Below are 55310 nucleotides of genomic sequence, written 5' to 3'. Positions count from 1 at the left end.
TGTGCGGCTCGTGGCGCCGCCACAGCGTCTTCGTCCCGACGAGCCGCCCGTCGGCGGTGTCGGCCCAGCCGGTGTACCCACCGCCGAGCTCTCGCACGGCCGCCTCCCGGCGCTCCGGGTCGCGCATCCGCCGCACGAGGTCGTCCGGCAGCGGCACCTGCTCCTCGACCTCGCGCTTCTCACGGCAGACCGGCCACGGCTCCCCGTCCGGCCACAGCAACGGCCCGCCCGCGTGACTGTCGTACATCGTGACCTCACCGCCCGTCGGGTGCAGCCGCGTCGCCGTCCTGGCGTGCCTGGCCAGCGACGGAAACAACTCCACCAGCGGCGAGGTGATCACCGCGCCATCGTAGTTTCTTGACCTCAACCAGGCTTGAGCCCCTACGGTCGCCGACATGTCGATGTCAGACGCCGAACTCGCCGCCCAACCCGCCGCCTACTGGACCGGCGTCGCCTACGAGTCGCTGATCGCCTTCACCCGGACGCGGCAGGCCGAGCTCGGTTACACCCAGCCGCAGTTCTGGCTCCTGCGCAACCTGTCCGCCAACGACCTCTCCCCCGACGGCCAGGGAATGACGATCCCCGAGCTCACCACGGCGATGCGCACCTACCTGCGCCCGGAGGACGACCTGACCGCCGAGTCCGAGGCCCTCCTGTCCCGCGGCTGGCTCACCCGCGACCCCGCCGGCCGCCTCTGGATCACCCCCGCCGGCGACGCGGCCCGCGCCACGTTCGCCCAGCACGCCCCAGCCGTCCGCGCCCGCATCCACGACGGCATCCCCGACACCGACTACGTCACGACGGTGAAGGTTCTGCAGCAACTGATCCGCAACACCACCCCTCCGCCCCCACAGCCCTGACCGCCGGTTCGGCCGGTCCCGGTCACCTACGCCCCGGCCATGCCTTGGTCGGGTGCGATGTCGGCAAAGTCGCGGGCGGCGAGGGCGACGACGGCGGCCTCGATCGCCGCCTCGGTGACTTCGGGCACGACGATGACGTTCCGGCCGAAGAAGCGGCCGGCCCGCCGGATGTCGTCGTCGACGCACTGGCCCAGCCGGACCGGATCGTAGAACTCGAGCAGCTGTTCGCCGCTCTCCCAGCGCACGGTGACGTCGATCCAGCCCTTCTTACCGGTCATGTACCAGTCGTAGTCGTCCAGCTCGGCCGGATAGATGATCGCGTAGTCCATAAGCGCTCAGTAGTTGTCGGGGTCGAACGGGTGGAACACCGCCAGCGCGCGCCAGTCGAGTGGCTCGACGATGCCGGTGAGACGGTCGAACGGGTCCTCCGACGGCGGCTGGAACCACACCACGGACAGTTCCGTGTGGCCGGTGAACTTGCTGCCCGCCGGGATCCAGGTCGAGGTCAGCCGGGCCTGGTGCCGCTCGCGGGCCATCCACTCGTCGGTGCGGGCCCATGACCGCAATCCCTTGCGCGCCAACGGCTTCCTGTCACCCGTCATCGTGATGGCCAGGCGTGTCCGGCGCGGCCGGACACGCCGACAACCGTCGATGTGCCCAGCCGCGCTGGGCACGGTCCTATCCAGAAGATCAACAGGGCGGCGGCATACCCACTGAAGTCCGTTGATAGCCTGGGATGCGATCGAACCCGATGTGTCGTACCCCCAGGGCCGCGACGAACACTCGCAAGGAGATGCAATGCTCAGACGACGGATGCTGCAAGCAGGTATCGCGATCGGCGTGCTCGCCGCCTCCGTATTCGGGTCGAGTTCCGCCGCCAACGCCTCCCCGGCCAGCTTCGTCGCCAAGGCGGTTCATGCCGGCGGAGCGGGTGCGGTCGCCGTCCAGGCCACCGGAGGTCTCGCCTGGTACAGCCGGTCCGTCACCGTGACATCGCTGCGGGTCTATGTTAAGGCGGGCGAATGCGGAAAGATCTCGGTGTTCGGATCGCAAGGGAACACGGTCGTGGACGCCAAGGGTTGGGACCGCTGTGGCACGGGTACCTGGGAGACGATCGGTAACGTGACGCTGGACGGAAGCGCGGTCTCCGGCGGGATCACCGATGTCACGATCTACGTGCGAGACCTTGACCACGAAATCGTCGGATACGCCGATTGCTACCGAGTCAATTCGTCTTGCTCCACCGGCCAGTACTGATGCACGGCTGACACTGCCGGCCCTGACCCGGCGAGGTCCGGGCCGGCTGAGCTGTGGACGTTCGACCTGGGCTCGAACGGGTAGGCGGGCTGACCCGGTAGTACCACAAGCGCCGATGCGCCATCGCCATCAAGATCTGCCGCTGCCTCGCATCCGGTCGCCATCGACCTCGCGCTGCACGCTGAGCGAAGTACCGTAGGGGCGTGGCCGATGACGATACCCGGGCCGGCCTGGAGCAGGCACGTTCGGCCGTTGCCGGCGAGGTGGGCAGGCTCGAGGCGGACCTGCGCGCCGTGTTCGAGGCGAGCAAGGACTCCAACGCCGACGATGAGCATGATCCCGAGGGGAGCACGATCGCCTACGAGCGGGCGCAGCTCGCGGCCGTCCTCGACGCGACCCGGCGGCGGTTGGCGGACCTGGACGAGGCGCTGGCGCGGCTGGACTCGGGTGACTACGGCATCTGCGAGCGCTGTGGGCGTCCGATTCCCGCTGGGCGCCTCGCGATCCGTCCGTTCGCCCGGACCTGCGTCGCCTGTGCGTGATGGCGGGTGCGGTCGGATTCCGTACGGAGTGTGTGCGGGGGGCGGGGCGGTCCCTACCGTGGCCGCATGACGGCGTTCTTCGATGTGCCTGTCGGTGACTACGGGCACGAGGGTGCGGGCGGCGAGATGGCGCACGAGTACGGGCACGGCGACGTGCACGACGGTGCGCTGCACAGGTACTCCGAGCCGCCGGAGCCCGACAACCTGCTGTACGACTCGGACGGTGACGGCGACATGGACCGTGTCTTCGTCGACAGTGACCGGGACGGGGACATCGACATGATCCGCCAGCTGCCCGATGAACCCGGCGGCATCGAGGAGGACATCGTGCCCAGCGACGCGTTCGGGCACCCGCAGGCCAGCCTGGGGTACGCGGTCGACACCGACGGCGACGGCGAGATGGATCAGGTGGTCATCGAGCACGGCGGGCGCGAGACCGTGTACGAGGACCTGGATCACGATGGCGACGTCGATCGCACGTACACCCGCGACGCGCCCTCCGGTATCAACCAGCCTCGCCGGTCCTGAGCTGCGCGGCAGGGCGCCGGCGCCGGGTGTGGTGAAGGAGTGAAGATGCTGTGGAGGCGGGCGCTCGCGGGGCGGCGGGGCGGTTTGATGCGGGTATGTTCGAGTCAGTGCGGGGCGCGGTGTACGGGCTGTACGCGCGCCGATTGAGCCGGCGGCTGGCCGGTGGGCGGCTGCCGCGGCACGTCGCGATGGTCATGGACGGCAACCGGCGGTGGGCGCGGCAGATGGGGTTCGACGACCCCAGGGTCGGGCACCGGTATGGCGCCGAGCATCTCGACGAGGTGCTCGGCTGGTGCGCGGAGCTCGGCATCCAGCACGTGACGGTGTTCGTGGCGTCGGTCGACAACGTCCGTAAGCGCGACGCCGGCGAGGTCGGGAACCTGATGCGGATGATCGAGGAGGTCGTCGCCGAGCGGTTGCGGCGGCCGGCGAGTCCGTGGCGGGTGCATCTGGCGGGCCGGCTGGACGTGTTGCCCGACTCGACCCGGCACGCGTTGAAGCTGGCCGAGGAGTCCACCAGGGACAGCGGGGCACCGTTCGGGCTGACGATCGCCATCGGGTACGACGGGCGGGAGGAGATCGTCGCGGCCGTCAGAGCGCTGTTGGAGCAGGAGGCGCTCGCTGGTCGTACCGCAGACGACATCGCACAGACGCTGAGCGTGGAGCAGATCGCCCAGCGTCTTTACACCGGCGGGCTGCCCGATCCCGACCTGGTCATCCGCACCAGCGGTGAGCATCGCATGTCGGGGTTCCTGCTGTGGCAGGCCGCGTACTCGGAGCTGTACTTCTGCGACGTGTACTGGCCGGGCTTCCGCAAGGTCGACTTCCTGCGGGCGCTGCGGTCCTACGCCGCCCGGCACCGCCGCTTCGGTGGTTGACGGGCGCCGGCCGGCGAGACCGGCGCCCGAACCGGGTCAGATCGAGGTGGAGGAGATCGAGGACCGGGCCGCGGTGGTGGTCGTGGTGCGCGGCGGGATGGACGACGTGTCGAACGCGTAGGTGATCACGGCGGTCGCGATCGCGTCGGCGTTCGTGTCGAGGGCGAACGTGTTGACGTTGCCGACGAGGGTGTACATGCTGCGCAGCTGGGCGTAGAGCGCCGGGTCGCCGCCCTTCTGCGTGACGCGGAACAGGTCGTCGCACGCCTTGTGGTAGCAGGGGTCGTAGGCGACGCCGGCCACGCCGCCGAACTTGGCGACGTCCGCGGCGGTCTTGATGACCTCCGCGCCGGTGAAGAGGCCACCGGCGGGGATGTTCACGCCCGCGGCGATGAACGGGCCGTAGTCGGAGCGGCCGGTGAAGTCGGCGGCGTTCGTCTGCTGGCCGCGGGAGGCGAAGAACGCCTCGAAGAGGGCCTCGATCTGGGCGGATCCGGCCGGGCCGGGGCCGGCACCGGCGGCCGCGGAGTCGTCGCCGTCGTAGACGCCGAACTGGTAGTTCGGCGAGGCGACCATGTCGAAGTTGAGGTAGAGCTTGATCTGCGCCTGCTGCGCCGGGGTGAGGCTGTTGACGTAGAAGGTCGAGCCGACGAGGCTGGCCTCCTCGGCGCCCCACCACGCGAACCGGACCTTGTTGACCGGCTTGCTGCGGGCCATCTGGAGGGCGACCTCGAGCAGGGCGGCGCTGCCGCTGCCGTTGTCGTTGATGCCGTTGCCCTCGGGCACGGAGTCCAGGTGCGAGCCGGCCATGACGACGTTGCCCGCGTTGCCGCCCTTGGTCTCCGCGATGACGTTCTCGGTGTCGCGGATCTCGGCGGTGGTGGAGGTGGTGAGGTGAGCGGTGAGGCCGGCGGTGGTCGAGAAGGCGGCGCCCGTGTCGTACGAGACCCCGACGGCCGGGATGCCGACCGGGCTGCCGAGGGTGCCGAGCAGCAGCGAGTACCGGTCGGGTGCGGTGGCCCGGTCGCCGTTGCCCTGGTTCATGACGATCGCGCCGGCGGCGCCCGCCGCCTCGGCGTTGGCGACCTTGGTGCCGAACGGGCAGCCACCGCGCTGCATCAGCGCGATCTTGCCGACGACGGCGGCGGTGAAGTCGGTGGCCTCGCAGCCGGACGTGACGGCGACCCGGGGCTCGGCCAGGTTCAGGTCGACGGGGACGACGGCGGCGGTGACGTCACCGGAGCCGGAGCAGGTCATGACGTCGTAGTCGGTGCCTTCGACGTACGTCGTGGCCGCCGGCGCGGTCTGCGCGAAGGACGAGCTGGTCTCGTCGCAGAAGTTGAACTGGAACGGCTGCCGGGTGACCTGGTAGCCGGCGTGCTGCAGGAGGGCGGCGACGTAGTCGGCGCTGCGCTTGTGCCCAGGCATCCCGGACGCGCGGTTGCCGCCGTTGAGGTCGCCGATCAGTTGGAACGCGAGCAGGTGCCGCAGGACGCCGGGCAGCGTCACGGCCTTGGTCAGCTGTTTCGGTGTGCTGATGGTGGGGGCGGCGGCGGCAGGTACTGCCAGCCCGACCGACCCCACCAGGACCGCGACGGTCGCCGCGCCCACGAGCCTGCGAAGCACCACGTGCTCTCTCCTCCTCGTCGAGGTACAGAGGAGGAGAGTAAGCAGACTCGCAAGATCGACGGTAGTTGATGCATGCCCGTTTGTGCGCGATGTGCACACGCCGGGCGGGCGCTACTTGGCGGCGAGCACGTCCACGACGAACCGCAGGGCGCCGGCGGGCCTGCCGCCCTCGGGGTTGTCGCCGTACGCCATCGAGGCCGGGATGTCGAGCTGGATCCGGCTGCCGATCTTGGCGCCGACGAGGCCGTCGTCCCAGCCCTTGATGACCATGCTGGCGCCGACCTGGAACTCGAAGGGCTGCGACCGCTTCCAGGACGCGTCGAACTCCTTGCCGTCGGCGTACGTGACACCGACGTAGTTCACGGTGACGGTCTGCCCGGCCTGCACGGCCGCGCCCTTGCCCTCGACCAGCGTGGTCGAGACCAGCTTCGTGACGGCCCCGCTGCCGGCGGTCACGGTCGGCTTCGTCTTCAGCGCCGGGTCGGCGCCGTCGGGCAGCGGCGGGAAGGCCGCGTTCGCCGCGTCCTGAGTGGCGCCCTGAGCGGGGTCCTGCGTGGCGCCGGCGCTGCTGTTCGTGCTGGCCGCGGGCGTCGACGGGTCGTCGCCGGACTGCGCCCACCAGACGATCCCGCCGACCACGAGCAGCACCCCGAGCGCCGCTCCGATCATGCTCAGCACCCGTCGGCGCTTCTCCGCCGCCACCGCCTTGGCTCGGGCGGCCTTCGCCGCCGCGCGCTTCGCGGCCTTGGACTTGTCCACCTGGATGCTGCTGCTGGCGCGCTTGGTCGCTGCGCCACGCTGCGGGTTCGCCACACGTTCGGTCACCGCAACACAATACGGCGGTGATGTGCCTGTGACCACTCGCCCTTGATCTCGAACCGTCTCAAACGGCCGGGCCGTCGCCGATCACGCCGCGCACGCGGTCCAGGGACAGCGCCTCGGCGTCGAACTCGGTCAACAGCCAGGTGGCGCCCGCCGCGACGTATGCGGCGGGATCCGCACCCGGCGGCAGGGCGACCGCGACGTCGTCCGGCACCGCCATCTTCGTGAGGGCCTCGGCGAGCTCGTCCGCGTGCTGGAGGTTGACCGGGAAGAAGCCCTGGTGGCGGGCCGCCCGCCGGAGCGGCTTCACGCTGCCCGGCATGGCGGCCACCCACACCGGCACGCCGGGCCGCTGCACCGGCCGCGGCAGGAACACGACGTCGTCGACGACGTAGTGCGCGCCGCGGTGGCGGACGGGCTCGCCGGACCACGCGGCGGTGAGGATGTCGAGGGCCTCGTCGAGCATCTGCCCGCGCAGCCGGTCGTCGACCTGCTCGCCGAACCGCGACAGCTCCCCGCCGAACCGGTCGCCGCCGAGCCCGACGCCCAGCGTGAGCCGCCCGCCGCTGAGCCGGTCGAGGGTCGCGGTCTCGCGGGCCACCTTCGCCGGCCGGCGGCGCGGCAGCGGCGTGACCATCGGTCCGAGCCGCAGCCGTTCGGTGCCGGCGGCGATCGCGGCGAGCGTGATCCACGGGTCCGCGGCCTGCCGGACCGGCTCGCGCCAGCGGATGTGATCCCAGACGAAACAGCCGTCCCAGCCGGCCTCCTCCGCCTCCGCAGCGAGCCTCGTCGCGACGAGCGGATCGGCGAGTGCGTCGAACAGCGGGAGCCAGATCGCCGCCCGGGTCATTGCGCGTACCCGTGCAGGTGGTCGGCGAGCTCCACCGGCCGGCTCAGCGCGACGCAGTGCCCGGCGTCGATCTCGTCGGGCGTGATGCCGAGCCGCTCCGGCACCAGCCGCCGGAACAGGCCGGGCGGGAAGCATCGATCCTGGACACACAGCAGGAATCGCGTCGGTACCGCCGGCCACGCGGCCAACGGCCAGGGCTCCGCGGCCGCGGTCTCCGACGGGTGCGCGCGCTCCCTGCGCTTCGCCTCCTCGGCGAGGTCGCGGGGCACGTCGTGGTAGAAGCAGACATCGGGGTCGTCGTTGCCGGTGAGACCGCCGTCGCGCGCGGCCTGCTCCCGGACGGCGTCCCGGTAGCCGGCGCCGCCGCCCCAGTCGCCGGGCCTCTCACCGGGCACGGGGATCATGCCGGCGACGAGCACGAGCGCGTCGGCGCCGATCCGGTCCGCGACGAGCGGTGCGGTGAACGCGCCGAACGAGTGGCCCACGACGACCACGTCCCGCCGGTCGCCGGCCGCTTCGACGACCGCGTCGGCGTAGGTCGTGAGGTCGGCGCCCTCGCCCTCGGGCAGGTCCGGCGTGATCGCGTCGTGCCCACGGGCGCGCAGCGCGTCCGCGACGAGGTGCCAGGACCAGCCCGAATCTCCCGCGCCGTGAATCAGTACGAAGGTGCTCATGCCGACCACGCTAGTTTCGCTTCTCCATGCTGAAAAGCGATCGTTCACGATGCTGTCCATCGGCAATGCCGATATAGACTTGGCGTCGTGACCGACATCGAGTTGCGGCACCTCACCACCATGACGGCCGTCGTCGACGAGGGCTCGTTCAGCCGGGCCGCCGCCCGTCTCGGCTACACGCAGTCGACGGTCAGCCAGCAGATCGCCGCCCTCGAGAAGGCCGTCGGCGGCGCCGTGTTCGACCGCCCCGGCGGCCCCCGGCCGGTGCGGCTCACCCCGCTCGGCCAGGTCGTGCTGGCCCACGGGCGCGACCTGCTGACCCGGACGAACGCCCTGGTGGACGCCGTCGACCGCTTCCGCGCCGGCGAGGGCCGCATCGACATCGGCACGTTCCAGAGCCTGTCGATCGCGCTCCTGCCGCGGCTCGTCCTCGCGCTGCGCGAGGAGTTCCCGGCCTGCGACATCCGGCTGTTCGAGGAGGAGAGCGACCCGCCCCGCGTCGACGACGTGGACCTCATGTTCTACGACGGCCGCATCGACGGGGACGTCGAGCACCGCAAGCTCCTCGACGACCCGTACGTGCTGGTCGCCCGCCGCGGCGACTTTCCCGCCGGGGTCGTGCCGCTGGCAGACCTGCACCACGCCCCGATGGTCGCGTGGCCCGCCGACTGCGACCAGCCCCGGATCGAGGCCGCCTTCGCCCGCGCCGGCGTCCACCCCCGCATCGTGTTCCGCAGCGCCGGCAACGACGCGGTGTTGTCGATGGTACGAGCGGGCATCGGCTCCGCCGTCCTGCCGCGGCTGGCGCTCAGCAGGGTCGACGACTCGCTGACCGTGCACGAACTGGACCCGGCGTTCCCGCCCCGCGAGGTCTACCTGCTGTGGCGGGCCGGCCGCACCCATTCTCCGCTGGCCGCCCGCGCCATCGAGCTCGCCCTCGACATCGCCGCCACGCTGTCATGACCCAGGCCCGCGCTCCGCGTCGCCGCGACGCTTCGATGGCTGGCTTCCCCGGCGGGCGGCGTGTCTGAGGTGGCTACCAGGCCAGGCGGCGGCGCTTGCGGCCGGTCAGCCGCTCCGCGGTGGCCACCCCCTTGCGCAGCAGGCGGGTGGTGCGGGTCGCGCCCCGGCGGGCCTCGATCCGTTCACTGACCTTCTTGGCACCGGCGATCGCGAGGGGCACCGCGATCGCGGCGACCGCCCACCGGGCGATCATCTTCGGCAGCATGGTCGTCCTCCGTGCGTCGACGTCCCGAACCCCTACCGGTTACCCGCCCACCCTCGCTGCGAACCGCCCCGGCGGCTCAGCCTGTCGAGGCACCGCTGGACGTCGCCGCGACGGCCTGCTCGGCGTCCTGTTCGCTGCCGCCGGCCACTGGGCGGTGGAACGTCCACCACCGGTACATCACGTAGTTGAACACCAGCGTGGTGCCGCCCGCGGCGACCCGGCCGACGGCGAGGTGCACGCCGAGCGCCTGCAGCCCGAGGACCGCCCCGACGGTGAGCGCGTAGTCCCCCAGCACCTGCACGACGAACCTGGCGACCTGCGGCCCCACCGCCCGATGGCTCGCGTCGAAGGTGAAGTACCGGTTGAGCACGAAGTTCACCGCGTACGTGGCCCAGAACGCGATCGTCACGCACGCGAACGCCGGCAACGGCGTCGCCGCCTTCAGCACCAGCAGCAGCCCGACGTCGAACCCGAACCCGAGCCCCGCGAACGCCACGAACCGCACCAGCGGATGCCGCCAGACGCTCAGGACCCTCCCCCGCACGGCGGTGACCCTACAGCAGCCAGCTGTCCGTCGATCGCCGTTCCAGCAGAACCGCCAGCCGCCGCCGTCCGCCGCCGACCAGCGGCGGAGCAGGCCGCCACGGCCCGACCGCGCCGCCGGAGCAGCGGTTGTACGGCGTGCCGTCGCCCCCGCGTAGCGTGCCCGCCACCGAAAATTCCACAGCCATCCGCCGGATGACCGCCGCGGCGTCGAGACCTAAGATCATCCGCCATGGGCTGCCGTGGGGTGTTCTTCGCGCTGACCGCCGCACAGGACGGGGCGCTCACCGCCACACAGGACGACGCCGAGGTCCGTGCGTTCGTCCACGCCGTCGAAGCGGCGTGGGACGACGAGTGGCTGTGCGAGACCGACAAGGCGTGGGACGCCATGCACCGCTGCCTCGGCGACGGCACGCTCGACATCGGCTACCGCGACGGCGGCCCGCTCCCGCTGACCGTGCTCGGCGGCCGCCACCACCACGAAGGCGAGGAGTACGTCGTCGCCCACGTCCTCGCCGCCGACGTCGCCCAGATCGCCGAGGCCCTGCGCACCGTCGACGAGACCTGGCTCCGCGACCGCTACCACCGCATCGACCCCGACGACTACCAGGGCGTGCTGGACGACGACGACTCCGAATACACGTGGTCCTACCTGCAGGACGTCCGCGACTTCTACCAGCGCGCCGCCGTGGCGGGCCGCTCCGTCATCTTCACCGTCGACCAGTGACCACCTCCTGCCCGCGCGCCTGAACAGGCCAGCTGCTCGGGTCCAGGCGGGACAGGTGGGGAATCGCGCCGGCCTCGCTCAGGGTCTCGATCAGGTCGGCGGGTGCGTTGTGCACGACGGCGTCGCACATCGGGGTGGAGCCGCGCCGGCTGACCGGGTTGACGTCGACGCGCTCGGCGAGCAGGCGTGGCAGCAGGTCGGCGTGCTCGAACTGGTGCATCCGGTGCAGCAGCGTCTGCCCCGCGACGTCACGGACCCGCGGGTCCATGCCCGCGTCGAGGAGCGCGAGCACCACCTTGCCGCCGCCGTGCGTCATCCGGCGCCACAGGTCCTGCCGGTAGGCGCGCAGGCGTCTCGGCAGGACGCCTTCCCCGTCGTGCCAGGCGGCCTCGGTCCTGAAGCAGCCGCTCATCGTGCCGCCGAACGAGCGGAGCGCGTGCTCCCGGCGCCGCTCCGCGTCGGTGTGGTCGAGCAGCTCGAGGCGCCCGCCCCGGACGCTGACCGAGTGCCACACGGCGCCGCACCGGACCCGGACCCGCTCCCCCTCGGCGAACCCGGCCGGCACCATCTCCGCCGCCCGCGCCGCGTCCGAACCCGCAACGCCCGAACCCGCAACGCCCGAACCCGCAACGCCCGAACCCGCAACGCCCGAACCCGCAACGCCCGAACCCGCAACGCCCGAACCTGCGGCGTCCGAACGTGCGGCGGCCGGACGTGCCGTGCCCGGACGTGCGGCGGGGAACAGGGCGGACCGGACCAAGGGGTGCAGGTCAGCGGCGTCGAGCCGGCCGCGCTGCACCAGCTCCGCGTCGACCGGAGCGCACAGCAGCGCCGGATGCAGGCACAGATCCGCCCGGACCGCGCCGGTCCTGGACGGCGTGGTGGCGTCCCGGGTGAGCCGGTTGGCATCCCCCACCACCTCGAGCATCAGCCGCCGGTCAGGCCACGGCCAGCGCTTGTGCCGGGCCGGACGCAGCTCCCACGACCGCTGGCCGAACTGTGCCGCGAGGCACCGCAGCTCGCGGGCCGCGAGCAACGGATCGGCCTGGCTCAGCAGCGCCATCTCCAGCCTGGACCAGCCCGAGGAGTTCGAATACGCCCAGCGGTGCGTGTCCGTGCCGTCGATCAGCCAACCGGCCGAGATCCAGTCCTCGACCACCCGCTCCGCCCTGGTCGCGCCGTGCACGGCCGCTCCCAGCCCGCTCGCGCGGCGGGCGTCCCACATGTGCGGCGCCACCGCGAACACCGGGCCCTCGGCCATGTCACGGACCCGGACCGCGTGCAGGACGAGTCGCTGCGAGCTCGTGGACCTGTCGGGTGACCTGACGCCGAGCACCACGGTGTCGGCGGTGACCGGCCCGTCGGGTGCGAGGACGAACCGCATCCCCGGCACCAGCGCGGCCGTGCCGTCCAGCGCCCGCGGCAGGTGCCAGCGCAGCAGGTCGGGCGCGAACCCGGCGAGCAGCTCCGCGACCGGCCCGGCATCGTCGAACGCCACCGTGACCCGCGCCGCCGCACACGCGGCCCGCCAGTCGCCACGCTCGCGCGCCTGCGTGCACTCGGCGATCATCCACGCCGGCACCGCGTACCGACGAACGAGCCGCCAATCGTCCAATGCACCAAAGGGCCCAGCCACCATCGCGCCATCCCCCGTCTCAGCACGACCGCTTCGTTGCCCGCAGTCTACGAAGACCCCCCGACATTTTCCGGCGTCGGCGCGGTGACCAGGGCGGCGAGCTCGTGGAGCGCGGCCCGCACGGCGGAGGGCTGCTCGATCCACGGGAAGTGGGCGGCGTCCTCGATCCGGCGGTGCAGGACGTGGGGGCCCTGGAACCGGGGTTCGTCCCACAGTCGCTGCGTGACGATCCGGTCCTGCGCGCCGCTGACGATCAGCGTCGGCACGGAAGCCGGCCACCACCGCAGTTCGTACGTGCTGTCGAAGTGCCGGGCCGACCAGTCCACCGCCGCGGTGTTGTACGGCATCCGGGCCAGCATCTCGGCACCGGCGGACAGCCCGGCGGGTGTGAAGTTCCACGGCGCGGACGCCACGGTGAGGCGGCGCAGGTGCTCGTCGGTCGGGTCGGCCTCGTACACCGCGCCGGCGGCGTCGACGGCGGGCAGCGGGTGTTCCCCGACCATCCGCTCGAAGTCGGCGAGCCATCCGGCGTGCGGCGCCGAGCTGACCAGCACCAGCCCGGCCAGCAGGGGCTCCAGCTCCGGCACCGACAGCAGGTACATCCCGCCGGTGGAGTGCCCGAGGAACACGACCCGCGGCAACGCCTCGGCCGCCTCGGCCAGCACCTCCGGCCAGCGGGCGAAGGGTTCGCCGCCGACCGTGTTCGAGCCGTCGCCGGGCAGGTCGACCAGCCACGTCACACCCGGTACACCGGCCGCCTCCGCCAGACCGTGCAGGCTCTCCGACCCGATGCCGGGCCCGCCGGGCAGCAGCAACCAGTTGAGGTCCCCGGCCCGCTCGGCCACCGGCCGCAGCCGCACCCCGGACGCCGTCCGGAACTCGCTCACCGTCACGCCCGGCATGCTCCACGACGGCGCCTCCACGCGCCAGGCAATTCGCCGCGTGGTGCTCGTGGTGCCGGAGGACGGCAGCGCCGAGCAACCCTCTGCACGGGCAGGCCGTCGGTGCCGTCAGAGCAGGTGACGCAGGTACCGGTCGGGTTGGCTGAGGAACGCCCGGAAGTGCTCGACGACGGCGAGGTCGGACCAGCTGGTGCGGCGGATGCCGTGCTCGCCGAGCTCCAGCACCGTCGCGTCCGGCAGCGCGGTCAGGACCGGCGAGTGGGTGGCGACGACGACCTGCGCGCCGGACTCGGCCAGGGTCGCCAGGCGGGACATGAGGGTGAGGGTGGACGTGAAGGACAGGGCCGCCTCGGGCTCGTCCATCAGGTAGAAGCCGGGCTGGTTGAACTTGCGCTCCAGCAGGGCCAGGAAGCCCTCGCCGTGGCTGCGCTCGTGCAGGTCCCAGTCGGGCGAGTCGTCGAGCGACTCCAGGTAGGTGTACAGGCCGTGGGTCGTCTCGGCGCGCAGGAAGTACGCGTTGCCGCGAGGGCCGGCCGTGCGGACGAAGCGCAGCAGCGCGCCGAGCGGGGCCTCGGTCTCGCGGGTGCGGTGCATCGCGCCGCGGGAGCCGCCTTCCGGGTTCAGCCCGTACGCCTGGGCGAGCGCCTCGATCAGGGTGGACTTCCCCGACCCGTTCTCGCCGACGAGGAAGGTCACGCCCGCCGGGAGGTTGAGACCCCGGTCCAGCACGGACCGCACCGCCGGGATCCGGGCCCACCACGCGTCCGGATCCCACGACGCGCCCGGATCCATCTCGACGCGCCGCACGAGCCGCTCCACACCGGCGAACACTACCGGCCGGCACGACGTAAGCGTCGGATGAACACCTCCGCCACGATCAGGTTGACGATCCAGCCGGCGGTCTGACCGAAAGGGATCAGGGTGGGTGCGAGCGTCGCGGCGCTCTCCGTGCTGAACGGCAACCGGATCAGCAGCAGCAGCGGCACCAGCACGCGGGCGGTCACGGCGAGGAACGTCAGCGCGTAGTTGCGCAGCATCCACTCGCGGTGGGCGGTGAAGTCGCGGTGGCGGGCGGCACGGTACGCCAGACCGCCGGTGATCAGCCACAGCACGGCCGCGACGGTGAGGCCGACCTGCGTCACCGGGCGGCCCGACCACAGCGCGACCGGCACCGCGGTCACCGCCGCCGGCAGCACCCCGGCGAGCAGATACAGCCGGCCGATGGTGCGGTGGACGCGCGGACGGGCCCGCACCCGCGGCATGAACTGCAACGGGCCGAGGACCAGCGCCACGGCGGCGGCGAAGATGTGCGCGACCAGGGTCGCGTAGTGCACGGTCCCGGTGACGCCGAGGCGGCTCGCTGAGGCGTCGAGGCCGATGTACGGATAGACGAGCACGAGACTGACGACGACCGCGACCACGAGCGTCACGCGCGGCAGGCGGCCCCGCGACACCCTGCGAGGCGATCCACCGCGGGGCGGCGGCAGCCGGTGCCGCTCGGCCGTGCGTTCAGTCGACATGACTCGACTCTGGCCCACCCCGGCGCCGCCGTCATCAGCCCAACGATGACCCGCCGCTACGCCAATGGGCGTAGGCCCACCGATTCGAGAGAGCGCTCTCTATGGGATGGATCACAAGATTCACGTATCAGTTACGAACAACGGGTCCCGGCCGGTGCGCAACGGTCCGGGACCCTCGGCGTCTCAGCCCAGCTGGTCGCGGCGGCGGGTCAGGTACGCGGTCTCGGCGGTGTTGCCGGCCAGCTCGATCGCCTGGTCGTACGCCGCCCGCGCCTGCTGACCACGCCCCAGCCGCCGCAGCAGGTCGGCGCGGGCCACATGGAACGCGTGATAGCCGGCCAGCCGGGCCTCCAGCCGGTCGACCGCCGCCAGGGCCACGTCCGGCCCGTCGAGCTCGGCGACCGCGATCGCCCGGTTCAGCGCGACGACCGGTGAAGGGTCCAGTCGGACGAGCTGGTCGTACAGTGCGACCACCTGCGACCAGTCGGTGTCCCGCACATCGCGGGCGGAGGTGTGCACGGCGTTGATCGCGGCGAGGATCTGGTACCGCCCGGGCGCCTCACCGGCCGCCAGCCGCTGCCGGACCAGCCGGTGCCCCTCGGCGATCAGCGCCGGATCCCACGCGCCGCGGTCCTGTTCGGCGAGGGTGACCAGTTCGCCGCCCGCGGAGATCCGGGCGGCCCGCCGGGCCTCGGTGAGCAGCATCAGCGCCAGCAGCCCGGCCACCTCGCCGTCGGCCGGCAGCAGGGCACGGATGAGGCGGGTCAGGCGGATCGCCTCGGCGGTCAGGCCGGGACGCACGGGGTCGCTGTCCGCACCGGTGGCCAGGTAGCCCTCGTTGAACACCAGGAAGAGCACGGCGAGCACGCCCGCGACGCGGGCCGGGAGATCCTCGGCGGCGGGCAGCCGGTACGGGATGCGCGCCGCCTTGATCTTCGCCTTGGCCCGGGTGATCCGCTGCCCCATCGCGGTCTCCTGCACCAGGAACGCCCGGGCGATCTCGGGCACGGTGAGCCCGCCGACCATGCGCAGCGTCAGCGCCACGCGGGTCTCCATCGCCAGCGCCGGGTGACAGCAGGTGAAGATCAGCCGGAGCCGCTCGTCATCGATGGCGCCCAGAGGCTCGGCAGGTGTGTCGTCGTGCAACATCCGGGCCTCCTTGTGCTTGTCGTCGCGCTTGCTCTCGCGCCGGATCCGGTCGATGGCCTTGCGGTTGGCGGTCGTGGTCAGCCAGGCGCCGGGGTTCGGCGGCACACCGTCGGCCGGCCAGCGCTCCACGGCGGTCGCGAACGCCTCGGCGGCCGCCTCCTCGGCGATGTCGAGGTCGCCGAAGTGCCTGGTCAGGCTGGCCACCACCCACGCCCATTCCTCCTGGTGGGCCCGGGTGAGCGCGGCCCGCACCTCGCTCACAGAAATGGCCGGACCTCGATCTTGCGGTTGCACGCCCGCGAGCCTTCGGCGGCGAGCTCCAGCGCCACGTCCAGGTCCGGTGCCTCGAAGATCCAGAAGCCGGCGAGGTACTCCTTCGACTCCAGGAACGGCCCGTCGGTGATCAGCGGCTCGCCGCCCCGGTTGTCGATGACGGTGGCCGTGCCGGGCTGCGCGAGCCCGCCGGCGAAGACCCAGTGGCCCTCGGCCTGCATCCGGTCGTTGAACACGCCGATCGCGGCCATCTCCTCCTCGGTGGCCAGGGTCGGGCTGTCATGGATCACGGATACCAGGTACTGCACGGTGTGCTCCTCTCCTCGGCCCCTCTGTCTACCTGACCTACGAACCCGACGCCGCCGATCCGACACGGCCGCTCGAAGTTTCCGGTGGAGATCGGTCTGGAGGACATACCGAAGCATTCCGTTTCATTCACCGTTGTCATGGCGTCACCTACCGTGCCGAGATGACCTCGATCGATTGACACGGAAGCCGGGCAGCCCCTACGTTTCGCTCACTTTCACTTCGCGGGGGCATTCAGTGATTTCACTTCATCGCGCCGTGCGCAGGTTCCTGTCCGGCGCTCTTCCCATCAGTCTCGCGCTGACCGTCGCGGCAGTGGCCGTGGCCGGCGACCCGGCCGCGGCCGAACCGGCGCCCGGGCAGCCCGGGCAGGTCGCGCCACCGGTCGACCAGCGCGCCGCCGAGACCGCGGCGCTGCAGCAGGCGGCCGAGAGCGGCCGCACGGTCGAGGTGGCCGACTCGCGGTCCGAGATGGCCCGCACGATGGCCACGCCGCGCGGCACGCTGGTGCGGGAGAGCTACGCGGTGCCGCAGTGGACGAAGAAGGACGGCGCCTGGCGGCAGATCGACCTGTCGCTGCGCAAGGACGGCACGACCCTCGCACCGGCCGCGTCCGTGGCGGACGTGCGGTTCTCCGCCGGCGGCACCGGACCGCTCGTCACCCTCAACGGTGCCGGCGGCGCGCTCAACCTGACCTGGCCGTCGAAGCTGCCCGCACCTCGCATCGAGGGTGACACCGCGGTGTACGAGTCGGTGCTGCCCGACGTCGACCTGCAGGTGCAGTCCACGGTGGAGGGCTTCGGCTACTCACTGGTCGTCAAGACCCGCCAGGCCGCGGCGAACCCGGCCCTGGCGAAGCTCAAGTTCGGGCTGAGCAGCACCGGCTGGTCGCTCAAGCAGCGCCCCGGCGGCGGCTACGAGACCCGCGACACCACCGGCAAGGTCACCGCGTCCGCCGGACCGGCGCTCATGTGGGACTCCGCGGGCGTGCCCAGCGCGCAGCGGTCCCTCGCGGCGGCGCGGTCCGCGGGGAAGAACTCGCTGCTGCGGCACGTGCCCGACGACTCCCGCAAGGCCAACCTCCCGACCACCGTGGAGGACGGCTCGCTCGTCATCGTCCCCGACGCCGCGATGCTCGCCGACCCGAACGTCGCGTACCCGGTCGTCATCGACCCGTGGACCGGCGTCGGCCGCGCCCGCTGGGGCTACACCGACTCCACCAACGCCAACCGCGACGACGGCATCGTCCGGGTCGGCCTGAACACCGACGGGTCCGGCACGTTCCGCTCGTTCTTCGCGTTCGACCTGACCTGGCTGCCCGGCAAGCAGGTCCGCAACGCCAAGTTCGTGACCTACATGACCCACTCGTGGTCCTGCACCGCGACGCCGGTCAACCTGTACCGCACCGGCGACCTGACCGGGTCCGGCCGGCAGGCCTGGTCCGGCCCCGGCCTGGACCTGCACATCGAGCAGAAGTCCGGCAACGCCCACAAGCCGTCCACCGGCGCCGGCTGCGCCAACGACCCGCAGCCCAACATGTACATGGAGTTCTCCAACCAGACCCTGGTCAACGACATCATCGGCTTCGGTCAGGGCCGCGGCAGCTACACCCTGGGCCTGTCCGCCCGCGACAGCAACGGCGCCAACGAGACCGTCGGCAACCGGTGGAAGAAGTTCGACCAGGCCTCCACCGCGCTGTCCGTGGAGTACAACAGCCTGCCGAACACGCCGCAGGCGGCGCAGATGACGACGCACACCGACTACACCGCCGCCGGGCAGGCCTGCGTCACCGGCGCGACCCGGCCGATCGTGCGGTCCATGACGCCATGGCTCAAGGCGACCGCCTCCGACCCCGACGGCGACCAGAGCGGCCAGCTGTCCGCCGCGTTCTCGCTGGAGCGGCTCAACGGCAGCACCTGGGCCGGCGTCACGGGCTGGCCGAAGAGCGACTCCGGCATCCCGTCCGGGACCCTCGGCGAGGTACAGGTGCCGGCCGGCACCCTGAGCAGCGCCACCTTCCGCTGGCAGGTGCGGGTCAGCGACACCCTCGGCGGCTCGTCGAACTACTCGGCGTGGTGCGAGTTCTCCGTCGACACGACACCGCCTGGGGTCGTGCCGACCGTCACGGCGGCCGACGGCCTGTACCTGGAGTCGCCGCCCAACGACACCATGCGCGGCTCCGTCGGGCGCAGCGGCCAGTTCACCTTCGGCGCCAACGGCGAGACCGACATCGTCGACTACGAGTACCAGCTCGACGGCAGCGCGAAGACGTACGTCGCCGCCTCCGTCACCGGCGGACCCGCGACCGTCTGGGTCACCCCGACCCACCGCGGCGAGCACGTGCTGACGGTCCGCTCCCGCGACGCCGCGCAGAACGCGTCGCCGCCGAGGGACTACCGCTTCCTCGTCAACACCGCCTCCGATCCCAAGGCCGTGTGGAAGCTGGACGAGGGCACCGGTGTCACGCTCAACACGACGCCGGCCGGCGGCCCCGCCGCCACCGTCACCGGCGGCCAGACCTGGGTGGCGGGTCGCGTCCTCGGGGCGCACCCCGTCGCGGGCACGGACGGCGCGCTGCGGTTCGACGGCGTCGACGACCTCGCCGCCACCGCCGGCCCGGTGCTCGACACGTCGAAGAGCTTCAGCGCCGCCGCCTGGGTCCGGCTCACCGCCACCGACAGCCAGCGCACCGTCTTGTGCCAGGAAGGCGCGATGGCCTGCGGGTTCGCCGTGCACTACCGGCCCGCGCCGGACAACCGCTGGTCGCTGAGCCTGTACGGCAGCGACACCACCGACCCGCCGATCGTGCGCGCCAACTCGGCCGCGCCGCCGGTCGCGAACCGCTGGACCCACCTGGCGGTGTCCTGGGACGCCGGCACCAAGACCGCGAAGCTCTTCGTCAACGGCGCCCTGTCCGGCACGGTGAGCCGGCCCACGAACTGGAACGCCACCGGCGCGCTGCTCATCGGTCAGGGCAAGTTCAACGGCTCGCGCAACAACAAGTTCGCCGGTGACATCGGTGACGTGCGGGTGTGGGACCGGGCGATCGACCCGGCGCTGGACCTCAAGCCGCTCGTGGCACCGGTACCGACGGGTGCCTGGGCCATGGAGGACTACGACGAGGACGTGCCGCGGCAGGTCACCGACGACTCCGGGTACCAGCACCCGCTGACCCTCACCGACGCGCCCGGCGCCACCTGGTGCGAGGGGAACGACCTCAGCGGCGGGCTCTGCCTGGACGGCGTCACCGGCGCCGCCGCCACGGCCGGGCCGGTCGTGCACACCGACCAGTCGTACTCGGTCAGCGGCTGGGTCCGGATCACCGACACCAGCGTGTCCCGCAGCGTCTTCGCCCAGCAGGGCACGCGTGGTGCCGCGTTCACCGTCCGGTACGACAAGGCCGCCAACCGGTGGGCCTACGCGGTGACCGGTACCGACGTGGACGCACCGGCCGTGGTCAAGGTGACCTCGCTCGCCGCCCCGGTGCTCAACAGCTGGACCTTCCTGGAAGCGGTGTACGACGCGCACGCCGGCCGGATCCGGCTGTTCGTCGACGACAAGCTGCAGGCCGAGGCGACCGTCGCCGGGGCCTGGGACGCGGCCGGGCCGTTCACCGTCGGCCGCACCCTGCAGGCCGGCGCCGCCGCCGAGTTCTTCGCCGGCACCATCGACGGCATGCAGGTGTCGGCCGGCGCCACCAAGCCCGTCACCGGCGCCCCGCCGGCCGGCGCGCTGACCCTGCTGCGCTCGGGCCTGCCCGGCAAGTGCCTGGACAACTACACGGGCGGATCCGCCGACGGCAACAACGTCACGTCCTGGTCCTGCAACGGCGGGTACAACTCGCAGCTGTGGACGCTGGCGGGCGACAACACGATCCGCATCGTCGGCAAGTGCCTCGACGTCGTCGGCTCCGGCACCGCACCGGCCACCCGGGTGCAGCTGTACACCTGCAACAACACCGTGGCGCAGCAGTGGCAGCTCGGCCCGAACAACTCGATCCGCAACCCCAACTCCGGCCTGTGCCTGGACGTCATGAACGCCAGCACGGCCGACGGGGCCGGCATCCAGATCTGGACCTGCGACGGCAACTCCGCCCAGCAGTGGACGATGCAGTGGGCCGGCATCGGCATGATCCACTCCGGTATCCCCGGTAAGTGCATCGACAACAACCAGGGCCTGACCGCCAACGCCAACCCGATCCAGTCCTGGGACTGCAACGGCGGCGCCAACTCGCAGATCCTCACCGTCCTCGGCGACGGCACCATCCGCGTCGCGGGCAAGTGCCTGGACATCGTCGCCTACGGCACCGCCAGCGGCTCGAAGATCCACCTCTTCGACTGCAACCTGACGCCGAACCAGCTGTGGGAGCTCGGCCCGAACAACTCGATCCGCAACCCCGTGTCGGGCCGCTGCCTGGACGTGCCGAACTCCAGCACCGTGAACGGCACCCAGCTGCAGATCTACGACTGCAACGCCACGAAGGCCCAGGAGTGGCTGGTGTCCTGAGCTGAGCCCGTCCCGGTGGCGGGGGGGCGGCCGCGGGGGGGCCCCCCGCGGGGGCCGGGGGGGCGGGCGGGGGGGGGCCGCCGCGGGCCGGCCGCCCCCCCCCCACCGGCGGGTCACGGCTGGGCGAAGGGGCGGACCTCGACGCGGCGGTTGCAGGCCCGCGACCCCTCGGCGGCGATCTTCAGGGCCACGTCGAGGTCGGGCGCCTCGAAGACCCAGAAGCCGGCGAGGTACTCCTTCGTCTCCACATACGGGCCGTCGGTGATCAGGCCCGCACCGTCGCGGTTGTCGAGGACCGTCGCGGCGCTGGGGGCGGCGAGGCCGCCGGCGAAGACCCAGTGCCCCTCGGCCCGCATCCGGTCGTTGAACGCGTCGATCGCGGCCATCTCGTCGTCTCTGGGCACGACGCTGTCGTCGAAGAGGACGGAAACCAGGTACTGCATCCTCGGATCATCTCCCGCGGTCCGGACCGCCCTCGTGGGCGGCGCTCACCCCATCTACGAACACGTCCCGCCCGATCCGACAGGTTTCTCAGGAATTCCCGAGAACGAGCAGGTCGCTGTCCATCGTGATGCGGCCCGGGTCGTCCCCGGCGGCGACCGCCCGGTCCAGGGCCGCGAAGCCGAGCCGGGTCTCCTCCTCGGTCAGGTGCTCGAAGGTGGAGATGGCGCGCAGGCTGAGCCGCCGCGCGTAGGCGGCGAGGTCGGTGGCGACCGTCTCGCGGATCCGGTCGAGGCCGAGGACCGTCAGGCCCGCGTCCTCGAACAGGCCGGTCACCTCGGCGACCGTCGGGAACATGCGCCGCTCGACGTCGCGGGCGCTCGGGAAGAACCGGTGCCAGTACAGGTCGGGCAGGCGGTCGGAGAAGGCGCTGCGGATCAGGACCCGCCCGCCCGGGCGCAGCACCCGGCGGATCTCCGCCGCCGCGCGGGGCCGGTCGACGATGTGGTGGAAGACGAGGAACAGCAGCACGACGTCGCAGGAGCCGTCCGGCAGCGGGATCGCTTCCGCGCTGCCCGCCAGGTACTGCGCGCGCGGGTGGGGGGCCGCCTGCTCCCGCATCCGCTCCGACGGCTCGACGCCGTAGACCTGGCCGCCGAAGGTGTCCGCGAGGATCGGGGTGAAGCGGCCCGTGCCCGAACCCAGGTCCAGCGCCGTCAACGGGTTCGGCGCGCCCGCCCACCTGGCGAACACCCCGGACCAGAGCCCCGCGGTCCCCTCCGGCAGCGCCCGCCCGGCCGAGTACACCGCGTGCTGCCGTACGTCGTAGTCAACCCGCTCCAGCATGGCCACCGTCCTCGAGGTTGCCGGCGGCCTGGGCCGCGACCGTGCCGTCGAGGTGGCAGTGCGGCCCGTACCGCACCCGGGTGCCCTCCCCGCAGCGATCTGGCGATCAGAGTGACCGTACCCGTGCGGCCGGGCCGCTATGCCCGGCCGCTGCGAACTGTGGCTCAGGGCGCGGCGAGCGCCTCGGTCGGTGACAGCCGGCTGGCGCGGACCGCCGGGTACAGGCCGGCGACCCCGCCGACGAGCATCGTCGCCGCGACCGCGCCGGCGGTCGCCCACGCCGGGACGACCGAGGGCCACGCCTGGTAGGTGGCGTAGCCGGCGGTGACGGCGACGCCGAGCACCACCCCGCCGAGGCCGCCCATGGTCGACAGCAGCAGCGACTCGACGAGGAACTGCAGGCGGATCTGGCCGCGGGTGGCGCCGAGCGAGCGACGCAGGCCGATCTCGGCGCGGCGCTCCAGGACGGAGATGACCATCGTGTTGGCCACGCCGACGCCGCCGACCAGGAGGGCCACCGCGCCGAGGCCGAGGAGTAGGCCGTTGAGCGTCGTGTCGGCGGCCCGGCGGGCGGCGAGGACGGCCGACGGCTTGGACACCGCGACCGTGCCGGGCGCCTGCGGGTTGGCGGTCGCGGCCAGGACGCCGTGGACCGCCTCGATCTGGCTGTCGCGGGTCCGCGCGTAGACGGTGCCGGCCCGGCCGTCGAAGCCGAACGCGGTGGCGGCGACGTCCCAGCCGATGAGCACCGCCGCGTCCAGCTCGGGGGCGAGCGCGACCGGGCGCAGCACACCGATCACGGTGAACCGTTCGCCGCCGACCAGGATCTCCACCTCGGGGCTGGCCCGCCCGACGCCGAGCCGTTCCGCGGCCGCCGCGCCCAGCACCGCCGCCGGGTACCGGCCGGTCAGGCCGTTGAGCCAGGTGCCGCCGCGCACCGTGGCACCGACGGTCCGCGGCAGGCTCTCCCGCGCGGCGAGGACGGTGAGGCCGTTGGTCTCCGCCCGGTTGATCCGGTCCGTCCGGTACACCTTGGCGCCGGTGACCTTCCCGGTCGCCGAGACGCCGGTGACCGGGCCGATCCGCGCGATCATCGCCTCGGCCTCGGCGGGCAGCTTCGCCGCGTCGCCCTCGACGGTGCGGCCGGGCGCGACCGTCAGCAGGTTGGTGCCGAGGGCGGCGAGCTGCCGGTCGAGCTGTTCCCGGGACGAGGAGGAGATGCCGACGACCGCGACCATCGCGGCGATGCCGATCGCGATGCCGAGCGCCGACAGCAGCGCCCGGGTGGGCCGGGTGCGCAGGCCGGCCGCGCCGACCCGGACCACGTCCCGCACGGCGAGGCGGGCAGGGTTGAGGCGGGGCCCGGTCACCGGTCCGCCACCCTGCCGTCGCGAAGGTGTATCTGCCGGTCACATGCCGCGGCGACCGAGGTGTCGTGGGTGATGACGACGACCGTGGTGCCGCCGGCGTGCAGCTCCCGCAGCAGCGCCAGGATGCCCCGCCCGGACGCGGTGTCCAGGTTGCCGGTCGGCTCGTCGGCGAGCAGCAGCGCCGGACCGCCGACCACGGCGCGGGCGATCGCGACCCGTTGCCGCTCGCCGCCGGACAGCTCGTGCGGCTCGTGGTCGAGGCGGTGCCCGAGTCCGACCCGCTCCAGCGTCGCCTCCGCGCGCCGGCGGCGCTCCTTCACCCGAACACCCGCGTAGAGCAGCCCGTCGGCGACGTTGTCGAGCGCGGGCACCGCGGCGGCGAGGTGGAACTGCTGGAACACGAAGCCGATCCGGCTCGCGCGCAGCGCCGACAGCTGCCGGTCCGACAGCCGCGACACGTCGTGCCCGTCGACGGCGACCGTGCCCGAGGTGGGCCGGTCGAGGGTGCCCAGCATGTGCAGCATCGTCGACTTCCCGGAGCCGGACGGGCCGACCACGGCGACCAGCTCGCCGGCGCCGATGCGCAGCGTGATCCCGGCGAGCGCCCGGACCCCGCCGGGGTACTCCTTGGTGACGCCGGTCAGCTCGATCATCGCGGCATCCCCACGGTCATGCCCTCGCGCAGGCCGTCGCCGGTGACCTCGACCCGGCCGTTGGCGAACAGGGCGGTCTCCACCCGCACGTACCGGGTGCCGGAGCCTTCGACGACCTCGAGGCCGTAGCCGCCCTCGGCGAGCGCGACGAGCGCCGCGACCGGCACGGTCAGCACGTCCTTGTGCTCGGCGGCGGTGAACGTCACGGTGACCACGGCCGCCTCGACGCCGGTCGCGGCCGACGGGTCGCCCAGCGACACGATCGCCTCGATCTTCGTGAGCGGCGGGCCGTCCTGCTGCTCGATCACCGTGTACACCCGCTCGACCCGGCCGGGCACCGTCCTGCCGTCGGGCATCTGGACCTGGACGGCGACGCCCTTGCGGGCCAGGCGCTGCTTCGACACCTCCAGCTTGACGGTGATCTCCCGTCCGGTGCCGGTGAACCGCAGCACCTCGTCGCCGTCGCCGGTGGACCCGTTGACGCCGGCGGTGACGGTGTCGACACGGATCGCCCCGGGCGCGAACAGGACCCGGCCGAGCTCGACCTGCCCGGTCTGCGGCAGGTGGTTCGCCTGCTGCCAGCGGCGTACCGCGGCGGCCGTCGTCGCCGAGAAGCTGTCGTCGACCGTGAACCCGGTGTAGCCGAGCGCCCGCAGGTTCGTCTCCAGCTGCCGGACGTCGGCGCCGACGACCCCCGGGGCCAGCGTCCGGTACGCGGCGACGTCCCCGAACAGCAGCACGACCGGCGCGTCGTCCACGCGGTACACCGGCTGGCCGCGGTCGACGACGTCGCCGGCCTGCGGCAGCTGGGTGAGCACGCCCGGGATCCGGCCCGCGAGGGCCGTGGCGGGACCGTAGCCGAGGCTGCCGGGCTCGTCGTCGGTGTCCAGCATCGTCGTGCGGGTCACCTGCGCGGTGGCCGGCGGCAGGTCCGACGCGTCCGGGGTGCCGGTGTCGCCGCCGCCGAACTGGAAGCCGGCGAGCCCGACGGCCGCCGCCGTGGCCGCGCCCACGACCCCGGCGACCGCGGCCGCCTGCCCGCGCCGGCTCACCGGGTCACCGCGGGGCTCGGGGTGTAGGACCGGACGTGGTCGTCGCACAGCTGCTTGGCCGGGATGTACCGCGGGTCGTCGCGGATCGCGAGCGGCACGTCGGCGATGTGGCCGTCGGCCTCGGGGTCGGGGAAGTCCGGGAACCCGTGCGCCCGCATGCACCGCGAGAACTCCCGGGACTTCTCCACCTTCGCCGCCGCCTCGGCCGGCGGGAGCTGCGGCAGCAGCGGCGCGCACGCCGCTTCCGCGGCCATCAGCTTGTCGTTGCCGACGGCGGCCTTGTCCACCGGGCCCATCCGGATGCTCGACGCGCTGACCTCCGGGTCGCTGAGCGGGACGCCGTGCTCGCGCATGCACCGCGTGTAGGCGATCGCCTGCTCCTGCAGGCTGCCGGTCGCGGTCGTGCTGGGCCTGGACGTGCCGTCGACGGTGGCGACACCGTCGTCGCTGCCGGCTTTCGAGCAGGCGCCCGCGAAGGCGGCGAGCAGGAGCGGCAGCACGGCCCGAGCGAGGAGTCTCGTTCTCATGGCGGCCAGTGCAGCAGCGGACCGGCAACGCGGGCGTCACAGCGTCTGTAACGCTGGTGTTATCCCCGTCCGCCGACAATGGCAGGGAAAGGACGGTCCGGTGCGGGTGCTGCTGATCGAGGACGAGGCGCTGCTGGCCGAGCAGGTCGCCGACGGGCTGCGCGACCACGGCATGGCGGTCGACGTGGCCGGCGACGGGCTGGACGGGCTGCACAAGGCCGGCGCCAACCGGTATGACGTGGTGGTCCTCGACCGGGACCTGCCGCTGCTGCACGGCGACCAGGTCTGCACGGCGCTCGCCGCGGGCGGCAGCGATGCGCGGGTGCTGATGCTCACCGCCGCGGGTGAGGCGGCGGACCGGGTCGCCGGTCTGATCCTGGGCGCCGACGACTACCTGCCGAAGCCGTTCGTCTTCGACGAGCTGGTGCTGCGGATCCGGGCGCTGGCGCGGCGGGCCAACAACGCGCCGCGGGTGCTGCGGCGCGCCGACCTGACGTTCGACACCGGGCGGCGGGTCGTGACCCGCGGCGGGCGCATCATCCCGCTCACCACGAAGGAGCTGGCCGTGCTGGAGATCCTGATGTCCGCCGCCGGCGCCGTGGTCAGCGCCGAGGATCTCCTGGAGCGGGCGTGGGACGAGCACGCGGACCCGTTCACCGCGACCGTCCGGGTGACCGTGGCGCGGCTGCGTAAGAAGCTCGGCGACCCGCCGCTGATCGAGACGCTCGTCGGCGCGGGGTACCGGCTGTGAGGACGCACCGGCCCCGCCGCTCGATCCGGCTGCGGCTCACCCTGGTGTACGCGGTGATGCTGGTCCTCACCTGCGCCGGGCTGCTCGCGCTCAACTACGCGCTGCTGTACAACAGCCTCTACACCAACGTGCACGGCCCGACCGCGGCCGAGGTCGCCGAGATCCAGGCGCCCGCCGACAATCCGGAGGGAGCCGACAAGCTCGAGTCGGTCCGGCGGGAGCTGGCGGAGAACGAGCGGCTGCGCCGGCAGGAGCTGCTGCACACCGGGGAGATGTCGGCGCTGGCGCTGGCGTTGACGTTCGTCGCCGGGGTCGGCGTCTCGTGGATCGTCACCGGCCGCATGCTCCGGCCGCTGCGCACCCTGACCACCACCACCCGGCGGATCTCGCAGGACCACCTGCACGAGCGGGTCGCGCTGGCCGGGCCGGACGACGAGCTCAAGGAGCTGGCCGACACCTTCGACGCGATGGTGACCAGGCTGGAGGGGTCGTTCAACAGCCAGCGGAGGTTCGTCGCCGACGCCTCGCACGAGCTGCGGACCCCCCTCGCCATCGTGCGGACGGGCGCGGAGGTCCTGCTCGCCAAGCGGCAGAGCACACCCGAGCAGTGGCAGGCGATGGCGACCCGCGTGCTCACCGCGACCGGCCGGGCCGAGCGGCTGCTGGACGGCCTGCTGGCCCTGGCCCGCAGCGACAGCGGCGCCGTCACCCGCGAGCCGCACGACCTGGCGCTCGCCGCCGCCACCGCGCTCGGCGACGCGGACCCCGAGGCCGTGGCCGCCGACCTGACCGTCACCACCGACCTGCTCCCGGCGCCCGCCCTCGGCGATCCCGCCCTGCTCGACCAGCTGGTGCGCAACCTGGTCGACAACGCGGTCCGGCACAACGTCCCCGGCGGCTGGGTCGACGTGACGACCGGCGCCCCCGGCGGCGGGGGCGCCGACGGTCCGGCGGTCGTGGTGGTCCGCAACAGCGGCCCGGCCATCCCGCCGGCGGAGGTCGACCGCCTGTTCGAGCCGTTCCAGCGGCTGTCCGCCGACCGCCCGGCGGGCGGCCGCTCCACCGGCCTGGGCCTCGCCATCGTCCGGTCGATCGTCCGCGCCCACGGCGGCACGGTCGTCGCCGAGCCGCAGGACGCCGGCGGCCTGACGGTCACCGTCACCCTGCCATCCCCGCCTCAACCGGCCGACGCCCCGCCGTGAGCGGGTCACCGGCGGGTGCCCGGGTGTGGCAGGGCGGCGCGGGCGCCTGAGCGGCCGCGGCCGGGCGCGGGTCAGGCGCGGTCCGCGGGGTCTTCCTTCGGGTAGCAGGCGACCGCCAGGCGGAAACCGTCGCCTTCGGCGCCGCCGTAGCGGGTGAACAAGTCCTGCAGCGTCTGCTGGAGCTCTTCGAGGAACGCCTTGCGCTGGTCCGGGCGCACCTTGATCTCGCCCGACACGCCGATCGACGGCAGGTCCGGACGGGTGACGTCGAGCGCGGCGATGTCCGCCTGCACCTCCTCCATCAGGTCGACCAGGTGGCCGAGGCTGAGCAGGTCCCGGGCCTGGCGCAGCCCGATCCGGCCGACCAGGCCCGGAGACAGCCAGTAGGACCGGCCCGCCGCCTGGTAGATCCCCTCGTGGATCCCGCGCACCCGGCGCTCGGCGACCTGACTGACCAGGCCGGCCTCCACCAGGCGCTTCACGTGGTAGTAGACCCGCTGCGGGGTCTGGTCGAGCTCGACCGCGACCTCGGTGCAGGACCGGGGCTCGGCGAGCCGCCGCAGCACGTCGATCCGCTGCGGCTTGAGCAGGGCCTCAGCCTGCTCGATCTGGTCGAGGTAGACGACGTCTCTCATGACAAGCCAAGTCTTTACGTACAAGATTTTTTTGTCAATAGGCACGCCGGAAGAACCCGGCATCTTCCACGGACGCCGGGCTCAGTGGCAGTGCGGCTCCGGCCGGTCGCCGACCGGGGTCACGGACGGCCTGGTCCACTGGGGCACGGGCCGGCCGTCGCGGCGCCACCTGGTGTACGTCGGCTCCTGGGGCCAGCCGTCCGGGGACGACTCCCAGGTCTCCTGGCGGCCGTAGGCGGTCATGTCGAGCAGCTTGTGCGAGCCCATGATGGCCTCGACGCCGCGGCCGGTGGTCTCGTACGTGAGGAAGAACCGGTCGCCCTGGCGCAGGTAGCAGGCGATGACGCCGCCGCCGGCGTAGGCGGGGTCGTCGATGCCGTAGGTCGAATACCAGCGGTGGGTGTAGCCCATGAACTCCCGGAACGGGGCCATCTGGTAATACGGGCCCTCGCCGAAGACGGCGAACGAGATGCCGCGCTCCTCCAGGTAGGCGGCGTCGTGGAAGTCCCAGATGGAGGCGGTGCAGCCCTCGCACTGGTCCTCGAACGGCTTGTCCAGGTGCCACATGTGCTTGTAGACGACCAGCTGGTCGCGGCCGGCGAAGATGTCGGCGAGCGGGGTCGGTCCGCCGGCCCCGACCAGGGAGGTCGGCGTGACCTCGGTCATCGGCAGGCGGCGGCGCGCCGCGGCGATCGCGTCGCCCTCGCGGGTGTGGGCCTTCTCGCGGGCCAGCAGGCCTTCCCGCTCGCGCAGCCAGGTCGCGCGGTCCACGACCGCCGGGGCGGGCGTCACATCATGGGAAGCGGTCATGTCCACTATCCTAAACATAGTCGAACCTATGTTCACCAGAGTGAGTCCGGGCGAGCCAGAATGAGCCAGGGTGAGCCGGAGCCGGGAGGGGTGAGACGCACGTGCCGGTCAGGCAGGGCTACGGCGACCACGGCGACGCGTGCCGCGCCGCGAACGCGCTCGACCTCGTCGGCGACCGGTGGACGCTCATCATCGTGCGGGAGCTGATCCTCGGCCCGAAGCGTTTCGGGGACCTGCAGGACGCGGTCCGTGGCATCACTCCCGCCGTCCTCACCGAGCGGTTGCGGTCCCTGCGGCAGGCCGGCATCGTCGACCACGTCGTGCTGCCCGACCTCGCCCGCACCCGGGCGTATGTCGCCACCGCGTGGGGCCGCGAGCTGGAGGGTGTCCTGGCGGCCCTCGGCCGCTGGTATTCGGCCGGACCGGACCCGGCCACGACCGGCGGTATGACGCCCGACGCGGTCGTCCTCGCGATGCGGACGATGGCCCCGGACGCGCCGGGCGAGGTGCCGGCAGTCGTGCTGCGCCTCCACGACGCCCGCCGCGCCCACCCGCCCGTCCGTGTCTTCCACACCGTGGCCGAGGGCGGCGCCGTACACGTGCGGACCGGCGAGATCCGGGACCCAGCCGCGACCGTGACCGCCGACTCGACCGCGTGGACCCACATCCTCTTCGAGGGCCTCGGCCTCGACGCCGCGGACATCGACGGAGACCGGGGTGCCGTCGCCCGGCTCGTCGGCCTCTACACTCCACCGGCGTGACGCTCGGTCCCTACGCGCAACGGCTGCTCCAGGCCATGACGGGGCCCGCCCCGGACGACCCGCGGTTCACCGGCGAGCCCCCGGACCTGAGCCGCGTCGGCGACGAGGAGCTCGGCGCCCTGTTCGTGGCGGCGTGGCAGGTGGTCGCAGAGGCGGCACCGCCGGCGGTCATGGCCGCCGGCGCGGTGCGGCTCGCGGTCCAGGAGCGTTCGCCGGCGTTCACCCCGGCCGCGTGCGCCGACCTGTTCCACACCGTCGCGGAGCGTGGGTTCACCCCCGGCGTGGCGGTGGCCGCGGTACTGCGCTGCACCGGCCCGCTCCCGCCCGATCTCGCCGCACCGGCGGCGGTGCTGGCCCGCGACGCCCGGGGGCTCGGCAGGCTCGTGCTCGCCGCCCTGGCCGGGCCCGCCGTCGACGCGGCCGTCAGCGCCGAGGTCCGGGCGGACCTGGCCGGCGACCCACTCGCGGCCGCCGAGGTCGAGGAGGTGCTCGCGCTGGACGTGGCCGGGCGGGCGGTGGTGGCCGAGGCCGGCCGGCACCGGGACATGGGCGGGGTGGCGGCGCTGCCCGACATCGTCGACCGGCTCGCCGGCCTCCCCGGGTACGTGCCGTTCGCCCGCACCGCGCTGGAGACCGCCGGCCCGCGCATCGCCGACATCCACAGTGGACGGACCGGGTACGCGGCGGACAAGGCGTTCACGCCCCTCGAGGTCGACGTGCTCTGGCGGGCGTGCCAGGTCGCGCTGCTGCGGGACGAGCCCTGGGCGGGCGAGGTGCTGCAGCGGCTGCTGCCCGGCGCCGTGGTGGCGCCGACCTCGGCGAGGACCGCGCCGTCCCAGGCGGCCGGCCACGCCCTCGCCCAGGCGGTGGCGGCCTGGCCGACGCCCGAGTCGGTGGCGGCGCTGCGGGCGGCCCGCACCGCGGCCCGCCACGCCGGTCTCGTCAAGAAGCTCGACCGGCTGGTGCCCGTCGCGGAGCAGGGCCTCGCCCGGCGGCCCGCGATCGCGCTGCGCCTGCCCGCCGGCGCCGCCCCGACCCGGGCCCAGCTGACGACGATGACCCACGCCCTCGAGGGCGGGTACCTCGGCGACGTCAGCTTCCCGTGGGAGCGGTGGCAGGCCGACGTGCCCGGCGACCTCGCCGCGCGGCTGATCTGGGAGGCCGAGACCGCGCCCGGCCGGTGGGAGGCCGCCCTCGGCGCGCCGCCGCGGGGCGGGCGGGTGCGGCTGTGGCACCCGGCGCGGGCCGGCGCGGCGGACCGGGCCGCCTGGCGGGACGCGGTCGTCGAGCGGCGGTTGACGCAGCCGGTCCGGCAGGCGTTCCGCGAGCACTACACGGCCGGCGACGGCACCGCGACCGACATGTTCGGCGGGTACGCGGTGGCGATCCGCCCGCTGCTCGGCGTGGCGGTGCGCGACGGCTGGCGCGGCGAGCACGGCGCCGGGCTGCTCCGCCGCGACCTGGGCCGGTGGCGGGTCGCGTTCGCCGTCGACGGGCCGCTGCACCGGGGCGCGTCGGGGTTCGGCTTCACCGGCGCGCTGGACCTCCAGCACCGCGACGGCGGCCAGTGGCGCCCCGCCCGGTTCGCCGACGCGCCGCCCGTGCTCGTGTCGGAGGCGCTGCGCAGCGTGGACCTGCTCGTCAGCGTGGCCGCGTTCGGCCTCGACGACGACCCGCAGCTGCGCGACGACGCCCGCTGGCAGACGCTCACCAGGCTCGCCGACCGGCCCCTCGGCGAGACGGCCCGGATGCGCCGCGCGGCACTGCGCCGGATCCTCGCCGGCGTCGATGGCGTGTCGTTCGGCGACCGGCACGTCCACGTCGGCCCCTACGCCGTGCACCTCGCCACCGCCCGCGTCACCCGCGACGGCGACCCGGTCACCGCCGACGCGCGGCACCGGGTCCCCGCCTCGGCGGTGCCGTGGCTGCCGTACGACGAACACCTGCTGGAACGCGTCGCCCACACGGTCGTCGCGCTCGCCCACTGATTCGGGGTGCCGGATGGCGGTCCTCTACGTCGCGCTGCTCGTCACCGCCGGGTGGGCCGGGGCGGGCCTGCCGCGCCCGGCCGGGCCCGCGAAGGTGCCGGTGGCGACGCTGGCCGCGATGGCGGTCGTCGCGGTCGTGTCGGGGCTGCAGCTGACGGTGGCGCCGGGGCTGTTCGAGGCGCTGCGGCGGGACCGGGCGGCGATCGCGGACGGGCAGGTGTGGCGGCTCGTCAGCTCGTTCGTCGTGCAGGACAGCGGCTGGACCGGCACCGTCTTCAACCTGGTCGCGCTGGCCGTCCTCGGCACCTTCGCCGAGCGCCGCTGGGGCACGGCGCGGTGGCTCGCGCTCGCCGGCACCGTGCAGGTGCTCGGCGGGCTGTGGGGGCTCGTCGTCCTGCCGGTCGGCGCGGGCAGCTCGCTGGTCGACTTCGGCCTCGCCGCGTCCCTCGCCGCGGCGGCGCTGGTGCTCCGCACCTCGCTCCAGGTCCGGGCGCTGGGGACGGTGAGCCTCGTCGCGGCGCTCGTGCTCCTCGTCCTCGGCGACGTCCACGGCGGGGCCGCGACGCTGGGCGCGGCGGCGGGTTTGACGCTCGCCGTCCAGCAACGTCGGTCGACAGGCTCGGTGCATGTCTGACGGGGAGACGCTCGGCATCGACTTCGGCACATCGCACACCGTCGCCGCGCTCGCCCGGGCCGACCCGCACCGCGCCGTCGAGCTGCTGCTCTTCGACGCCTCGCCGCTGCTGCCGTCCGGGGTGCACGCCGAGGGCGGCGAGCTCCTCGTCGGGCGCGACGCGCAGCGCGGCGCGCGGCTCGACCCGGCGGCCTACGAGCCGCACCCGAAGCGCCGCGTCGACGACGGCGCGCTCCTGCTCGGCGACGCCGAGGTGCCCGTCCGTGACGCGATCGCCGCGGTGCTGCGGCGGGCCGGGGGTGAGGCCGCCCGTACCCTCGGCGGCGCGACACCGTCAGGGCTCGTCCTGACGCACCCGGCCGGTTGGGGGCCGCGACGGCGGCAGCTCCTCGTCGACGCGGCCGCGGCGGCCGGCCTGCCCGCGCCGCGACTGGTGCCGGAGCCGGTCGCGGCCGCCGTCTCGTTCACCACGGTGCTCGGCCACCGCGTCGACGTCGGCAGCACGATGGTCGTGTACGACTTCGGCGGCGGCACGTTCGACATCAGCGTCGTGCGGCGCACCGGCGGCGACACGTGGGACGTCGTGGCCGCCGACGGCCTCGACGACGTCGGCGGCGTGGACCTCGACGCGGTGGTCGTCGACTGGGTCCGCCGGCAGGTCGCGGACCGCGATCCCGCGCTGTGGCAACGGCTCGCCTCGCCCGGCTCCGCCGTCGACCGGCGGCACCGGGCGGCGCTGTGGGAGGACGCCCGGGCCGTGAAGGAACAACTGACCCGCGGCAGCAACGCCGGGCTGAGCGTGCCGCTCTTCGACGCCGACCTGCACCTGACCCGCGACGAGCTCGACACGCTCGTCCGGCCGTGGCTGGAGCGCACCGTCACGCTCACCACGGCGACGCTGTTCACCAGCGGGGTCACCGCCGACCGGCTCGCCGGGGTGTTCCTCGTCGGCGGGTCGAGCCGGATCCCGCTGGTCGCCACGCTGCTGCACCGGGCGCTGGGGGTGGCGCCGGTGGTGCTGGAGCAGCCCGAGCTCGTCGTCGCCAACGGCAGCGTCCACACCGTGGGCGCCGCTCCCACGCCCGCGGCGGCGGCTCCGCTTCCGGTCGATCGCACTGTACGGGCGGCCGCCCCTCCCCCGCCGCCACCGCCGGTCGCGCCGGTTGACCCCGCCACCGCCCCGGTCGAAGCTCCCGCGGCCGCTCCCGCCGGTCGTGACGGCGCCCCGGTCGAAGCTCCCGCGGCCGCTCCCGCCGGTCGTGACGGCGTCCCGGTCGAAGCTCCCACGGCTGCTCCCGCCGGTCGTGACGGCGTCCCGGTCGAAGCTCCCACGGCTGCTCCGGCCGGTCGTGTCGGCGTCCCGGCCGGCCCTTCGCCGGAGGAGCCGGTCGCGGCGGCGCGGCGGCGGGTCGCGCACCCGGTGCTGCTCACCGCCGCCGGCGTCGCCGTGCTGCTCACCGTGGTGCAGATGGCGCAGTTCCGGACGCTGTTCGGCGACCTCGAGGCCCGCTCGCCCGGCTCCGCCGGCTTCGGGATCACCGTGGAGGGCGTCGCGTACGCGGCGGCGCTGCCGCTGCTCGCCCTCATCGCCGCCGCGCTGGCGGCACGGGCCCGCTCCTGGCCCTGGGCCGCGGCGCTCACGGCCACCGCGGCCGGCACCGTGCTGCTCCTGCGCGCGACACGGTTCGTCCACGACGGCGACGGCAGCGTCGAGCGGCACGACCTACTCGGCTGGCTCCGGGACGCCACCACCGCCGGTGGCGCACCCGGGCCTGCCTTCACCGCCGTGCTGTGCCTGCTCGCCGGCGCCGCACCGGTCGCGTGGTTCGCGGTCCGCGGCACCGGCCTACCGGCACCGCACCGCGTCCGGCCGGCGCTGCTCGCCACCGCGGTCACCGCCGTCCTGCTCGCGGTCGCCAGCACCGCGACCATGGTCCTGGGCCCCGCCAACCCGGTCCGCGCGAAGTTCTCGCCGTTCACGCCGATCACCGTCATCGACGCGTCCGGACCCGGCCGCAACATCCACCGCGGCATGCTCGGCCTGGGCGTCGTGGACTGGCCCGGCAACCACGTCGGCCCGCAGCCGTGGCAGATCAGCTGGGTCCTCGCCCTCCTCGCCGGCGCCGCCGCGCTCGCGCTCGCCGTCCGCACCGGCCGCCAGACCTGGGCGGTGCTGACCGGCGGCGGCCTGCTCGCCTCGGTGGTCGTGGCCGTGCTCGCCGCCGGCCCGTACCTTCACAGCCGCCAGCCCCTGCTCGCGGTCCTGCTCCTCGCGATCACCATGCTCGCCGCCGTCCCGGCCGGCCAGTACGCCCTACGCTTCCGCGCCGACGACCGGACCTGACGGCATAGGGTTCCGTCGAAGTTTGCCGGGACCCTCTTGATACGGCGGAGGCATTGACCTACGTTGAGCATCGACATCCACCGGGGGCGATGCGCTGAAGCGCGGCCGCGCGCCGGTGGCCGAAGCGATCCACGGGGGATTCGATGACGCCTGTCTGGAAGAAGTCTGCCCAGAGCCTGCTCGCGGTGGCGGCCGTTGCCGCGTCGGTGCTCTTCACGCCCGCCGCGGGCCACGCGGCACCCTCCTGTTCCCCGGTCGCGCCGACCGAGGCGGCGGCCGCAGCGGCCGCGAAGGCCTGCGGGATCACCGTCGAGGCGCTCGACCACCGCTCCGCCACGAGCAGCCTGCAGGTGCAGGCCGACGGCACCGCCGTGCTGTACGTGACGACGTACGCGTGGACCCAGGTGTCCAGCGGCTACCCGACCACCTCGTTCTGGACGACCAACCGGGACGCCATGCGCTCCGGCCGGGAGTACGGCACCTCTCGGGTGTGGCGGTCGTTCGTCCGCTTCGACGGCCTGGCCCCGGTCGCCGGCACCCAGATCCTCAACGCGACCGTCACGCTGACGCTCAACCACTCGGCCTCGTGCGCCGCGACGCCGGTCGACCTGTGGAAGACCCAGGACCTGACCGCTCCGGCGACGACCACCTGGGCCAACTCGCTCGGCTACTGGCAGACCAAGGTGGCGTCGGTCTCCACGTCGGCCAACACCACCTGCGGGCAGGCGCCGCACGCGGTCACGTTCAACGGCGGCGTGACCAACGCCGTCCAGCAGAAGGCCGCCGGGGCCGGCGCCGACATCACGTTCGGTCTCCGCGCCCTGGACGAGAACGACCAGATGCAGTGGAAGAAGTTCGCGCCGACCGGTGCCCTCCTCGAGATCTGGTACCAGACCGCCTGACGGTGGACTGATCACCCCATCCGTCATCAGCACCGGCAAACGCCGGGCGCTCCTCGTGGAGGATGATCGCGGGGTGGACATCGCAGACACATCTCGCGTCACGAACGTCGCGCGCGGGGACGGCGGGGTCGGATGAGCGTGCTGGTCGTCGGCGCGGTCAACATCGACCTCGTCGTCCACACGCCGCGGATCGCGCCGCCCGGCGAGACGATCATCGCCACCGGGTCGACGACCGTGGCGGGCGGCAAGGGCGGCAACCAGGCCGTCGCGGTGAGCCGGCTCGGCGGGGCGTGCGCGCTCGTCGCCCGGGTCGGCGCCGGGTTCGACTACGGCAGCCTCGACGGTGTGGACGTGACGCGGGTCCGGCAGGACCTGGCGCCGACCGGGCTCGCCGTCGTCATGCTCGACGCCCGCGGCGAGAACGCGATCACTGTGGTCCCCGGCGCCAACGCCAACCTGGCGCCGGACGATGTCGGCGAGCTCACCGGCGCCGGCGTCCTCCTGGCCAGCCTCGAGGTGCCCCTGGAGACCGTCGCCGAGGCGGGCCGGCGGGCGGCCGCGGCGGGCTGGACCTTCGTGCTCAACCCCGCGCCGACCGGCCCGCTGCCGTCGTCGCTGCTCGCGAACGTCGACGTCCTGGTGCCCAACGAGCACGAGCTGGCGCTGCTCGGCCCGCCCGAGACCCTGCTGGCCCGGGGTGTCGGTGCCGTGGTCGTCACGCTCGGGTCGGCCGGCTGCCGGGTACACCGGCCGGACAGCATCACGGAATTCCCCGCCCATCCGGTGCGGGCGGTCGACACCACCGGCGCCGGGGACGCGTTCTGCGGCGCGCTCGCCTGGGCCCTCGACGCGGGCCGCGACCTCGACGACGCCATCCGGCTCGCCTGCGCCGCCGGCGCCCTCGCGACCCGGGCCGTCGGTGCCCGCGCCAGCCTGCCCACCGCCGCCGAGGTCACCACGCTGGCCGCGAGCCTGCGAGAGTGACGGCTAGTTCTGGGCGACCGGGAGCGCCATCATCTGGTCGCCGTCGCGGCTGCGGCTGTAGTGCACGGCCTTGCCCTCGCGGGCGCGGACGAGCAGGCCCGCGCCGAGCAGCGCGGCGAGGTGGTAGGACACCGTCGACTTGCTGAGCCGGTGCCGCCGGCTGAGCTCGGTCGTGGAGCGCGGCACGTCCAGGTCGCGCAGGATCGCGGCCCGGTGCGCGCCGAAGAGCTGGACCGGGCCCTGCACCTGGGCCGACGGGGCGGGTGTCGCCCGCAGCGCGTACTGCACGAACGAGTTGGCGGGGTCGCCCAGCTGGATGTTCAGTCCCGGGCGGCCCAGCAGCGACGGCACCAGCGGCAGGCCGGTGGCCGACAGGTCCCACGTCTCGCGGAACGCCACCCGCAGGTCGATCGCCGCGCCCGACCAGTGGATCTTCGGGTGGAGCGCGTTGACGGCGTGCCCGATGCCGTGCCGGGCCATGAGCCGGGCGCGCATCGCGACCTCGGCGTCGATGGCGGCGCGGACGGTGGAGATCTGCTCGGCGAGAACGGTGTCGTAGAAGTGGCGCAGCGCCCGGGCCGCCCGCCCGGCGAACGTGCCCCGCTGCACCGCGTCGCGCACCTCCGGGGGCAGGGTGCCGGGCAGCATCCGGGCGGCGTCGGCGGCCGGCGTCGCACGCACCTGCTCGAGCTGCTGCCGCCAGGCGGCGTCCCAGTCCTGCTCCGGCGGGCTCGGCATCAGCAGGTCCGGGACGTAGTGGCGGTAGGTGCGCAGGACCGCGCCGACCAGGGCGACATCGCGGTCCCGCAGCGCGAAGCGGGCCGCTGCGCCCGGGTCGCCGAACTCCCGGTGCCGCTCGCCGCACGCGGCCAGGCGCAGCCACTCCAGGGTCTCCGCGACCGGCGACGGCGTCAGCCGCACGTATGCGAGGCCCGGACCACCGACCGACACCGAGATCACCGTCGAACTCTACCGATTCGCGCCACGCCTGGCACCGTTCGACGAGGTTCGAACGGATTGCGGGCCGCCGCCACGGCGTAGTGCACTGCGTACGGCGCTTCGCCGGGTTCAACGGGGGACCCGGCGACGCACCCTCGCCGGCCGCTTTTTGGCGACTTGACGCACTGACGAGGGGTGCGTTACGGTCGGTGCATTACCGACAAAAGATTTTTTCGGCTGTGCTAAGGTGGGTAAGTCGGCGCGCCACCGGGACCGAGCACCGCTTCCACGGCGCCGATGGGCCGCGGCGGCCCCGTGCCCTCCCTGAGGTGGTCGGCCTGCTGGTCCTGCTCGTGGCGTTCACCCGGCTGCACGCGGCCGCCGGCACGGACGCCGCCGCCGCGACGGCGAACGCCGTGGCCCTGCAGTCGATCGAACGCGGCCTGCACCTCGGCGTCGAGCGCGGCGCCAACCACTGGCTCGCCGGCCACCTGCTCCTGAGCCACCTCGCCGTGTACTTCTACCGCCTGTACTACCTGGCGATCGCGGGCGTCCTGCTGTGGGTGTACCTCCGCCACGCCGCCGTCTACCGGCACGTCCGCCGCACGATGGTCGCGATGCTGCTGCTCATCCTGCCGGTCTACTGGGCGGTGCCGATGTCCCCGCCGCGCTTCGCCCTGCCCGGCGTCGTGGACATTGTCGCCCTGTACGACCTCTTCGGCGACGCCTCCACCGACACCACGAACGGGCAGAACCACTACTCGGCCATGCCGAGCCTGCACGTCGGCTGGTCGCTGTGGTGCGCGTACGCCGCCTGGACCGCGCTGCGCCCCGCCCGCCCGCGGCTGGCCCTGCTGCCGTGGCTCTTCCCGCTGCTCATGGCCGCCACCGTCCTCACCACCGGCAACCACTACGTCCTCGACATCGCGGGCAGCGTCGTGCTGCTGCTCGCCGCCGTCGCCGCCGCGCTGCTCTGGCACCGGCTGGTGGCGTCGGGCGGTGTTCGCCCGGCCACGCCGGACGGCGGCGCACCGGCCGTCGCGGGACCGGGCGCCACGCCGGACAGCGGCGCACCGGCCGTCGCGGGACCGGGCGCCACGCCGGACAGCGGCGCACCGGCCGTCGCGGGACCGGGTGTGCCGCCGAAGGTCAGGCGGCGGTGGCGCCCGTCGTTGCGGAGTCGGCCGGGGCGCCGGGGGTGGGGCGGCGGGTGAGGACCTGCGGGCCGGAGGGCGTGACGGCCACGGTGTGCTCGGAGTGGGCGGTGCGGGAGCCGTCGGCGGAGCGGATGGTCCAGCCGTCCTGGTCGTACTTGATCTTGTCGGTGGAGCGGCAGAACCAGGGCTCGATCGCGATGGTGAGGCCGGGCTCTAGCTTGATGCCGCGGCGGGCGCGGCCGACGTTGGCGACGTGCGGGGCCTCGTGCATGGTGCGGCCGATGCCGTGGCCGCCGAACTCGCCGTTGACGCTGTACCCGTAGGAGTGGGCGACCTCGGCGATCGCGGCGGAGATGTCGCCGATCCGGCCGCCGGGCTGGGCGGCGTTGATGCCGGCTTCCAGGGCGACCTCGGTGGCCTCGATGAGCTTCAGGTCGGCGGCGTCGGGGGTACCGACGACGAAGGACAGCGCGGAGTCCGCGACCCAGCCGTCGATGCCGACGGCCATGTCGATGCTGAGCAGGTCGCCGTCGCGCAGCACGTAGTCGTGCGGCAGGCCGTGCAGGACGGCGTCGTTGACGGACAGGCACAGCACGTTGCGGAACGGGCCGCGGCCGAACGACGGGGCGTAGTCCCAGTAGCAGGACTCGGCGCCGCGCTCCTTGATCCGGCGGCGGGCGTGGTGTTCGACGTCCATCAGGTTGACGCCGACCGCGGCGACGCCGCTCAACTCCGCCAGCAGCTCACCGACGAACTGCCCGGCCACCGCCATCCGGCCGATCTCGTCGGCGGACTTGAGCTCGATCACGACACCTCTCCCCACTTCCGTGTGCGGTATTTTTATACCACACACGGTCCGGGGCGGTATCCTGCTCGCATGGTTCGCCAACCACTCTCCGTCGAACAGATCGCCGCGGGCCAGCGCCTCGGAGCGGCGCTGCGGGCCGCGCGGGCGGGCCGCAGCCTCGTCGAGGTGGCCCTGGCGGCCGGCATCTCCCCCGAGACGCTGCGCAAGATCGAGACGGGCCGCCTCCCGGCGCCGGCGTTCGGCACCGTGGTCTGCCTGAGCCAGGCCCTGGGCGTCCCCCTCAGCGACCTCGCCGACGCCTGGCTTCCCGACACCCCCGTCCGTCAGGCCTCGTAACTTTCACGCAGCCGCTGGCCGTACACCGGCAGCCGACGCATTCCGTTGACCGTCGTCGATGCGGTGGGCCAGGCTCGGGCCATGCCCGGAACTCGATCGCTGCTTCGGCTGGCGTCCGTCGCCGGCACCGCCATGCTCGCCGGCGCCCTGCTGGTTGCCGTCAACGACGCCAACGGCAGCGTGGCGGTCACCCCCGCCCCGCCCGTGCCCTCAACCTCGGGGACGCCCAACACCTCGCCGTTCCCGCCGACCCCGCCCACGAACCTGCGGGCGACCGCCGTCACGTCCACGTCGGTGACGCTGACCTGGACCGCCTCGAGCCGCGGCTGCTGCGCGGTCACCGGCTACGACATCACGTCCATGCCGGCGTTCAACGACTACGGCCGGGTCATCGCCGTCGGCGACGTCACCACGGCCACCGTCACCACCGACATCCGGCCGGGCCAGCAGTACACCTTCCAGGTCTCGGCGCACGACGACCTCGGCCACCGCTCCGGCGGGTCGAACACGGTCGTCGTCGTCACGCCGGTCACCGACACCGGCCCGGACACCGTGCCGCCCGCGGCGCCGACCGGCCTGCGGGCCGACCCGACCAACGGGCCCAGCACCACGCTGACCTGGTCGCCCTCCACGGACAACGTGGCGGTCACCGGCTACAACGTCTACCGCTTCGACGGCCTGTTCATCTCCACGCTGCTGGCCACGGTCCCCGGCACCACGTACACGGCCGCGGTGGTGTCGCCCCGCGACCAGTTCTACGTCCGGGCCCGCGACGCGGCCGGCAACGTCTCGATCGCCTCCAACACGGTCGTCGTCACCGGCGGGACCGGCGGGCCGGGCAGCCCGTCGAGCAGCGCACCGCCGGTGCTGTCGTGCCGCGCCACGTTCACGTACACATCGGTGTGGGCCAGCGGGTTCGTCGCCGACGTCACGGTCACCAACACAGGGACGACGCCCATCTACGACTGGGTCATCACCTTCACGTTCCCCGGCGACCAGCGCGTCACCCAGGCCTGGAACGCCACCTCCGGCCAGACCGGCGCCGCGGTCACCCTCACCCACGCGAGCTGGAACCGGGTCATCCCGCCTGGTGGTTCGGTGACCGTGGGCATGTACGGCACCCGGACCGCACCGCCCACCCCGCCGCCGACCGTCTACGTCAACGGCGTGCCCTGCACCGCCTGACTGTCCACTTGCGACTCCCGCCCGCACGCCCGTTCCGCCTGGTAGCGTAGACGGTTCCGACGGGCGGGAGGTGCGGGATGAGATTCACTCCCGTCCTGCGCACGACCGCGGTCGGCCTGGCGCTGAGCGCGTGCCTCATGCTGCTCGGGCTCTCCCGGGCCCACGACGCGCTGCCCGGCGACACGTTCCAGATCGCCCGCGGCACGGTCGCCATCGCCACCGCCGGTGCCGAGACACCGCACGGCAGGAAGCTGCCCGAGTCGCGGGACCTGCGGTCCGGCGCACCGCACTGGCTCGCCGTGCTCCCACCCGTCGCCGACGCCGACCCCGTCCTGGGGCCCGCGTGCCGCGGCCCGGCCGCCGCCACCGTCCACGTCGGACGGCCGGCGGCGGCGCCGACCTGCCGGGGCCCGCCCACCTCCTGAGCGTCCACGTTGTCCGCAGCCGCGACCCCGCCGGGGTCGACGGTCTCGTCGCGTTGACCCCTCAGGAGGTCGTCCGTCATGAACCCCACACCGCCGATCACGCCGGCACGCCGGCGCCCCCGACCCGGATCCCCACCGCCGCCGCCGGCGCCGCGCATGGCCACCCGGCGGAGCGTCCCCCGCACCACCAGCGCTCCCCTGCCCGGCATCGGCACGCTGCACGTGCTCGCCGCCCGGGACGGGCACCACGTCGGCGTCATCCGGCACGACGACGACCGGCGGGAGCTCGTCGTGTACGACCCGGCCGACCCGGACACCCGCCTCACCGGGGTCCTGCTCACCGCCGCGGAGGCCCGTACCGTGGCCGAACTGGTCGGCACGACCGGCCCGATGACGCACTGCGCCCGCCTCGACCGGCACACCGACGGCGTCGCGGTGCTGCAGGTCCTCATCGGGGCCGACTCACCGCGGGTCGGCCGACCCCTAACCGGCACCGGCGTCGCCGGCGCGACCGTCATCGCCGTGGTCCGCGACGAGCACGTCGTGCCCTCCCCCGGGCAGGACCTGCGGTGCCGGGCCGGCGACATCGTCGTCGTCATCGGGCGGCCGGACGCCGCGTTCGAGGTGATCGACTCGGTGACGGCGGCCTGATGTACCGCTTGCCGTATCGCCAACAGGATCGCTGAGTGCCCTACCGCCGGACGCACCCGAGTGGTGCCATCGAGTGCACCGAGCAACCATGCTCGTCGATGTTTTCCCGGAGGCGGTCTCATGCGTTCGCTGTTCAGGCGGTACATCGTGACGGCGCTCGTCGGCATCGTGGGTGCGGCGGCGTCCGCCGTGCCCGCCGGCGCGGCGCCGTCACCACTGGTCGTCGACCAGGCCCGGGCCGACGAGCTCGTCTCCCTCGCGGGCGCCGACCTGGCGACCTTCGGCGGGGTGAGCGTCGACGAGGCCCGCAGCGTCCTGACCATCCGGTACGCACCGGGCCGGCTGGCCGCGGCGCACTCCAAGGTGGGCTCCAGCGCCGCCGGACAGGCCAGGCGGGGATGGCGGGTCGACCTCGTCCCGGTCAGCCACAGCCTCGCCGAGCTGGACGCGGTGCGCCAACGCGTCGGCCAGTGGCGGCCCGGCGGCGCGTCACTGTCGGAGTGGTACGTCGACGTCACCCACAACCGTGTCGCGGTCGGCGTGACGGAGCTGTCGCCGCGGCTGGTGGCCGCCGCGCGGGCGGAGTTCGGCGACCGGGTCGCCCTGCACGAGGCCGCGCGGGCGACCCGGGCGAGCCGGACCGCCGACTGGAAGCCCTGGGCCGCCGGGATCCGGATCACCTCGGGCGGCACGGCCTGCACCGGCGGGTTCTTCGTCGAGGTGCCCGGCACGCCGGCCACCCGCCGGATGGTCACGTCGGGCCACTGCTTCGCCAACACGGCGGTCGTCTCCAACAACGGCGTCGCGATCGGCACGGTGACCGGCCGGACGTTGACGGACAACGGCAAGGACGTCGAGTACGTCATGGGGACCTTCACGCCGTGGACCTACAAGGGCCCGTCGACCAGCGACTACGGTGACACCATCCGCGGGACGAAGGCCTCCGTGGTCGGCCAGACGTTCTGCACCAACGGCGCGTTCGGCGGCGAGGTGTGCTCGGGCACGGTCGACGCGACGAACCTCTGCGTCCTGATGACCGACGGCATCACCACGTGCAGCCTCGACCGGCTGGTCAGCGGCGCCGTCATGACCCGGCTGGGCGACAGCGGCGGCAACGTCTTCACCTATGACGCGGCCGGGCTGAAGATCGGCGGGATGATCGTGGCCATGTCGCCGGGCGGCACCACGACGTACTTCCACCCGGCCGCCGCCGTGACGCCGATGGGCTGGCGGGTCTCCGTCGGCTGACGCTCAGCGCGCCGCGGTGAAGTGCCGCTCCAGGCGGTCGAGCAGCGCGGTGCACCGGTGGACGTCGCCGAGGTCCTCACCGAGGGCCTCGGCGAGCTCGCGGGCCCAGACGGCGCGCAGCGTCCGCAGGTTGGCGGCGGCGCGTTCGGTCGGGTGGACGGCGACGCCGCGTCCGGCGGTGGCGCGGCGGGAGACCATGCCCTTCTCCTCGAGGCCGCGCAGGGCGGTGCTGACGTTGGTGCGTTGGAGCCCGGCGCGGTCGGCGATCTGGCTGGGCGAGGCACCCGGGAAGAGGTCCACGGCCCGCATCACGTGCCGCTCCGTCTCGGTCATGGGCACGACCTCGGGGCCTTCCGGCGTACGGGCGCGCACCAGCCGGCCGACGTTGAGGATCAGCTGCGCCAGGTCGGCGAGATCGGTGTCGTTGCCCACGGTTCACATCCTAGTGGATTATGACATCATAGTTATGTGCTGATAACCGCTGCCGGTGAGGACCTGCGCCGTGGGCGGCGGGCCCGGCTGGCGGTGGTGCTCGGCTCGCTCGCCGCGTTCGGCCCGCTCACCATCGACATGTACCTGCCGGCGATGCCCGGCATGGCGCGCGACCTGCACACCAGCGCGCCGCTGGTGCAGCTGACGCTGACCGTCTTCGTGGTCGGGCTCGCCGCCGGCCAGGTGATCGCCGGCCCGCTGTCGGACGCCTGGGGACGCCGCCGGCCGCTCCTGCTGGGCCTGGCCCTGTACGTCGCCGGCTCCCTGTGGTGCGCGTTCGCCCCGGACGTCGGCTGGCTGATCGCCGGCCGGGCCGTGCAGTCCCTCGGCGCCGCGACCGGCGTCGTGCTGTCCCGCGCGATCGTCCGGGACCTCTTCGAGGGCACCGCCATGACCCGCTTCTTCTCCACGCTCATGCTCGTCAACGGCGCCGCCCCGATCCTGGCGCCCGTCGTCGGCGGCCAGCTGCTGACGGTCGCCACCTGGCGGGCGGTGTTCCTGGTGCTGGCCGGGTTCGGCACCGTCCTGTCCGTCGCGGTCGTCCTCGCGCTGCCCGAGTCGCTGCCCACGCAGCGCCGCCGGTCCGGCTTCCGCGACACGCTGCGCGCGTTCCGGACCCTCGGCACCGACCGGCACTACCTGCGGCACGTCCTGGCCGCGGCGCTGATGTTCGCGGCGGTGTTCGCCTACATCTCCGGCTCGTCGTTCGTTCTGCAGGAGGTGTACGGCCTGAGCGCCCAGCAGTACAGCCTCGTCTTCGGCGGCAACGGCCTGGGCATCGTGCTCTTCGGACAGCTCAACGGGCTGCTCGTCGGCCGGGTCGCGCACGAGCGCACGCTGCTGCGCGGCGCCCTCGCCGTCGCCGTCGCGGGCGCCGCCGGCGTCGTCGTGGCCGCCACGGCCCGCCTGCCGCTGCCGGTGCTGCTGGCCTCCCTGTTCGTCGTCGTCTCGATGCTGGGCGTCGTGCTGGCCAACGCCACCTCGCTCGCCCTCGCCGGGCACGGCACCTCGGCCGGTGCCGCCTCCTCCCTGCAGGGGCTGCTGCAGTTCCTGGTCGCGGGCGTCGCGGCGTCCGCCATGAGCCTGGCCGGCCAGGCTTCCGCCGTACCGATGGGGGCGACGATGCTCGTCTGCGCCACCGCCGCACTCGGCGTGCTGACGCTTACCCGGCAGCCGGCATCCGCCCGGTCCGCCCACCCGTCCTCGCCGTGACGTGTCCAGCTCACGGAGGGACATCTCGATGTCTCGCACCAGAAGGACTCCACCCCGCCCATCAAGCCCTCGCACCCGCATCCGCATGATCTGAAGTCCGCACGGCGGGCCGATGTGATCGTGCGCGTCGGTCGGTCAAGGCTGGGCGATCAGACGGCTCAACTGATCCGCCGCGGTGCGGATCGGGGCGGCGAGGCGCTCGGGAACGAAGGCGCCGGTGCGACCGGTGACGCCGATCGCTCCGATGAGCACGCCATCCCGGTCGTGCACGCCGGCGGCGACGCAGCTGTAGCCGAGCAGCGTCTGCTTCTGCTCGACCGCCACCCTGGTGTCGCGGACCCGCGCGACGTCCACAGCGATGCGGTGCCAGTTGGTGATGGTGTACCGGGTGAGCCTCGGCAGTGCCCGCGACCGCACGTCCTCGACCAGGTCAGGCCGGTGCGCGAGCACGAGCCGCCCAGCGGCCGTGGTCAGGAAGCCCGGGCTGCGGATGACGGACGGCCATGGCCGGCGCATGTCGGCGGCGCGTTGGCTGCCGAACGCGCTCTCCAGGAGCGTGTTGCTCGTGTCGGTGAAGGTCGTCATCCAGGCGACCTCGCCGGTGCGGGCGAACAGGTCGTGGACGTAGGGCGCCACCGATTGGCGCACTCCCTGTTGCCTGGCCGCCTCCACGCCGAGCATCAGCAGGCGCCGGCCCAGCCGGTAGCGGCCGGCGTCGCGATCGAGCATGCCCCGTCCCACCAGGTCGGCGGCGATCCTGCGCACGGTCGGTTTCGGGACGCCGGTGCGGGCGGTGAGCGCGGCCAGGGTCGCCCGGCCGTCGAGATCGGCCACCGCGTCGAGCACGGCCAGCACTCGCCCGGTGACGGTGCGATCGTCCATGGCACCACTATCGCGGGCCGGACGCCGCGCGTGCCAACGCAATTGTGCGGGTCACTCAGTGACACGCCGCCCTGGCACCGCGCCGCGGCCGAACGCACGATGAAGCGCGCCTGCCCGGGGTGGTGCAACGCATCGCAAGGCTGAAGGGGTCGATTCGTCATGGGCAACTCCATCAAGACAGCGTCCGGCGACGTCCATTTCGCGACGTGCCGCTACTACTACGACACTTCGCAGGCGGCGCTGCAGCGGCTGGCCGACCTGCACCATCGGGCGGTCGGCGAGAAGGGCCCGTTCCAAACCCCGGTGGTGAACGGGTTCACCGAGCAGGACGCCTTCCACGCCTACAGCGACGCGTCGGTGGCGCTGCTCGCCCAGCTCGCCGTCGCTGGGCCTTCCGCGCAGGTGGCAATGCTCGACGAGATCGCCACCGCGGCCGACCGGATGGGAACGCTGGACGGGCTGGAGGGCGTCTTCCTGAGCGCGGCACGGGCCGCGCAGTACATCGGCGCCGACGCCGTGCTCGGCAACGCCGCGGACGTGTTCCAGGCACTGGGGCTGCCGGGGCAGCTCGGCGGCGGTGCGCTGACGTCGGCGATCCTGGACGCGGGGACCGGCCTGATCGGCTTCGTCACCGGCGGCGACATCGGCGCCGCGTTGTCGGTCGGGACGTCCGGCTGGCTCAGCAGCCCGTCCATCGGCATGAGCCAGCTCGGCATCGCCGGTGCGGGTGCGGGTCTCGCCGGGCTGGATCTGCTCTTCAGCGGCACGTTGCCAGGGCTCGCCGGTCTCGGCGGCCAGGGCGTCGGCATCGGCCAGGGTGAGCTGGGCGTCGGCCACACCGGGCCGTCGTCTGAGCTCACCGGGGACGTCGCCGAGGGCGGCCTCAAGTTGGGCGGTGCGATCGGCACCCTGGTCGGCGGACTCGTGAGCGGCCCCGGTGGTGCCGTGTTCGGTGGCGCGATGGGGGGCGCCGCCGGATACCTGATCGGGTGGGGCGTGGAGAAGCTCGACACGCCGTACGTCCCTCCCAACCCGGATGCGCACACGGGCACGTACGGACCGTACGGACCGTTCATCCAGCCGTACATCGGGGCGAACCACGGCAGCACGACGGCGACCGGAACTCCGATCCCCCCAACGCCGGCAACCGGAACCACCGGCGGTGGCACGGGCAGTGGGGGCGCGGGCAGCGGGGGTACGGGCAGCGGCGGCACGCCAGCGGGGTCGGAGGAGAAGAAGACCATCAAGCCCGGCGACAGCACGAAATCGCCCGTCGACGACGGGGGTGGCGGCTCGCTCAACGCCGCGAACGGTCCGGGCTGGTTCCCGGCGCGGGCGCCGTACGGCGCGGGCATGGCGGCCTTCTCGGTCTGGCAGCGGGAGGCGCTGCTGCTCATCGGGCTGCCGGCCTACGACGACGAGGGCACCGTCCACCTGGACGGATACTTCCCGATCGAGAGCATCACGACCAGCGGCATCCCGTCGCACGCCGTCCTGCGGGGCCGGCTGATCAGCCCCACGACCGAGCGGGGTCGCACCGCCGGCGGGTTCGCGACCCCCCGGATGCTCGCTACCGGGCCAAGCACGAAGCTGACCATCCCGGCGACGGTGAACGGCCAGACCCGGTACGGCCTCGTCGAGTCGGTCAGGGCGCTCTTCGAGACGATGCAGAAGTTCCAGTAGGCCGTTTGCGCTGGTCGTTCGCGTCGTACCTGCCATCCGAACCTCACCAGGCACTGGGCCAGCTCGGGAACGGTGCCCGTGCGCCGCTTCGATCGGCCGGTGCACGCGTTGCGGACTACGCCCTCGGCTGAGCTGCCGTCAGCTCGGCTGACCGGCTCGGGTTCGGGTGCGGGGTGGCGCTTGACGGCGCAGCCGCCCGCTCCACGACGTGGGCAGCCAGGAGGGTTACGAGGGTCAGCAGGGCGAGGACGGTGCGCACCAGGTGCAGTCGCTGCCAGCGGCTGCGAACCTCGGTCCAGTCGGCTGGTGGAGCGTCTGGGTTCCACGTGTCGCCGATGGCGTTGAGTGGCTCCAGCCGGCTCACGGTCAGCCCGATGGTGACCGCGATGAGCAGGATCGCCACGACCGCCGCGACGAAGGCCAGCTTCGAACGGCCGTAGCCCAGCACTGCAGTGAGGGTCAGCAGGCCCACACAGGTCAGCAACATCGGTGGCATGGCCCGGCTCATATCGGTGTTCATGGCTTGCCACCAGCGCGTGTAGGCGTCGGCGGGCAGACGGGTCACGCTCGGCGCGATGACCACGAACAAGACGCCGCCGGCGTACAGCGCGACGAGCGCCGTCGCCAGGGCCCGCACGACCTCGAACGACCAGGTACGCATGACCGAACTCCACTCAACTGGATCGACTTATATTGAATAGAATTCCTTCCACTGAAAATTCTGGCAACATGGTGTCCGATGACCGACAAGCCCAAACGCCGGTACGAGAGCGAACTCCGTCGCGAACAGTCCGACGGCACGCGCCAGCGGATAGCCGACGCCGCCCGGGAGCTCATGCTCGCCCGCGGTTACGCCGACACCACCATGGGCGACGTGGCTACCGCGGCCGGCGTTGCGGTCCAGACGCTCTACGCCGCCTGCCCCGGAGGAAAAGCAGGCCTGGCGAAGCTGGTCTACGACACGACCCTGGCCGGCGACGCCGCGCCGGTCGCGATGAGCGAGCGGCCGGCCGTGGCGGCGATCATCGCCGAGCCCGACCCGGCGCGCAAACTGCAGCTCTACGCCAGCATGGTGGCCACCACGGCCGAACGCATCGCCCCGGTGCACGCGGTGCTGCGCGCGGCGGCCGGCGGCCTGGGTTCACTCCTGCAGGAGTCGGAGGCCCAGCGCCGCGCCGGGACCCGCGGCCCAGCCGGCATGCTCGCCGCGGCCGGCGCCCTGCAACCCGGCGTCGACGCGGGCCGCGCGGCCGACATCATCTACGCGCTGACGTCGATCGAGGTCTTCGAACGACTGACCACCACCTGCGGCTGGTCCATCGACGACTACGCCGACTGGCTGACCTCCACGCTCACCGACGCGCTGCTGCCGCACCTGCCGGTCCGGCACACGCAACCCGTGGACTGACCCACAGGCCCCCAAACACAAAACGCTGCCAGCGTGTCCGTCGAGGAGAAGCCGGTGAAGGTGCCCACCGCACTGATCGGCTGCCAGGTCCGGCCGACCCTCATCGCCCAGTTCGAGTCCTGGCACCTGTCCGGCCACGGCGTCGACAACATGGTCGTCGGACCCGCCGCGCACGCCGACCGGCAGCAGCCGGACTGAGCAGCTCCCGAAGCGTCACTGCCGTGCTCGGCCGTGCCTTTCACAGGTCGGCGATGCCGCCATCGTCGGCGAACACTGTTACGGCGTGCAGCAGCCTGCCCAGGAAGTCGTCGAGTGACTCGGCCACCACCGTGACGTCGACGTTGAGGACGCCCTCGTACACGCCTGCCAGATACGAGCACTCCCGCAGCCGGAAGACCCTGCCGGTGGCACCGGCCGCGACCGCGTAGAGCGTGCCGCCGCCGTCGCTGCCGAAGACGACCACGTCGACCTCGCGCTCGAACGGCCAGCCGATGCGGTCCGGACGCCCGTCGTCGTGGTCCGGCATGTTGAGGATGTAGTCCGGCTCGAACATGAACAGGCCGTTGGCGATGTCCGGCAGCACTACCTCGCCGACCGACCCGCACACGGCGACCAGGTCTTCAGGGATCCAGGGCAGGCGCGACCTCAGCGCGGCGAGCTCCGCCTGCGACGCGGGTGGCCCGAGCGTGTGTGTGTCCGGCTCGAACGGAAACGTCGACACGATGTCGCGCAGCGCCCGCGTGACGGCCGCTTCGATCGACGCCTTCCAACCTGCCAGTCCTTGCTCGTCCAAACGGCATCCCTCCGGTGCGGCCGCTCCACGCGCGGGCGTCGTCCGGTGACGCCTACGATCATCGTCGTGGCCGAGACCGTAATGCTCATGTTCAGCTACTTCGAGCACGACTGGGATCAGAGCATCGAAGGCGCTGAGGCGATGGATGCGGAGCTGATGCGGCGCGTCACCGAGGGTGAGTGGATGCCGTACACCGGCGACGAACCCGACCCGGAGGACATCGCGACGATCGAGGATCTCGAGGCCCGCGCCCGCGAGGCGGTCGACGAGTGGGACGTGCCCGACGACGTCGTGCGCGTCCCGATCGAGAAGCTGCGGGCCGTCATCGGCGGCGGGGGTTGGACGTTCGTCGCGGGCGAGTTCGCCGAGTTCGAGGGGCACCACAACGACACCGAGTACGTCGTCAAGCTCGCCCGGTGACCGCCGGCATGACCGAGTCCGTGCTGCTGATGTTCAGCTACTTCGAGCACGACTGGGACGAGGGCATCGACAATCCCGAGGCGGCGACCACGGAGCTGATGCGGCGCGTCACCGAGGGCGATTGGACGCTGTACAGCGGCGACGGACCCGACCCGGACGACATCGCGACGATCGAGGACCTCGAGGCCCGCGCCCGAGAGTCGATCGACGCGTGGAACGTGCCCGACGACGCCGTCCGCATCCCCATCGACAAGCTGCGGGCCGTCATCGCCGCCGGCGGCTGGACGTTCGTCGCCGGCGAGTTCACGGAGCTCGTCGGAAACCACCACGACACCGAGTACGTCGTCCAACTCACCCGGTAACCGCCGCTACGGTTTGGGGGTTGTGGGGGGTTTGGTGCAGTCGTCGCCGATGTCGAGGGTGTGGTCGGGGCGCAGGATGGCGTCGGCGGGCTCGGACTCGCTCGGGTGCGGGAACTCCCAGCGGATGCTGTCGTGCACGGCGGCGATCGGGGTTGGCTGGCGCACGTCGAACGCGTAGACCCAGACGAAGTTCGTGGTGACGCGCAGGGTCTGGACGCCGTCGACCTTGGCGGAGTCGAAGGTGACGCGGCCGCTGACGCGTGGCTGCTCGTCGGGGTCCGGTTTCGCGGACGGGTCGATCCAGGTCACCGCGTTGATGCGGGTGGCGCCGGTGAGCCACTTCGTGGTCCCGGTGCGGGCGTTCGGCGCCAGCAGTGCGAGGAACGCGGAGTTGTCGTGGCCGACGAGCACCTTCTGGTCCAGGCGGCCGGCCACGAGCGCCTGGTGCACCAGTTGCGGCGACGGCGCAGCCACTATCTGGGACGCCGTGATCGGCATCGGGGCGCCACGAGCGCCTGCCAGAACGCCAGGTCGTGCGCCGTCGCTTCCACCAGGTGGGAGGTGTGCGGGCATGCTGTGGGAAATTTGGCTCCGGTACCCACTGTGAGAAACCTGGGCCGCACCGCTAAGGTGCACCGACAGGCCGGGCCAACGCTGTCCCACCGTATTCCGATGCACCCACAGGCAACGGTGGAGGTCAGGCATGCCCGATCCGATGGGCTTCATGAAGTACCGGCGTCAGCTGCCGCTGCTGCGTCCTGTGACCGAGCGGGTCACGGACTGGCGCGACGTCTACCAGCGCGCGGACTCGCAGCTCATCCACGAGCAGGCCGCCCGGTGCATGAACTGCGGTGTCCCGTACTGCCACAACGGCTGCCCGCTGGGCAACCTGATCCCGGACTGGAACGACCTGGTCCGCACCGGTGACTGGGAGCGCGCGGCCGACGTGCTGCACGCGACCAACAACTTCCCCGAGTTCACCGGGCGGCTGTGCCCGGCGCCGTGCGAGGCCGCCTGCGTCCTCGGTATCGGTGACGACCCGGTCACGATCAAGCAGGTCGAGGTCGAGATCATCAACCGCGCCACCGACGGCGGGGCACTCAAGCCGTTCCCGGTGGCGGTGCCGTCGGGGCGCAGCGTGGCCGTGGTCGGGTCCGGCCCGGCCGGTCTCGCCGCCGCGCAGCAGCTGGCCCGCGCGGGTCACGCGACCACGGTGTACGAGCGCAGCGACGCCATCGGCGGCCTGCTGCGGTACGGCATCCCGGACTTCAAGTTCGAGAAGCACCACATCGACCAGCGCGTCGCCCAGCTCGAGGCGGAGGGCGTGACGTTCGTCACCAGCTGCCACGTCGGCGAGGACGTGTCGCTCGCGGACCTGCGCAAGCAGCACGACGCCGTCGTCCTGGCCTGCGGCGCGCTCGACGCCCGTGACGTGCCGGACACCCCCGGCCGCGAGCTGAGCGGCATCCACCAGGCGATGGAGTACCTGGAGGGCGCCAACCGGGTCGTCGCCGGCTCGCTGGACGCCCCGCCGATCAGCGCCGAAGGGCGGCACGTCATCGTCGTCGGCGGCGGTGACACCGCGGCGGACTGCCTCGGCACCGCCCACCGCCAGGGCGCGGCCAGCGTCCAGCTCGTCGAGGTCGCCCCGCTGCCCCCGCCGCAGCGCGACTCGTCCCGCAACCCGTGGCCGACCTGGCCGATCATGCTGCGCAGCGGCTCCGCCCACGAGGAGGGCGGCGAGCGCAACTTCGGCTGCGCGATCCGCCGCTTCATCGGTACCGAGGACGGCAAGCTCCGGGCGGTCGAGCTGGTCGACGTCCTGCTCGGTCCGGGCTTCACCCTCACCGAGGTCGAGGGCACCGTCCGCGAGATCCCCGCGGACCTGGCCCTCCTGGCGATCGGCTTCGGCGGCACGCAGGACGGCGCGCACCTCGAGCAGGTCGAGCTGACCCGCAACCGGCGCGGCACGATCGACACCGACGCCGCGTGGCAGACCGCCGCGCCGGGCATCTTCGTCGCCGGCGACGCCCGCCGCGGGCCGTCGCTGATCGTGTGGGCGATCGCCGAGGGCCGCTCCGCGGCCGCGGCGGTCCACGAGTACCTCGGCACCGGCGGCGCCCTGCCGGCGCCGATCACCCCGTCCTCGATGCCGCTCGCCGCGCACTGAGGGCACCCGGAGACACCGTGCAGGGCGGAGCGGCATCGCCGCTCCGCCCTACGCCTTTGCGCACCGGGTCCGGCCGGCGCCGTCAGTCGTCGAAGGCGAACATCCCGGCGGGGATGCCCGGGGCCTCGTACTGGCGCCAGATCCTGCGGAAGCCGGGCACCTCGAGGTAGCGCCGCGCCGCGGCGAGGCCACTGAGCCAGCCGGCCCAGCCCGGGTAGGGCGGGTTCTCCACGTCGAACCCGCTCTGCACGAACGTGAGCCGGGTCCGGCCGCCCGAGCCCTCCAGCTCCCAGGTCGAGGTGAGCCCGTCCGGGAACCGCAGCGACGCCCGGCGGCCCGGCTCGAACTCGACGAACCTGACGCCGCCCGACGGGTCCAGGTCGAAGCCGCCCATCGCGAACCGGCCGTCCACCCTCGGCTCGATGTCGACGCGGACGCCGGACCACCGGGTGTAGCGGTCCGACTGGGTGAGCGCGTCGAACACCGCCTGCGGCGCGGCGTCGATGACCACCGAGCCCTGCAGTTGCGGTGAGGTGTAGTCGCACTTCGGGGTCAGCTCGCGCCCCGCCAGGTAGTCGTGCAGGTTCTCCAGGGCGAGCGTCCAGAACGTCTGCAGCTCACCGCGCGGCCCCGCCATGTCCGACAGGACCTCCGCGAAGGTCGGCAGGTCCGTCTGCGTCAGGGCGACCAGCGTGCGCTCCGTGCCGTCGGCGCCGGCCTCCTGCTCGGTCAGGGTGATCTCGACCGTGGTCTCGACACCGCCGACGGTCCAGGCCAGCCGCAGGCCGCGCTCGTCGGCGTGCAGCAGGCGCTGCCGCGGCTCGGCGCCGTCGGGCGTGTGGCGGCCCCAGAACTGGAACCGGTCGGGCAGCGTCACTTCGGCGTGCTCGGCCAGCCACACCCGCAGCGCGGCCGCGTCGGTCAGCGCGGCGTGGACCACCTTCAGCGCGGCCGGCATGACCGCGCTGACACGCAGGTCACTGTGCTCTGTCATTGGGATCTCCTTCGGTACTGCCTGCTGGAGCCGCCGAGTAGGGCAAGGTCATTCATGCGAAAGCGAGTCTTTACGTAAAAAGATGTTTTGTCAATCGCCCACGCGCAGCCCGTTGGTCGCCGAGCACGACCGGCAGCCGCCGCGGCGGCGGATGCGGTACGCGGCCACGGCGACGGCCAGGGCGGCGCCCCACACCGGCCACAGCAGGGCGGGGCCCATCATCGCCAGCTTCCCCGCGTCGGGATCCAGGTACAGCACGCGGGCGAACATCAGGCCCGCCGACGTGACCGCCATCGCGACGACGACCGCGGGGACGACGGCGAGGGCGACCGGCACGCGGCGGCCCCGCAGCAGCGGGATCCAGCGCGGGAACCGTTCGCCCCACGGGCGGATGAGGCCGAACGTCAGCACCGAGCCGACGAGGCCCATGCTGCCCAGCGCCGCGCCGCCCCACCAGATGCCCGGCATCTCCTCGGCCATGTCGCGCAGCTGGGCGGAGCTGAAGCCGAGGGGGATGCCGAGGGCCCAGGCGAAGCGGGTCGCGGCGTACACGACCGGGACGCCGGCGGCGACCCACACCGCGGCCCTGCCCCAGCGCGCCGGATCCCGGCCGGGTGCCTGAAGGCCGGCGCGGCCGCAGGTGGTGCAGGCGCCACGGCGGGCGCGGCGGTGCGCGAGCGCGGCGAGGGCGAACAGGACGCCGCCGGCCATCAGGATGCCCTGGTTGAGCACCGGCCACGGCAGCTGCGAGGCGACCGACACCCCGTCGGGCCAGCCGAACGGCTTCCCGGCGAGCAGGACCGGGACGTGGCCGAGCGCGACCAGCGGCCGGTAGTCCGGCACGACGACACCCAGGACCAGCGCCACGGTCCAGGCGACGGCCTCCAGCGCGGCACCGGCGCGGGCGGGCACCGCGCGCCGGCCGCCGGCGGCGAGCAGGCCGGCGACGAGGGCGGCGCCGAGCGCGACCGCCGCGATGACCGGCGCCGTCGTCGACCGGTGGACCCCGCCGAGGATGGACAGCCCCTTCTCGATGCCGGGGTCGGGGTCGGCGGCGCCGAACGGGAAGCCGGCACCACCGGCCGTCCAGTACAGCGCGAGCAGCCCGTACGCGAGCGCCCAGCCGGCGGCCAGGGCGGGCCAGTTGATGCGTGGTGTCATGCGTCCCAGCCTCGGCAGGCGGGCAGCGGCGGGGCATCTGCCGAAGGACGGGTTCCCGGGGCCGGGGCGGGGCCGGCTCTGCCGTTCGGCGGACCGCGGCGCCACCGGCGGGTCTTTACGCTGATCGGGTGAGCGATGCGATCGGGGCCCTCGCGGTCGTGCCGGCGGCGGCCGCGGGCGGCGCCGTCGTGCTCTCGGCCGTCGTCGCCGCGATCGGCCGGCCCGACCGGCGGGTGTGGCCCGCGCGCCTTGCC

At 73.2% G+C, this 55310-nt stretch carries 60 protein-coding genes and 2 pseudogenes (1 of these 62 running past the window's edge); 29 read left to right on the top strand and 33 right to left on the bottom strand.

The window, feature by feature from the left end; genetic code table 11:
* Positions 1-340, bottom strand: partial view of a hypothetical protein gene (locus AB0J72_RS48975; RefSeq protein WP_363412885.1) — the beginning only. It extends 596 nt beyond the left edge of the window; only the first 340 of its 936 coding nucleotides appear in the window; it begins with the start codon at positions 338-340; its stop codon lies beyond the left edge, outside the window.
* Between the two features lie 55 nt (positions 341-395).
* Between AB0J72_RS48975 and AB0J72_RS48970 the strand changes: the two genes are divergently transcribed.
* Positions 396-860, top strand: coding sequence for a MarR family transcriptional regulator (locus tag AB0J72_RS48970; RefSeq protein WP_363412883.1), 465 nt, complete (start codon positions 396-398; stop codon positions 858-860).
* Positions 861-886: 26 nt separating this feature from the next.
* Here AB0J72_RS48970 and AB0J72_RS48965 read toward each other — a convergent pair whose 3' ends face one another.
* Together AB0J72_RS48965 and AB0J72_RS48960 are read right to left on the bottom strand one after the other, a co-directional pair.
* Positions 887-1189 (bottom strand): hypothetical protein, encoded by a 303-nt coding sequence (locus AB0J72_RS48965; protein WP_363412881.1) that lies wholly within the window; start codon positions 1187-1189, stop codon positions 887-889.
* Between the two features lie 6 nt (positions 1190-1195).
* Positions 1196-1462, bottom strand: a complete 267-nt coding sequence (locus tag AB0J72_RS48960; RefSeq protein WP_363412879.1) for a hypothetical protein — start codon at positions 1460-1462, stop codon at positions 1196-1198.
* Positions 1463-1658: 196 nt separating this feature from the next.
* On the opposite strand from AB0J72_RS48960, the gene AB0J72_RS48955 reads away from it, so the two are divergent.
* The 4 genes from AB0J72_RS48955 to uppS all read left to right on the top strand — a co-directional run bounded on the left by AB0J72_RS48955 (position 1659) and on the right by uppS (position 4065).
* Positions 1659-2117, top strand: coding sequence for a hypothetical protein (locus AB0J72_RS48955; RefSeq protein WP_363412877.1), 459 nt, complete (start codon positions 1659-1661; stop codon positions 2115-2117).
* Between the two features lie 203 nt (positions 2118-2320).
* Positions 2321-2659: a TraR/DksA C4-type zinc finger protein gene (locus AB0J72_RS48950; RefSeq protein WP_363412875.1), complete on the top strand. Its 339-nt coding sequence runs from the start codon at positions 2321-2323 to the stop codon at positions 2657-2659.
* A 66-nt stretch (positions 2660-2725) separates the two neighbouring features.
* Positions 2726-3187 carry a hypothetical protein gene (locus AB0J72_RS48945; RefSeq protein ID WP_363412873.1) on the top strand — a complete coding sequence of 154 codons (462 nt, stop codon included), beginning with the start codon at positions 2726-2728 and terminating at the stop codon, positions 3185-3187.
* A 95-nt stretch (positions 3188-3282) separates the two neighbouring features.
* Positions 3283-4065: a polyprenyl diphosphate synthase gene (gene uppS / locus AB0J72_RS48940; protein WP_363412871.1), complete on the top strand. Its 783-nt coding sequence runs from the start codon at positions 3283-3285 to the stop codon at positions 4063-4065.
* A 135-nt stretch (positions 4066-4200) separates the two neighbouring features.
* Here uppS and AB0J72_RS48935 read toward each other — a convergent pair.
* The 5 genes and pseudogenes from AB0J72_RS48935 to AB0J72_RS48915 form a co-directional block, all read right to left on the bottom strand.
* Positions 4201-4920: pseudogene (locus AB0J72_RS48935) on the bottom strand (M28 family peptidase); the annotation flags it as partial.
* Between the two features lie 81 nt (positions 4921-5001).
* Positions 5002-5322, bottom strand: a pseudogene (locus tag AB0J72_RS48930) (PA domain-containing protein); the annotation flags it as partial.
* Positions 5323-5805: 483 nt separating this feature from the next.
* Positions 5806-6519, bottom strand: coding sequence for an FKBP-type peptidyl-prolyl cis-trans isomerase (locus tag AB0J72_RS48925; RefSeq protein ID WP_363412869.1), 714 nt, complete (start codon positions 6517-6519; stop codon positions 5806-5808).
* Positions 6520-6577: 58 nt separating this feature from the next.
* Positions 6578-7366 (bottom strand): LLM class flavin-dependent oxidoreductase, encoded by a 789-nt coding sequence (locus tag AB0J72_RS48920; protein ID WP_363412867.1) that lies wholly within the window; start codon positions 7364-7366, stop codon positions 6578-6580.
* Positions 7363-8040, bottom strand: coding sequence for an alpha/beta hydrolase (locus AB0J72_RS48915; protein WP_363412865.1), 678 nt, complete (start codon positions 8038-8040; stop codon positions 7363-7365). Before AB0J72_RS48915 ends, AB0J72_RS48920 begins: the two co-directional genes overlap by 4 nt.
* An 87-nt stretch (positions 8041-8127) precedes the next feature.
* On the opposite strand from AB0J72_RS48915, the gene AB0J72_RS48910 reads away from it, so the two are divergent.
* Positions 8128-9003 carry a LysR family transcriptional regulator gene (locus tag AB0J72_RS48910; RefSeq protein WP_363412863.1) on the top strand — a complete coding sequence of 292 codons (876 nt, stop codon included), beginning with the start codon at positions 8128-8130 and terminating at the stop codon, positions 9001-9003.
* 73 nt (positions 9004-9076) lie between these two features.
* On the opposite strand, the gene AB0J72_RS48905 is transcribed toward AB0J72_RS48910, so the two are convergent.
* Positions 9077-9268 carry a hypothetical protein gene (locus tag AB0J72_RS48905; protein WP_363412861.1) on the bottom strand — a complete coding sequence of 64 codons (192 nt, stop codon included), beginning with the start codon at positions 9266-9268 and terminating at the stop codon, positions 9077-9079.
* 76 nt (positions 9269-9344) lie between these two features.
* Positions 9345-9812, bottom strand: a complete 468-nt coding sequence (locus tag AB0J72_RS48900; RefSeq protein WP_363412859.1) for a GtrA family protein — start codon at positions 9810-9812, stop codon at positions 9345-9347.
* 231 nt (positions 9813-10043) lie between these two features.
* On the opposite strand from AB0J72_RS48900, the gene AB0J72_RS48895 reads away from it, so the two are divergent.
* On the top strand, positions 10044-10538 hold the full coding sequence (locus tag AB0J72_RS48895) for a YfbM family protein (protein WP_363412857.1): 495 nt from the start codon (positions 10044-10046) through the stop codon (positions 10536-10538).
* Here AB0J72_RS48895 and AB0J72_RS48890 read toward each other — a convergent pair.
* The 6 genes from AB0J72_RS48890 to AB0J72_RS48865 all read right to left on the bottom strand — a co-directional run bounded on the left by AB0J72_RS48890 (position 10522) and on the right by AB0J72_RS48865 (position 16326).
* Positions 10522-12108 carry an ankyrin repeat domain-containing protein gene (locus tag AB0J72_RS48890; RefSeq protein ID WP_363412855.1) on the bottom strand — a complete coding sequence of 529 codons (1587 nt, stop codon included), beginning with the start codon at positions 12106-12108 and terminating at the stop codon, positions 10522-10524. The genes AB0J72_RS48895 and AB0J72_RS48890 overlap by 17 nt on opposite strands.
* A 113-nt stretch (positions 12109-12221) precedes the next feature.
* Positions 12222-13067, bottom strand: coding sequence for an alpha/beta hydrolase (locus AB0J72_RS48885; RefSeq protein WP_363412853.1), 846 nt, complete (start codon positions 13065-13067; stop codon positions 12222-12224).
* Positions 13068-13184: 117 nt separating this feature from the next.
* The gene (locus AB0J72_RS48880; protein WP_363412851.1) at positions 13185-13895 is read right to left on the bottom strand and encodes an AAA family ATPase; all 711 of its coding nucleotides are present in this window, start codon (positions 13893-13895) and stop codon (positions 13185-13187) included.
* Between the two features lie 11 nt (positions 13896-13906).
* Entirely contained in the window at positions 13907-14596 is a 690-nt protein-coding gene (locus AB0J72_RS48875) for a DUF2306 domain-containing protein (RefSeq protein WP_363412849.1), read from the bottom strand.
* Between the two features lie 183 nt (positions 14597-14779).
* Complete coding sequence (locus AB0J72_RS48870; protein ID WP_363412847.1) at positions 14780-16006, bottom strand: DUF6596 domain-containing protein; 1227 nt, start codon at positions 16004-16006, stop codon at positions 14780-14782.
* Positions 16003-16326, bottom strand: a complete 324-nt coding sequence (locus AB0J72_RS48865) for a YciI family protein (protein ID WP_363412845.1) — start codon at positions 16324-16326, stop codon at positions 16003-16005. Before AB0J72_RS48865 ends, AB0J72_RS48870 begins: the two co-directional genes overlap by 4 nt.
* A 256-nt stretch (positions 16327-16582) precedes the next feature.
* On the opposite strand from AB0J72_RS48865, the gene AB0J72_RS48860 reads away from it, so the two are divergent.
* Positions 16583-20830, top strand: a complete 4248-nt coding sequence (locus tag AB0J72_RS48860) for a ricin-type beta-trefoil lectin domain protein (RefSeq protein WP_363412843.1) — start codon at positions 16583-16585, stop codon at positions 20828-20830.
* Between the two features lie 113 nt (positions 20831-20943).
* Here AB0J72_RS48860 and AB0J72_RS48855 read toward each other — a convergent pair whose 3' ends face one another.
* The 6 genes from AB0J72_RS48855 to AB0J72_RS48830 form a co-directional block, all read right to left on the bottom strand.
* Entirely contained in the window at positions 20944-21273 is a 330-nt protein-coding gene (locus tag AB0J72_RS48855; protein WP_363412841.1) for a YciI family protein, read from the bottom strand.
* A gap of 88 nt (positions 21274-21361) precedes the next feature.
* The gene (locus AB0J72_RS48850; RefSeq protein WP_363412839.1) at positions 21362-22117 is read right to left on the bottom strand and encodes a class I SAM-dependent methyltransferase; all 756 of its coding nucleotides are present in this window, start codon (positions 22115-22117) and stop codon (positions 21362-21364) included.
* Between the two features lie 164 nt (positions 22118-22281).
* On the bottom strand, positions 22282-23487 hold the full coding sequence (locus AB0J72_RS48845) for an ABC transporter permease (protein WP_363412837.1): 1206 nt from the start codon (positions 23485-23487) through the stop codon (positions 22282-22284).
* Positions 23484-24140: an ABC transporter ATP-binding protein gene (locus tag AB0J72_RS48840; protein WP_363412835.1), complete on the bottom strand. Its 657-nt coding sequence runs from the start codon at positions 24138-24140 to the stop codon at positions 23484-23486. The genes AB0J72_RS48845 and AB0J72_RS48840 overlap by 4 nt, the downstream gene beginning before the upstream one ends.
* Positions 24137-25192: a peptidoglycan-binding domain-containing protein gene (locus AB0J72_RS48835; RefSeq protein WP_363412833.1), complete on the bottom strand. Its 1056-nt coding sequence runs from the start codon at positions 25190-25192 to the stop codon at positions 24137-24139. The genes AB0J72_RS48840 and AB0J72_RS48835 overlap by 4 nt, the downstream gene beginning before the upstream one ends.
* Positions 25189-25719, bottom strand: coding sequence for a hypothetical protein (locus tag AB0J72_RS48830; protein WP_363412832.1), 531 nt, complete (start codon positions 25717-25719; stop codon positions 25189-25191). Before AB0J72_RS48830 ends, AB0J72_RS48835 begins: the two co-directional genes overlap by 4 nt.
* Before the next feature lie 100 nt (positions 25720-25819).
* Here AB0J72_RS48830 and AB0J72_RS48825 point away from each other — a divergent pair, with 100 nt between their 5' ends.
* Both AB0J72_RS48825 and AB0J72_RS48820 read left to right on the top strand, forming a co-directional pair.
* On the top strand, positions 25820-26470 hold the full coding sequence (locus AB0J72_RS48825; RefSeq protein WP_363412830.1) for a response regulator transcription factor: 651 nt from the start codon (positions 25820-25822) through the stop codon (positions 26468-26470).
* Positions 26467-27672 carry a HAMP domain-containing sensor histidine kinase gene (locus AB0J72_RS48820; protein ID WP_363412828.1) on the top strand — a complete coding sequence of 402 codons (1206 nt, stop codon included), beginning with the start codon at positions 26467-26469 and terminating at the stop codon, positions 27670-27672. Before AB0J72_RS48825 ends, AB0J72_RS48820 begins: the two co-directional genes overlap by 4 nt.
* Positions 27673-27743: 71 nt before the next feature.
* On the opposite strand, the gene AB0J72_RS48815 is transcribed toward AB0J72_RS48820, so the two are convergent.
* Both AB0J72_RS48815 and AB0J72_RS48810 read right to left on the bottom strand, forming a co-directional pair.
* The gene (locus tag AB0J72_RS48815; RefSeq protein ID WP_363412826.1) at positions 27744-28307 is read right to left on the bottom strand and encodes a helix-turn-helix domain-containing protein; all 564 of its coding nucleotides are present in this window, start codon (positions 28305-28307) and stop codon (positions 27744-27746) included.
* A gap of 81 nt (positions 28308-28388) precedes the next feature.
* On the bottom strand, positions 28389-29117 hold the full coding sequence (locus AB0J72_RS48810; protein WP_363412824.1) for a DUF899 family protein: 729 nt from the start codon (positions 29115-29117) through the stop codon (positions 28389-28391).
* A 101-nt stretch (positions 29118-29218) separates the two neighbouring features.
* Here AB0J72_RS48810 and AB0J72_RS48805 point away from each other — a divergent pair, with 101 nt between their 5' ends.
* From AB0J72_RS48805 to AB0J72_RS48780, 6 genes are all read left to right on the top strand, one after another.
* On the top strand, positions 29219-29878 hold the full coding sequence (locus AB0J72_RS48805) for a helix-turn-helix domain-containing protein (protein ID WP_363412822.1): 660 nt from the start codon (positions 29219-29221) through the stop codon (positions 29876-29878).
* Positions 29875-31866, top strand: a complete 1992-nt coding sequence (locus tag AB0J72_RS48800) for a DUF4132 domain-containing protein (RefSeq protein ID WP_363412820.1) — start codon at positions 29875-29877, stop codon at positions 31864-31866. Before AB0J72_RS48805 ends, AB0J72_RS48800 begins: the two co-directional genes overlap by 4 nt.
* Positions 31867-31879: 13 nt before the next feature.
* Positions 31880-32500 carry a rhomboid family intramembrane serine protease gene (locus AB0J72_RS48795; RefSeq protein ID WP_363412818.1) on the top strand — a complete coding sequence of 207 codons (621 nt, stop codon included), beginning with the start codon at positions 31880-31882 and terminating at the stop codon, positions 32498-32500.
* Positions 32493-34844, top strand: a complete 2352-nt coding sequence (locus AB0J72_RS48790; RefSeq protein WP_363412816.1) for an Hsp70 family protein — start codon at positions 32493-32495, stop codon at positions 34842-34844. The genes AB0J72_RS48795 and AB0J72_RS48790 overlap by 8 nt, the downstream gene beginning before the upstream one ends.
* A gap of 143 nt (positions 34845-34987) precedes the next feature.
* Positions 34988-35746 carry a DNRLRE domain-containing protein gene (locus AB0J72_RS48785; protein ID WP_363412814.1) on the top strand — a complete coding sequence of 253 codons (759 nt, stop codon included), beginning with the start codon at positions 34988-34990 and terminating at the stop codon, positions 35744-35746.
* 132 nt (positions 35747-35878) lie between these two features.
* Positions 35879-36730 carry a ribokinase gene (locus tag AB0J72_RS48780; RefSeq protein WP_363412812.1) on the top strand — a complete coding sequence of 284 codons (852 nt, stop codon included), beginning with the start codon at positions 35879-35881 and terminating at the stop codon, positions 36728-36730.
* 3 nt (positions 36731-36733) lie between these two features.
* On the opposite strand, the gene AB0J72_RS48775 is transcribed toward AB0J72_RS48780, so the two are convergent.
* Complete coding sequence (locus tag AB0J72_RS48775) at positions 36734-37690, bottom strand: helix-turn-helix domain-containing protein (RefSeq protein WP_363412811.1); 957 nt, start codon at positions 37688-37690, stop codon at positions 36734-36736.
* Between the two features lie 308 nt (positions 37691-37998).
* Between AB0J72_RS48775 and AB0J72_RS48770 the strand changes: the two genes are divergently transcribed.
* Positions 37999-38883: a phosphatase PAP2 family protein gene (locus AB0J72_RS48770; RefSeq protein ID WP_363412809.1), complete on the top strand. Its 885-nt coding sequence runs from the start codon at positions 37999-38001 to the stop codon at positions 38881-38883.
* On the opposite strand, the gene map is transcribed toward AB0J72_RS48770, so the two are convergent.
* Positions 38819-39634 (bottom strand): type I methionyl aminopeptidase, encoded by an 816-nt coding sequence (gene map / locus AB0J72_RS48765; protein WP_363412807.1) that lies wholly within the window; start codon positions 39632-39634, stop codon positions 38819-38821. The two genes, AB0J72_RS48770 and map, sit on opposite strands and share 65 nt — an antisense overlap.
* A 69-nt stretch (positions 39635-39703) precedes the next feature.
* Between map and AB0J72_RS48760 the strand changes: the two genes are divergently transcribed.
* The 5 genes from AB0J72_RS48760 (at position 39704) to AB0J72_RS48740 (ending at position 43479) form a co-directional block, all read left to right on the top strand.
* On the top strand, positions 39704-39970 hold the full coding sequence (locus tag AB0J72_RS48760) for a helix-turn-helix transcriptional regulator (RefSeq protein ID WP_344507401.1): 267 nt from the start codon (positions 39704-39706) through the stop codon (positions 39968-39970).
* An 81-nt stretch (positions 39971-40051) separates the two neighbouring features.
* Entirely contained in the window at positions 40052-41155 is a 1104-nt protein-coding gene (locus tag AB0J72_RS48755) for a cellulose binding domain-containing protein (RefSeq protein ID WP_363412805.1), read from the top strand.
* A gap of 77 nt (positions 41156-41232) precedes the next feature.
* Positions 41233-41580, top strand: coding sequence for a hypothetical protein (locus tag AB0J72_RS48750; protein WP_363412803.1), 348 nt, complete (start codon positions 41233-41235; stop codon positions 41578-41580).
* A gap of 156 nt (positions 41581-41736) precedes the next feature.
* The gene (locus tag AB0J72_RS48745; protein WP_363412801.1) at positions 41737-42231 is read left to right on the top strand and encodes a TrkA C-terminal domain-containing protein; all 495 of its coding nucleotides are present in this window, start codon (positions 41737-41739) and stop codon (positions 42229-42231) included.
* 120 nt (positions 42232-42351) lie between these two features.
* Entirely contained in the window at positions 42352-43479 is a 1128-nt protein-coding gene (locus AB0J72_RS48740) for an alpha-lytic protease prodomain-containing protein (protein WP_363412799.1), read from the top strand.
* 3 nt (positions 43480-43482) lie between these two features.
* Here AB0J72_RS48740 and AB0J72_RS48735 read toward each other — a convergent pair whose 3' ends face one another.
* Positions 43483-43911 (bottom strand): MarR family transcriptional regulator, encoded by a 429-nt coding sequence (locus AB0J72_RS48735; protein ID WP_363412797.1) that lies wholly within the window; start codon positions 43909-43911, stop codon positions 43483-43485.
* Between the two features lie 36 nt (positions 43912-43947).
* Here AB0J72_RS48735 and AB0J72_RS48730 point away from each other — a divergent pair, with 36 nt between their 5' ends.
* On the top strand, positions 43948-45183 hold the full coding sequence (locus AB0J72_RS48730; protein ID WP_363412795.1) for a multidrug effflux MFS transporter: 1236 nt from the start codon (positions 43948-43950) through the stop codon (positions 45181-45183).
* A gap of 135 nt (positions 45184-45318) precedes the next feature.
* Here AB0J72_RS48730 and AB0J72_RS48725 read toward each other — a convergent pair whose 3' ends face one another.
* Entirely contained in the window at positions 45319-46065 is a 747-nt protein-coding gene (locus tag AB0J72_RS48725) for an IclR family transcriptional regulator C-terminal domain-containing protein (protein ID WP_363412793.1), read from the bottom strand.
* Positions 46066-46224: 159 nt separating this feature from the next.
* Between AB0J72_RS48725 and AB0J72_RS48720 the strand changes: the two genes are divergently transcribed.
* Positions 46225-47748, top strand: coding sequence for a hypothetical protein (locus tag AB0J72_RS48720; protein ID WP_363412791.1), 1524 nt, complete (start codon positions 46225-46227; stop codon positions 47746-47748).
* A 115-nt stretch (positions 47749-47863) separates the two neighbouring features.
* On the opposite strand, the gene AB0J72_RS48715 is transcribed toward AB0J72_RS48720, so the two are convergent.
* Positions 47864-48409, bottom strand: coding sequence for a DUF1772 domain-containing protein (locus AB0J72_RS48715; protein WP_363412789.1), 546 nt, complete (start codon positions 48407-48409; stop codon positions 47864-47866).
* A gap of 78 nt (positions 48410-48487) precedes the next feature.
* Here AB0J72_RS48715 and AB0J72_RS48710 point away from each other — a divergent pair, with 78 nt between their 5' ends.
* Together AB0J72_RS48710 and AB0J72_RS48705 are read left to right on the top strand one after the other, a co-directional pair.
* Positions 48488-49156: a TetR/AcrR family transcriptional regulator gene (locus AB0J72_RS48710; protein WP_363412787.1), complete on the top strand. Its 669-nt coding sequence runs from the start codon at positions 48488-48490 to the stop codon at positions 49154-49156.
* A 33-nt stretch (positions 49157-49189) separates the two neighbouring features.
* A complete protein-coding gene (locus AB0J72_RS48705) occupies positions 49190-49354 on the top strand; it encodes a hypothetical protein (RefSeq protein WP_363412785.1) in 165 nt (54 codons plus the stop codon).
* Between the two features lie 40 nt (positions 49355-49394).
* On the opposite strand, the gene AB0J72_RS48700 is transcribed toward AB0J72_RS48705, so the two are convergent.
* On the bottom strand, positions 49395-49949 hold the full coding sequence (locus AB0J72_RS48700; RefSeq protein ID WP_363412783.1) for an SMI1/KNR4 family protein: 555 nt from the start codon (positions 49947-49949) through the stop codon (positions 49395-49397).
* A gap of 66 nt (positions 49950-50015) precedes the next feature.
* Here AB0J72_RS48700 and AB0J72_RS48695 point away from each other — a divergent pair, with 66 nt between their 5' ends.
* Positions 50016-50369, top strand: coding sequence for a hypothetical protein (locus tag AB0J72_RS48695; RefSeq protein ID WP_363412781.1), 354 nt, complete (start codon positions 50016-50018; stop codon positions 50367-50369).
* Positions 50366-50731: a hypothetical protein gene (locus AB0J72_RS48690; protein WP_363412779.1), complete on the top strand. Its 366-nt coding sequence runs from the start codon at positions 50366-50368 to the stop codon at positions 50729-50731. Before AB0J72_RS48695 ends, AB0J72_RS48690 begins: the two co-directional genes overlap by 4 nt.
* 6 nt (positions 50732-50737) lie before the next feature.
* On the opposite strand, the gene AB0J72_RS48685 is transcribed toward AB0J72_RS48690, so the two are convergent.
* A complete protein-coding gene (locus AB0J72_RS48685; protein ID WP_363412777.1) occupies positions 50738-51229 on the bottom strand; it encodes a hypothetical protein in 492 nt (163 codons plus the stop codon).
* Between the two features lie 205 nt (positions 51230-51434).
* Between AB0J72_RS48685 and AB0J72_RS48680 the strand changes: the two genes are divergently transcribed.
* Positions 51435-52901, top strand: coding sequence for a glutamate synthase subunit beta (locus AB0J72_RS48680; protein ID WP_363412775.1), 1467 nt, complete (start codon positions 51435-51437; stop codon positions 52899-52901).
* An 82-nt stretch (positions 52902-52983) separates the two neighbouring features.
* On the opposite strand, the gene AB0J72_RS48675 is transcribed toward AB0J72_RS48680, so the two are convergent.
* Positions 52984-53895: an SRPBCC family protein gene (locus AB0J72_RS48675; protein WP_363412773.1), complete on the bottom strand. Its 912-nt coding sequence runs from the start codon at positions 53893-53895 to the stop codon at positions 52984-52986.
* Between the two features lie 90 nt (positions 53896-53985).
* The gene (locus AB0J72_RS48670; protein ID WP_363412771.1) at positions 53986-55056 is read right to left on the bottom strand and encodes a hypothetical protein; all 1071 of its coding nucleotides are present in this window, start codon (positions 55054-55056) and stop codon (positions 53986-53988) included.
* Positions 55057-55310: the final 254 nt, after the last annotated feature.

The sequence above is a fragment of the Dactylosporangium sp. NPDC049742 genome, from assembly GCF_040674675.1.
GTDB classification, from domain to species: domain Bacteria; phylum Actinomycetota; class Actinomycetes; order Mycobacteriales; family Micromonosporaceae; genus Dactylosporangium; species Dactylosporangium maewongense.
Note: the sequence above shows the minus strand (reverse complement) of the source record. Positions and strands in the feature narration are given on the sequence as shown.

Bases quoted from the DNA above. Each gene is read 5' to 3' on its own strand.
- AB0J72_RS48670 (WP_363412771.1), bottom strand. From the start codon at position 55,056: ATGACACCACGCATCAACTGGCCCGCCCTGGCCGCCGGCTGGGCGCTC.
- AB0J72_RS48780 (WP_363412812.1), top strand. From the start codon at position 35,879: ATGAGCGTGCTGGTCGTCGGCGCGGTCAACATCGACCTCGTCGTCCAC.
- AB0J72_RS48965 (WP_363412881.1), bottom strand. From the start codon at position 1,189: ATGGACTACGCGATCATCTATCCGGCCGAGCTGGACGACTACGACTGG.
- AB0J72_RS48920 (WP_363412867.1), bottom strand. From the start codon at position 7,366: ATGACCCGGGCGGCGATCTGGCTCCCGCTGTTCGACGCACTCGCCGAT.
- AB0J72_RS48720 (WP_363412791.1), top strand. From the start codon at position 46,225: ATGGGCAACTCCATCAAGACAGCGTCCGGCGACGTCCATTTCGCGACG.
- AB0J72_RS48685 (WP_363412777.1), bottom strand. From the start codon at position 51,229: ATGCCGATCACGGCGTCCCAGATAGTGGCTGCGCCGTCGCCGCAACTG.
- AB0J72_RS48840 (WP_363412835.1), bottom strand. From the start codon at position 24,140: ATGATCGAGCTGACCGGCGTCACCAAGGAGTACCCCGGCGGGGTCCGG.
- AB0J72_RS48745 (WP_363412801.1), top strand. From the start codon at position 41,737: ATGGCCACCCGGCGGAGCGTCCCCCGCACCACCAGCGCTCCCCTGCCC.
- AB0J72_RS48680 (WP_363412775.1), top strand. From the start codon at position 51,435: ATGCCCGATCCGATGGGCTTCATGAAGTACCGGCGTCAGCTGCCGCTG.
- AB0J72_RS48710 (WP_363412787.1), top strand. From the start codon at position 48,488: ATGACCGACAAGCCCAAACGCCGGTACGAGAGCGAACTCCGTCGCGAA.
- AB0J72_RS48850 (WP_363412839.1), bottom strand. From the start codon at position 22,117: ATGCTGGAGCGGGTTGACTACGACGTACGGCAGCACGCGGTGTACTCG.
- AB0J72_RS48790 (WP_363412816.1), top strand. From the start codon at position 32,493: ATGTCTGACGGGGAGACGCTCGGCATCGACTTCGGCACATCGCACACC.
- AB0J72_RS48905 (WP_363412861.1), bottom strand. From the start codon at position 9,268: ATGCTGCCGAAGATGATCGCCCGGTGGGCGGTCGCCGCGATCGCGGTG.
- AB0J72_RS48855 (WP_363412841.1), bottom strand. From the start codon at position 21,273: ATGCAGTACCTGGTTTCCGTCCTCTTCGACGACAGCGTCGTGCCCAGA.
- AB0J72_RS48830 (WP_363412832.1), bottom strand. From the start codon at position 25,719: ATGAGAACGAGACTCCTCGCTCGGGCCGTGCTGCCGCTCCTGCTCGCC.
- AB0J72_RS48725 (WP_363412793.1), bottom strand. From the start codon at position 46,065: ATGGACGATCGCACCGTCACCGGGCGAGTGCTGGCCGTGCTCGACGCG.
- AB0J72_RS48810 (WP_363412824.1), bottom strand. From the start codon at position 29,117: ATGACCGCTTCCCATGATGTGACGCCCGCCCCGGCGGTCGTGGACCGC.
- AB0J72_RS48715 (WP_363412789.1), bottom strand. From the start codon at position 48,409: ATGCGTACCTGGTCGTTCGAGGTCGTGCGGGCCCTGGCGACGGCGCTC.
- AB0J72_RS48795 (WP_363412818.1), top strand. From the start codon at position 31,880: ATGGCGGTCCTCTACGTCGCGCTGCTCGTCACCGCCGGGTGGGCCGGG.
- AB0J72_RS48915 (WP_363412865.1), bottom strand. From the start codon at position 8,040: ATGAGCACCTTCGTACTGATTCACGGCGCGGGAGATTCGGGCTGGTCC.
- AB0J72_RS48890 (WP_363412855.1), bottom strand. From the start codon at position 12,108: ATGATCGCCGAGTGCACGCAGGCGCGCGAGCGTGGCGACTGGCGGGCC.
- AB0J72_RS48895 (WP_363412857.1), top strand. From the start codon at position 10,044: ATGGGCTGCCGTGGGGTGTTCTTCGCGCTGACCGCCGCACAGGACGGG.
- AB0J72_RS48755 (WP_363412805.1), top strand. From the start codon at position 40,052: ATGCCCGGAACTCGATCGCTGCTTCGGCTGGCGTCCGTCGCCGGCACC.
- uppS (WP_363412871.1), top strand. From the start codon at position 3,283: ATGTTCGAGTCAGTGCGGGGCGCGGTGTACGGGCTGTACGCGCGCCGA.
- AB0J72_RS48960 (WP_363412879.1), bottom strand. From the start codon at position 1,462: ATGACGGGTGACAGGAAGCCGTTGGCGCGCAAGGGATTGCGGTCATGG.
- AB0J72_RS48675 (WP_363412773.1), bottom strand. From the start codon at position 53,895: ATGACAGAGCACAGTGACCTGCGTGTCAGCGCGGTCATGCCGGCCGCG.
- AB0J72_RS48785 (WP_363412814.1), top strand. From the start codon at position 34,988: ATGACGCCTGTCTGGAAGAAGTCTGCCCAGAGCCTGCTCGCGGTGGCG.
- AB0J72_RS48815 (WP_363412826.1), bottom strand. From the start codon at position 28,307: ATGAGAGACGTCGTCTACCTCGACCAGATCGAGCAGGCTGAGGCCCTG.
- AB0J72_RS48955 (WP_363412877.1), top strand. From the start codon at position 1,659: ATGCTCAGACGACGGATGCTGCAAGCAGGTATCGCGATCGGCGTGCTC.
- AB0J72_RS48945 (WP_363412873.1), top strand. From the start codon at position 2,726: ATGACGGCGTTCTTCGATGTGCCTGTCGGTGACTACGGGCACGAGGGT.
- AB0J72_RS48750 (WP_363412803.1), top strand. From the start codon at position 41,233: ATGAGATTCACTCCCGTCCTGCGCACGACCGCGGTCGGCCTGGCGCTG.
- AB0J72_RS48875 (WP_363412849.1), bottom strand. From the start codon at position 14,596: ATGTCGACTGAACGCACGGCCGAGCGGCACCGGCTGCCGCCGCCCCGC.
- AB0J72_RS48740 (WP_363412799.1), top strand. From the start codon at position 42,352: ATGCGTTCGCTGTTCAGGCGGTACATCGTGACGGCGCTCGTCGGCATC.
- AB0J72_RS48760 (WP_344507401.1), top strand. From the start codon at position 39,704: ATGGTTCGCCAACCACTCTCCGTCGAACAGATCGCCGCGGGCCAGCGC.
- AB0J72_RS48970 (WP_363412883.1), top strand. From the start codon at position 396: ATGTCGATGTCAGACGCCGAACTCGCCGCCCAACCCGCCGCCTACTGG.